Source organism: Polaromonas sp. P4_H1 (assembly GCF_056400945.1).
Genome location: NZ_JBFUKG010000010.1, coordinates 108,744 through 165,493, shown reverse-complemented (window position 1 = coordinate 165,493; position 56,750 = coordinate 108,744). Strand labels below are relative to the sequence as shown.

General features: G+C 65.3%; 51 protein-coding genes (1 of these 51 only partly in view). 28 read left to right on the top strand and 23 right to left on the bottom strand.

Annotated features, from left to right (window positions below; genetic code table 11):
- Positions 1 to 73: 73 nt before the first annotated feature.
- Genes AC1DS5_RS14700 through AC1DS5_RS14670 form a run of 7 tightly spaced genes read left to right on the top strand, consistent with a single transcriptional unit; the run spans position 74 to position 7,538 of the window.
- Positions 74 to 2,407: a bifunctional salicylyl-CoA 5-hydroxylase/oxidoreductase gene (locus AC1DS5_RS14700; RefSeq protein WP_477718987.1), complete on the top strand. Its 2,334-nt coding sequence runs from the start codon at positions 74 to 76 to the stop codon at positions 2,405 to 2,407.
- A 50-nt stretch (positions 2,408 to 2,457) separates the two neighbouring features.
- Positions 2,458 to 2,943 (top strand): MarR family winged helix-turn-helix transcriptional regulator, encoded by a 486-nt coding sequence (locus tag AC1DS5_RS14695; RefSeq protein WP_477718986.1) that lies wholly within the window; start codon positions 2,458 to 2,460, stop codon positions 2,941 to 2,943.
- Positions 2,940 to 3,794, top strand: coding sequence for an enoyl-CoA hydratase family protein (locus tag AC1DS5_RS14690; RefSeq protein ID WP_477718985.1), 855 nt, complete (start codon positions 2,940 to 2,942; stop codon positions 3,792 to 3,794). The genes AC1DS5_RS14695 and AC1DS5_RS14690 overlap by 4 nt, the downstream gene beginning before the upstream one ends.
- Before the next feature lie 39 nt (positions 3,795 to 3,833).
- Positions 3,834 to 5,069 carry an acyl-CoA dehydrogenase family protein gene (locus AC1DS5_RS14685; RefSeq protein ID WP_477718984.1) on the top strand — a complete coding sequence of 412 codons (1,236 nt, stop codon included), beginning with the start codon at positions 3,834 to 3,836 and terminating at the stop codon, positions 5,067 to 5,069.
- Positions 5,066 to 6,712: an AMP-binding protein gene (locus AC1DS5_RS14680; protein ID WP_477718983.1), complete on the top strand. Its 1,647-nt coding sequence runs from the start codon at positions 5,066 to 5,068 to the stop codon at positions 6,710 to 6,712. Before AC1DS5_RS14685 ends, AC1DS5_RS14680 begins: the two co-directional genes overlap by 4 nt.
- Positions 6,709 to 7,146 (top strand): acyl-CoA thioesterase, encoded by a 438-nt coding sequence (locus AC1DS5_RS14675; RefSeq protein WP_477718982.1) that lies wholly within the window; start codon positions 6,709 to 6,711, stop codon positions 7,144 to 7,146. Before AC1DS5_RS14680 ends, AC1DS5_RS14675 begins: the two co-directional genes overlap by 4 nt.
- On the top strand, positions 7,143 to 7,538 hold the full coding sequence (locus AC1DS5_RS14670; RefSeq protein ID WP_477718981.1) for a RidA family protein: 396 nt from the start codon (positions 7,143 to 7,145) through the stop codon (positions 7,536 to 7,538). The genes AC1DS5_RS14675 and AC1DS5_RS14670 overlap by 4 nt, the downstream gene beginning before the upstream one ends.
- A gap of 16 nt (positions 7,539 to 7,554) precedes the next feature.
- Here the strand turns inward: AC1DS5_RS14670 and AC1DS5_RS14665 are convergent, their stop codons facing one another.
- Entirely contained in the window at positions 7,555 to 8,448 is an 894-nt protein-coding gene (locus AC1DS5_RS14665; protein ID WP_477718980.1) for a LysR substrate-binding domain-containing protein, read from the bottom strand.
- Positions 8,449 to 8,571: 123 nt separating this feature from the next.
- Here AC1DS5_RS14665 and AC1DS5_RS14660 point away from each other — a divergent pair, with 123 nt between their 5' ends.
- The 15 genes from AC1DS5_RS14660 to AC1DS5_RS14590 all read left to right on the top strand — a co-directional run bounded on the left by AC1DS5_RS14660 (position 8,572) and on the right by AC1DS5_RS14590 (position 27,273).
- Positions 8,572 to 9,582 carry a Bug family tripartite tricarboxylate transporter substrate binding protein gene (locus tag AC1DS5_RS14660; protein WP_477718979.1) on the top strand — a complete coding sequence of 337 codons (1,011 nt, stop codon included), beginning with the start codon at positions 8,572 to 8,574 and terminating at the stop codon, positions 9,580 to 9,582.
- Positions 9,583 to 9,772: 190 nt separating this feature from the next.
- Positions 9,773 to 10,657, top strand: a complete 885-nt coding sequence (locus tag AC1DS5_RS14655; RefSeq protein WP_477718978.1) for an HTD2 family dehydratase — start codon at positions 9,773 to 9,775, stop codon at positions 10,655 to 10,657.
- 32 nt (positions 10,658 to 10,689) lie between these two features.
- Positions 10,690 to 11,853, top strand: a complete 1,164-nt coding sequence (locus AC1DS5_RS14650; RefSeq protein WP_477718977.1) for an acyl-CoA dehydrogenase family protein — start codon at positions 10,690 to 10,692, stop codon at positions 11,851 to 11,853.
- Between the two features lie 27 nt (positions 11,854 to 11,880).
- Entirely contained in the window at positions 11,881 to 13,071 is a 1,191-nt protein-coding gene (locus AC1DS5_RS14645) for a CaiB/BaiF CoA transferase family protein (protein ID WP_477718976.1), read from the top strand.
- Positions 13,072 to 13,121: 50 nt separating this feature from the next.
- Complete coding sequence (locus AC1DS5_RS14640; protein ID WP_477718975.1) at positions 13,122 to 14,510, top strand: MmgE/PrpD family protein; 1,389 nt, start codon at positions 13,122 to 13,124, stop codon at positions 14,508 to 14,510.
- Entirely contained in the window at positions 14,507 to 15,400 is an 894-nt protein-coding gene (locus tag AC1DS5_RS14635) for an HpcH/HpaI aldolase/citrate lyase family protein (RefSeq protein WP_477718974.1), read from the top strand. Before AC1DS5_RS14640 ends, AC1DS5_RS14635 begins: the two co-directional genes overlap by 4 nt.
- A gap of 178 nt (positions 15,401 to 15,578) precedes the next feature.
- The gene (locus AC1DS5_RS14630) at positions 15,579 to 16,571 is read left to right on the top strand and encodes a tripartite tricarboxylate transporter substrate binding protein BugD (protein WP_477718973.1); all 993 of its coding nucleotides are present in this window, start codon (positions 15,579 to 15,581) and stop codon (positions 16,569 to 16,571) included.
- Positions 16,572 to 16,959: 388 nt separating this feature from the next.
- On the top strand, positions 16,960 to 17,427 hold the full coding sequence (locus AC1DS5_RS14625) for a (2Fe-2S)-binding protein (protein WP_477718972.1): 468 nt from the start codon (positions 16,960 to 16,962) through the stop codon (positions 17,425 to 17,427).
- A 119-nt stretch (positions 17,428 to 17,546) separates the two neighbouring features.
- On the top strand, positions 17,547 to 19,922 hold the full coding sequence (locus AC1DS5_RS14620; protein ID WP_477718971.1) for a xanthine dehydrogenase family protein molybdopterin-binding subunit: 2,376 nt from the start codon (positions 17,547 to 17,549) through the stop codon (positions 19,920 to 19,922).
- A gap of 22 nt (positions 19,923 to 19,944) precedes the next feature.
- Positions 19,945 to 20,736, top strand: coding sequence for an FAD binding domain-containing protein (locus AC1DS5_RS14615; RefSeq protein WP_477718970.1), 792 nt, complete (start codon positions 19,945 to 19,947; stop codon positions 20,734 to 20,736).
- Between the two features lie 186 nt (positions 20,737 to 20,922).
- Entirely contained in the window at positions 20,923 to 21,825 is a 903-nt protein-coding gene (locus AC1DS5_RS14610; RefSeq protein ID WP_477718969.1) for an AAA family ATPase, read from the top strand.
- 212 nt (positions 21,826 to 22,037) lie between these two features.
- Entirely contained in the window at positions 22,038 to 23,222 is a 1,185-nt protein-coding gene (locus tag AC1DS5_RS14605) for a vWA domain-containing protein (RefSeq protein WP_477718968.1), read from the top strand.
- Positions 23,223 to 23,252: 30 nt separating this feature from the next.
- The gene (locus tag AC1DS5_RS14600) at positions 23,253 to 23,840 is read left to right on the top strand and encodes an SRPBCC family protein (RefSeq protein WP_477718967.1); all 588 of its coding nucleotides are present in this window, start codon (positions 23,253 to 23,255) and stop codon (positions 23,838 to 23,840) included.
- Positions 23,841 to 24,007: 167 nt separating this feature from the next.
- Entirely contained in the window at positions 24,008 to 26,113 is a 2,106-nt protein-coding gene (locus AC1DS5_RS14595) for a TonB-dependent receptor family protein (protein WP_477719052.1), read from the top strand.
- Between the two features lie 59 nt (positions 26,114 to 26,172).
- On the top strand, positions 26,173 to 27,273 hold the full coding sequence (locus tag AC1DS5_RS14590) for an XdhC family protein (protein WP_477718966.1): 1,101 nt from the start codon (positions 26,173 to 26,175) through the stop codon (positions 27,271 to 27,273).
- 61 nt (positions 27,274 to 27,334) lie between these two features.
- Here AC1DS5_RS14590 and AC1DS5_RS14585 read toward each other — a convergent pair whose 3' ends face one another.
- The 9 genes from AC1DS5_RS14585 to AC1DS5_RS14545 form a co-directional block, all read right to left on the bottom strand.
- The gene (locus AC1DS5_RS14585) at positions 27,335 to 28,354 is read right to left on the bottom strand and encodes a Bug family tripartite tricarboxylate transporter substrate binding protein (RefSeq protein ID WP_477718965.1); all 1,020 of its coding nucleotides are present in this window, start codon (positions 28,352 to 28,354) and stop codon (positions 27,335 to 27,337) included.
- Positions 28,355 to 28,427: 73 nt separating this feature from the next.
- Complete coding sequence (locus AC1DS5_RS14580; protein WP_477718964.1) at positions 28,428 to 29,630, bottom strand: amidohydrolase family protein; 1,203 nt, start codon at positions 29,628 to 29,630, stop codon at positions 28,428 to 28,430.
- Between the two features lie 68 nt (positions 29,631 to 29,698).
- A complete protein-coding gene (locus AC1DS5_RS14575) occupies positions 29,699 to 31,171 on the bottom strand; it encodes an amidohydrolase family protein (RefSeq protein WP_477718963.1) in 1,473 nt (490 codons plus the stop codon).
- A 7-nt stretch (positions 31,172 to 31,178) separates the two neighbouring features.
- Positions 31,179 to 32,180 carry an ABC transporter ATP-binding protein gene (locus AC1DS5_RS14570; protein ID WP_477718962.1) on the bottom strand — a complete coding sequence of 334 codons (1,002 nt, stop codon included), beginning with the start codon at positions 32,178 to 32,180 and terminating at the stop codon, positions 31,179 to 31,181.
- The gene (locus AC1DS5_RS14565; protein ID WP_477718961.1) at positions 32,177 to 33,202 is read right to left on the bottom strand and encodes an ABC transporter ATP-binding protein; all 1,026 of its coding nucleotides are present in this window, start codon (positions 33,200 to 33,202) and stop codon (positions 32,177 to 32,179) included. The genes AC1DS5_RS14570 and AC1DS5_RS14565 overlap by 4 nt, the downstream gene beginning before the upstream one ends.
- A gap of 5 nt (positions 33,203 to 33,207) precedes the next feature.
- The gene (locus tag AC1DS5_RS14560) at positions 33,208 to 34,122 is read right to left on the bottom strand and encodes an ABC transporter permease (protein WP_477719051.1); all 915 of its coding nucleotides are present in this window, start codon (positions 34,120 to 34,122) and stop codon (positions 33,208 to 33,210) included.
- A gap of 19 nt (positions 34,123 to 34,141) precedes the next feature.
- Positions 34,142 to 35,110, bottom strand: a complete 969-nt coding sequence (locus AC1DS5_RS14555; RefSeq protein ID WP_477718960.1) for an ABC transporter permease — start codon at positions 35,108 to 35,110, stop codon at positions 34,142 to 34,144.
- A 73-nt stretch (positions 35,111 to 35,183) separates the two neighbouring features.
- Positions 35,184 to 36,773, bottom strand: coding sequence for an ABC transporter substrate-binding protein (locus AC1DS5_RS14550; protein ID WP_477718959.1), 1,590 nt, complete (start codon positions 36,771 to 36,773; stop codon positions 35,184 to 35,186).
- Between the two features lie 93 nt (positions 36,774 to 36,866).
- Positions 36,867 to 37,607: an aspartate/glutamate racemase family protein gene (locus tag AC1DS5_RS14545; protein WP_477718958.1), complete on the bottom strand. Its 741-nt coding sequence runs from the start codon at positions 37,605 to 37,607 to the stop codon at positions 36,867 to 36,869.
- A gap of 188 nt (positions 37,608 to 37,795) precedes the next feature.
- On the opposite strand from AC1DS5_RS14545, the gene AC1DS5_RS14540 reads away from it, so the two are divergent.
- Together AC1DS5_RS14540 and AC1DS5_RS14535 are read left to right on the top strand one after the other, a co-directional pair.
- Entirely contained in the window at positions 37,796 to 38,536 is a 741-nt protein-coding gene (locus AC1DS5_RS14540; RefSeq protein ID WP_477718957.1) for a GntR family transcriptional regulator, read from the top strand.
- 271 nt (positions 38,537 to 38,807) lie between these two features.
- The gene (locus AC1DS5_RS14535) at positions 38,808 to 39,578 is read left to right on the top strand and encodes a fumarylacetoacetate hydrolase family protein (RefSeq protein ID WP_477718956.1); all 771 of its coding nucleotides are present in this window, start codon (positions 38,808 to 38,810) and stop codon (positions 39,576 to 39,578) included.
- A 140-nt stretch (positions 39,579 to 39,718) separates the two neighbouring features.
- Here AC1DS5_RS14535 and AC1DS5_RS14530 read toward each other — a convergent pair whose 3' ends face one another.
- The 10 genes from AC1DS5_RS14530 to hydA form a co-directional block, all read right to left on the bottom strand.
- Positions 39,719 to 40,696, bottom strand: a complete 978-nt coding sequence (locus tag AC1DS5_RS14530; protein ID WP_477718955.1) for a Bug family tripartite tricarboxylate transporter substrate binding protein — start codon at positions 40,694 to 40,696, stop codon at positions 39,719 to 39,721.
- 53 nt (positions 40,697 to 40,749) lie between these two features.
- On the bottom strand, positions 40,750 to 42,156 hold the full coding sequence (locus tag AC1DS5_RS14525) for an amidase (protein WP_477718954.1): 1,407 nt from the start codon (positions 42,154 to 42,156) through the stop codon (positions 40,750 to 40,752).
- A gap of 13 nt (positions 42,157 to 42,169) precedes the next feature.
- Complete coding sequence (locus tag AC1DS5_RS14520) at positions 42,170 to 43,462, bottom strand: TRAP transporter large permease (protein ID WP_477718953.1); 1,293 nt, start codon at positions 43,460 to 43,462, stop codon at positions 42,170 to 42,172.
- The gene (locus AC1DS5_RS14515; RefSeq protein WP_477718952.1) at positions 43,459 to 44,043 is read right to left on the bottom strand and encodes a TRAP transporter small permease subunit; all 585 of its coding nucleotides are present in this window, start codon (positions 44,041 to 44,043) and stop codon (positions 43,459 to 43,461) included. The genes AC1DS5_RS14520 and AC1DS5_RS14515 overlap by 4 nt, the downstream gene beginning before the upstream one ends.
- A 62-nt stretch (positions 44,044 to 44,105) precedes the next feature.
- Positions 44,106 to 45,161: a TRAP transporter substrate-binding protein gene (locus AC1DS5_RS14510; protein WP_477718951.1), complete on the bottom strand. Its 1,056-nt coding sequence runs from the start codon at positions 45,159 to 45,161 to the stop codon at positions 44,106 to 44,108.
- Between the two features lie 56 nt (positions 45,162 to 45,217).
- Entirely contained in the window at positions 45,218 to 46,498 is a 1,281-nt protein-coding gene (locus tag AC1DS5_RS14505; RefSeq protein WP_477718950.1) for a TRAP transporter large permease, read from the bottom strand.
- Positions 46,495 to 47,025, bottom strand: coding sequence for a TRAP transporter small permease (locus AC1DS5_RS14500; protein ID WP_477718949.1), 531 nt, complete (start codon positions 47,023 to 47,025; stop codon positions 46,495 to 46,497). Before AC1DS5_RS14500 ends, AC1DS5_RS14505 begins: the two co-directional genes overlap by 4 nt.
- Before the next feature lie 26 nt (positions 47,026 to 47,051).
- Positions 47,052 to 48,062 (bottom strand): TRAP transporter substrate-binding protein, encoded by a 1,011-nt coding sequence (locus AC1DS5_RS14495; protein ID WP_477718948.1) that lies wholly within the window; start codon positions 48,060 to 48,062, stop codon positions 47,052 to 47,054.
- A 45-nt stretch (positions 48,063 to 48,107) separates the two neighbouring features.
- The gene (locus AC1DS5_RS14490) at positions 48,108 to 48,854 is read right to left on the bottom strand and encodes an aspartate/glutamate racemase family protein (protein WP_477718947.1); all 747 of its coding nucleotides are present in this window, start codon (positions 48,852 to 48,854) and stop codon (positions 48,108 to 48,110) included.
- Positions 48,851 to 50,287, bottom strand: a complete 1,437-nt coding sequence (gene hydA, locus AC1DS5_RS14485) for a dihydropyrimidinase (RefSeq protein ID WP_477718946.1) — start codon at positions 50,285 to 50,287, stop codon at positions 48,851 to 48,853. Before hydA ends, AC1DS5_RS14490 begins: the two co-directional genes overlap by 4 nt.
- Before the next feature lie 308 nt (positions 50,288 to 50,595).
- Between hydA and AC1DS5_RS14480 the strand changes: the two genes are divergently transcribed.
- The 4 genes from AC1DS5_RS14480 to AC1DS5_RS14465 all read left to right on the top strand — a co-directional run bounded on the left by AC1DS5_RS14480 (position 50,596) and on the right by AC1DS5_RS14465 (position 54,142).
- Positions 50,596 to 51,321, top strand: a complete 726-nt coding sequence (locus AC1DS5_RS14480; protein ID WP_477718945.1) for a maleate cis-trans isomerase family protein — start codon at positions 50,596 to 50,598, stop codon at positions 51,319 to 51,321.
- A gap of 68 nt (positions 51,322 to 51,389) precedes the next feature.
- The gene (locus AC1DS5_RS14475; protein WP_477719050.1) at positions 51,390 to 52,091 is read left to right on the top strand and encodes a GntR family transcriptional regulator; all 702 of its coding nucleotides are present in this window, start codon (positions 51,390 to 51,392) and stop codon (positions 52,089 to 52,091) included.
- Positions 52,092 to 52,360: 269 nt separating this feature from the next.
- A complete protein-coding gene (locus AC1DS5_RS14470) occupies positions 52,361 to 53,572 on the top strand; it encodes a pyridoxal-phosphate-dependent aminotransferase family protein (RefSeq protein ID WP_477718944.1) in 1,212 nt (403 codons plus the stop codon).
- Between the two features lie 363 nt (positions 53,573 to 53,935).
- The gene (locus AC1DS5_RS14465; RefSeq protein WP_011481474.1) at positions 53,936 to 54,142 is read left to right on the top strand and encodes a dodecin; all 207 of its coding nucleotides are present in this window, start codon (positions 53,936 to 53,938) and stop codon (positions 54,140 to 54,142) included.
- Positions 54,143 to 54,461: 319 nt separating this feature from the next.
- On the opposite strand, the gene AC1DS5_RS14460 is transcribed toward AC1DS5_RS14465, so the two are convergent.
- The 3 genes in view from AC1DS5_RS14460 to AC1DS5_RS14450 are tightly spaced (each overlapping or abutting the next) and all read right to left on the bottom strand, a layout consistent with a single transcriptional unit that may run on beyond the window.
- Positions 54,462 to 55,229 carry a DUF2894 domain-containing protein gene (locus tag AC1DS5_RS14460; RefSeq protein WP_477718943.1) on the bottom strand — a complete coding sequence of 256 codons (768 nt, stop codon included), beginning with the start codon at positions 55,227 to 55,229 and terminating at the stop codon, positions 54,462 to 54,464.
- Positions 55,222 to 55,875 (bottom strand): OmpA family protein, encoded by a 654-nt coding sequence (locus AC1DS5_RS14455; RefSeq protein WP_477718942.1) that lies wholly within the window; start codon positions 55,873 to 55,875, stop codon positions 55,222 to 55,224. Before AC1DS5_RS14455 ends, AC1DS5_RS14460 begins: the two co-directional genes overlap by 8 nt.
- Positions 55,872 to 56,750, bottom strand: the final stretch of a protein-coding gene (locus tag AC1DS5_RS14450; RefSeq protein WP_477718941.1) for a DUF802 domain-containing protein. 1,293 nt of this gene lie beyond the right edge of the window; the window shows 879 of its 2,172 coding nt (coding positions 1,294-2,172); its start codon lies beyond the right edge, outside the window; it ends in the stop codon at positions 55,872 to 55,874. Before AC1DS5_RS14450 ends, AC1DS5_RS14455 begins: the two co-directional genes overlap by 4 nt.

Below are 56,750 nucleotides of genomic sequence, written 5' to 3'. Positions count from 1 at the left end.
GTGAAAAACCGCTTGACGAATTTACTTTAAACCTAAACAATTAAGGTCAGATTAATCGAGCGAGCACACATTCATGCACATCCTTTGTCTTGGCGGCGGCCCCGCAGGTCTGTATTTCGCCTTGTTGATGAAGCTGCAAAACCCGGCACACCAGGTGACCGTGGTCGAGCGCAACCGCCCGTTTGACACCTTCGGCTGGGGCGTGGTGCTGTCAGACCAGACGCTGGGCAATCTGCGGGTGGCCGACCCGGTCAGCGCGCAGCTGATTGGCGACGCCTTCAACCACTGGGACGATGTCGAGGTGTTCTTCAAGGGCCGCAGCGTGCGCTCGGGCGGCCATGGTTTTTGCGGCATCGGCCGCAAGCGCCTGCTCAATATCCTGCAAGAGCGCTGCCTGGCGCTGGGTGTTGAGCTGGTGTTTGAAACCGATGTGCAGGACGACCAGGCGATTGCCGCGCAGTACCAGGCCGACCTGGTGGTGGCCAGCGACGGGCTGAACAGCCGCATCCGCAACCGCTACGCGGAAACCTTCCAGCCCGATGTCGAGTTGCGCGCCTGCCGCTTCGTCTGGCTGGGTACGCGCAAGACCTTCGACGCCTTCACCTTCGCCTTCGAGAAAACCGAGCACGGCTGGTTTGCCGCGCATGCCTACAAGTTTGACGAGAACACCTCGACCTTCATCGTCGAAACCCCGGAAGCCGTCTGGAAGGCCCATGGCCTGGACCAGATGAGCCAGGAAGACGGCATCGCCTTTTGCGAGCGCCTGTTTGCCAAATACCTGGACGGCAATGCCCTGATGAACAATGCCACGCATGTGCGCGGCTCGGCCATCTGGATCCGGTTTCCGCGCGTGGTGTGCGAACGCTGGGTGCACCATGAAACCGTGGAAGGAAAGCGCGTGCCCATTGTGCTCATGGGCGACGCCGCGCATACCGCGCATTTCTCGATTGGCAGCGGCACCAAACTGGCGCTCGAGGACGCGATCGATCTGGCGAATGAATTCAGCGCGAGCGCTGAGGAATTCAACACCGGCCACGGCATGGACGAGGTACTGCAGGCTTATGAGGCACGGCGCAGCGTCGAGGTGCTGAAAATCCAGAACGCGGCGCGCAACTCCACCGAGTGGTTCGAGAACGTCAACCGCTACAGCAGCATGGAGATCGAGCAGTTCGCCTATTCGCTGCTGACCCGCTCGCAGCGCATCAGCCACGAGAACCTGCGGCTGCGCGATGCAAAATGGATCGAAAGCTATGAATCCTGGCTGTCGGGCGGCCCGGTGATTCCGCCCATGCTGACGCCGTTCAAGGTGCGCGGCACCGAGCTCAAGAACCGCATTGTGTGCTCGCCGATGGCAACCTACAGCGCCATTGACGGTGTGCCGCAAGACTTCCACCTGGTGCACCTGGGCGCGCGCGCGCTCGGCGGTGCCGCCATGGTGATGGTGGAGATGACCAGCCCGAATCCCGAGGGCCGCATCACTCCGGCCTGCACCGGTCTGTGGAACGACGAGCAAACGGCCGCCTTCAAGCGGATTGTGGATTTCGTGCACGGCCAGAGCACGGCCAAAATCGGCATGCAGCTCGGCCACAGCGGCCCCAAGGGCTCGACCCAGGTGGGCTGGGAAGAGATGGATGAACCGCTGCCCGCAGGGGGGCCGCATGCCAACTGGCCGGTGGTGTCGGCCAGCGCCGTGCCCTATGGCGAGCGCAACCAGACGCCGCAGGCCATGACGCACACGCACATGGAAGCGCTCAAGCAGCAATTTGTGGACGCCACCCGGCGCGCCGCCGCCGCCGGCTTCGACTGGCTGGAACTGCACTGCGCGCACGGCTACCTGTTGTCGGCCTTCATCACGCCGCTGACCAATCTGCGCAGCGACGAGTACGGCGGCAACATCGAAAACCGCTGCCGCTACCCACTGGAGGTGTTTCGCGCCATGCGCGCGGTCTGGCCCGCACACCTGCCCATGAGCGTGCGCATTTCCGCGCACGACTGGGCGCCTGGCGGCAACACGCCCGACGACGCGATCGTGGTGGCCCGGTTGTTCAAGGACGCGGGCTGCGATGTGATCGACGTGTCCTCGGGCCAAACCACGCGCCAGGCCAAACCGGTGTATGGCCGCATGTACCAGACGCCGTTTGCCGACCGCATCCGCAACGAGGTCGGCATACAGACCATTGCGGTGGGTGCGATTTCCGAAGTCGACCATGTCAACAGCATCATTGCCGCCGGCCGGGCCGACCTGTGCGCGCTGGCCCGACCGCACCTGGCCGATCCGGCCTGGACACTGCACGAAGCCGCCAAGCTGCAAAGCCAGGCCGTGGACTGGCCCAAACAGTACCTCAGCGGCCGGGATCAGCTTTACCGTGAAATCTCAAAGCAGCAAGCGCTTGCGGCCCAGTCATGACCAAGGCAGGCGGCTCTCAGGAAAACAGCAAAACAAAAAGGAATGGCTCTATGGACATGGAAGCACGAGGCCACAGCGAACACCCCGAAGCCCTGCGGCTCTGGCTGCGCCTGCTGACCTGCACCCAGCTGGTGGAAAAACAGGTGCGTACCCAGTTGCGGGAGCAATTCGACACCACGCTCCCGAGGTTTGACCTGATGGCCCAGCTCGAGCGCAGCCCCGAGGGCCTGAAGATGAACGAGCTATCGCGCCGCATGATGGTGACCGGCGGCAACGTCACCGGCATCACCGACCAGTTGGTGCAGGAGGGGCTGGTGGAACGTGTGGACGTTGAAGGCGACCGCCGTGCCTACCGCGTGCGCCTGACGCCGCGCGGGCGCAAGCTGTTTGACGAGATGGCGCGCCAGCACGAGGCCTGGATTGTGGCGGCCTTTGAAACCCTGTCGCCGCGTGAAGTCGAATCGCTCCACAAGCTGCTGGGCAAGGTCAAGCACCACCATATGCAGCAAAACGAAAACAAACTGGAAACCGCATGAAACACTACATAGTCCCCGCCAACCCCATGCACGCGCAGTTCGATGCGCTGGCCACTTACCAGGCCCGGCACTTTGCCTACGCCTTCGACGCCGGCGTGGCGACGCTGACGCTGAACCGCCCTGAGCGCAAAAACCCGCTGACGTTTGACTCCTACGCCGAACTGCGCGATTTGTTCCATGCACTGAACCGCGCCACTGATGTGAAAGCCGTGGTGCTCACCGGCGCAGGGGGCAATTTCTGCTCGGGCGGCGATGTGCACGAGATCATTGGCCCGCTGACCAAAATGACCATGCCCGAACTGCTGGAGTTCACGCGCATGACCGGCGACCTGATCAAGGCGATGCGGCTGTGCCCGCAGCCCGTCATCGCGGCGATTGACGGTATCTGCGCCGGGGCCGGCGCCATGATGGCGCTGGCGGCCGACCTGCGGCTGGGCACCGCGCAGGCGAAGACCGCCTTCCTGTTCACCCGTGTCGGCCTGGCGGGCGCAGACATGGGCGCGTGCGCCCTGCTGCCGCGCCTGATCGGCCAGGGCCGCGCCTCCGAGCTGCTGTTCACCGGCCGCGCCATGAACGCCCAGGAAGGCCTGCAGTGGGGCTTTTTCAATGCCCTGCATGAGCCCGGCGAGGTCCTGGCCCAGGCCCACAAGCTGGCGCACGAACTGGCCAGCGGCCCGACCTTTGCGCACGGCATGACCAAAACCATGCTGCACCAGGAATGGGCCATGACGCTGGACCAGGCGATAGAAGCCGAAGCCCAGGCACAGGCCATCTGCATGCAGACCGGCGACTTCACGCGCGCCTACGAAGCCTTTGCGGCCAAACAAAAACCGGTGTTCCAGGGCGATTGAACGCCGGGCACAGTCCACAGTCACAAGGATGTTTTCAGCATGAACCCGACGACAGCACATCTGGCACTGCCGTTTTTTGACGGCGCGCACCGCGACCTCGGCCGGCGGCTGGCCGACTGGATCCCCCACCAGCACATCGACGAGCGTGATGACCGCCAGGCCTGCCGGGAGTGGGTCCGGCTGCTGGGCGAGCACCAGTGGCTGCGCTACTGCGTGCCCGCGGGCAAAGACGGCGTGCTGGGCGGCGCACTCGACCAGCTCGACTCCCGGGCCCTGGTCATCTTGCGCGAGATGCTGGCCTTCCACTCGCCGCTGGCCGACTTCGCGTTTGCCATGCAGGGGCTGGGCAGCGGCGCCATCACGCTGGCCGGCTCACCCGAGCAACAAGCCGCCTACCTGCCGCAGGTAGCCCGCGGCGAAAAAATCGCCGCCTTTGCGCTGAGCGAAGCCGAGGCCGGCTCCGACGTGGGCGCCATGCAAACGAGCGCCACCCACACGGATGACGGATGGGCCCTCAACGGCAGCAAGACCTGGATCAGCAACGGCGGCATCGCTGATTTTTATGTCACCTTTGCCAAGACCGACCCCGGCGCAGGCACGCGCGGCATCACGGCCTTCATCGTCGATGCCCCGACGCAGGGCCTGGACAGCAGCGAGGCGATCGCGGTGATCTCGCCCCACCCGCTGGCCACACTGAATTTCACCCATTGCAGGCTGGCCGACAGCGCGCAGCTGGGCACGCTGCACGGCGGCTTCAAGCTAGCCATGCAGACGCTGGACATCTTTCGGGCGTCGGTGGCCGGCGCCGCGCTGGGCATGGCGCGCCGCGCCCTCGCGGAGGCGGTGCAGTTTGCCCGGGCGCGCAAGATGTTCGGGCAGACGCTGGCGGATTTTCAGTTGACCCAGGCCAAACTCGGCGAGATGGCGGCCCTGGTGGACGCAGCGGCGCTGCTGACCTACCGCGCCGCCTGGATGCGCGACCATCACAACGATCCGGGCGCGCGTCCGGACAACGCCACCACCACTGCCATCACCGCCACCACGGAGGCCGAAGGCCGCCGGGACCGCACCGTGGCTGCCGCGATGGCCAAAATGACGGCCACCGAAAACGCGCAGCGGGTGATCGACATGGCACTGCAGATGCACGGCGGCCAGGGCGTGAAGGTGGGCAGCAAGGTGGAAAGCCTGTACCGCGACATCCGCTCTCTACGCATTTACGAAGGCGCCACCGAGGTCCAGCAACTCATCATCGGCAAGGCGGTGTTGCAATCATGAATACGCCCACACACGCACCGGATTCGAAGGCGTCCTCTGCGCAGACCGACTGCTTCGTGCGCGACCGCCTGCCACCGCCCGACCAGTGGCCAAAACTGCTCTACCCCTTGCCCGAACTGCGTATTCCCGACCAGGCCAATCTGGTGGACGTGCTGTTCTCCCGGGCCAGGGCGCAAGGACATGCCGACAAGCCCTTCCTGCGCTCGGACCGGATCACCCTGAGCTATGCCGACGCACTGGAGCGCGTCAACCGGATCGCCCAGGTGCTGACGGAAGACTTTCACCTCGTGCCGGGCAACCGCGTGCTGCTGCGCGGCGGCAACTCCATCGGCATGGCCCTGGCGTGGCTGGGTGTCGTGCAGGCCGGGCTGGTGGCGGTGGCGACCATGCCGCTGCTGCGCGCCAAGGAGCTCGGCGAGATCATCGACAAGGCCCGGCCATCGCTGGCACTGTGCGATGCCAGCCTGCTGCAGGAATTGCAGGCCGCCAGGGATCAGGGCGGCCTGCTCGGCACCATCGTGCCGTTCAACCTCATGAACGAGCCCGGTTCGCTAGCGGTCCTTTCCGCACAGAAAGACGGCCAATTCACGCCCTGCCCGACGGCGGCCGACGACATTGCGATGATGGCCTTCACGTCCGGCACCACCGGCAAGCCCAAGGCCGCCGTGCACACGCACCGCGATGTGCTCGCCGCCTGCGAAGCCTGGCCGCGCCATGTGCTCAAGGCCAGGCCTGACGACATCGTGATGGGATCGCCCCCGCTGGCCTTCACCTTCGGGCTGGGCGGCATGCTGATCTTCCCGATGTGGGCTGGCGCCTCGGTGTACTACCCCAGCGTGGCCTACACACCCGAGGTCATGGTCAGGCTGATGAACCAGATCGGTGCCACCCTGTGCTACACCGCGCCCACCTTTTACCGCCAGATGGCGCCGTTTGCCAAGCAGCTCGGCGTGCCCAGCCTGCGCATCTGCGTGAGTGCGGGCGAGGGCCTGCCGGACGCCACACGCCAGCTCTGGAAGGACGCCACCGGCATTGAAATGGTCGACGGGATAGGCGCGACCGAGATGTTCCACATTTTCATTTCGTCCGCAGGCGACGAGGTGCGGCGCGGCGCCATCGGCAAGGTGGTGCCGGGCTACACCGCCAAGGTGGTCGACGACCAGGGTGCGGAAGTGCCGCATGGCACCGTCGGCAAGCTGGCGGTCATGGGGCCGACCGGCTGCAAATACCTGGACGATGCGCGCCAGGCGAAGTATGTCAAGGACGGCTGGAACTACCCCGGCGATGCCTTTGTGCAGGACGATGACGGCTACTTCTTCTACCAGGCCCGCGCCGACGACATGATCATCACGTCGGGCTACAACGTGGGCGGCCCCGAGGTGGAAGACGCGCTGCTCAAGCACCCGGCCGTGGCCGAGTGCGGCGTGATCGGCCTGCCCGACGAGGAGCGCGGCATGATCGTCAAGGCCTTTGTGGTGCTAAGGCCCGGCCACGAGGCTGGCGAGACCCTGGTCAAGAGCCTGCAGGACCACGTCAAGGCCACGCTGGCGCCCTTCAAGTACCCGCGCCAGATCGAATTCGTGGGCAGCCTGCCGCGGACCGAAACCGGCAAACTGCAACGTTTCAAACTACGTCAACCATGAAATTCACGACGCAAAAGCAGGTCCGGTTTCACCACTGCGACCCGGCGGGAATTGTTTTTTACCCGCAGTTTTTCTACCTGCTGCATGAGGTGCAGGAGGATTTTCTGAACCACATCGGCTTTCCCGAACACGTCCTGATCGCCGGCGGCGCGGGCGTGCCCATCGTGGACCTGAAAACCGAATTCCTGGGCATGTGCCGCCACGGCGACCAGCTCACAATGACGCTGGAGCTGACCAAAGTCGGCAACGCCAGCGTGGGCATGCACTATGAAATTCACGGCGAGCCGTCCGCCCCCGGGGGCAGCAGCCTTCGGGTCAGGGCCCATGGCGTCGTGGTGTATTCGGAAGTCCCGCACGGCAAGCCGGTGCCCATTCCCGACGCCCTGCGCAACGCCCTGCTGCCCTACCTGAAAACATCCCCGGAGACCACATGATCACCAAAATCCAACCGCCCGACTGGGCCGAGCCCAAGGGCTACGCCAACGGCATTCTCGCGCGCGGCGCGCTGCTGTTCGTCGGCGGCCAGATCGGCTGGAATGCCCAACAGGAGTTTGAAAGCGATGATTTTGTCGCGCAGACGCGCCAGACGCTGCAAAACATTGCAGACGTTCTGAAGGCCGGCGGCGCCGGGCCCGAGCACATGGTCCGCATGACCTGGTACGTGGTGGACCGCGACGAGTATGTGGCCAGCCTCAGGGCGCTCGGCGGTGTCTACCGCGAAATCATGGGCAAAAACTTTCCGGCCATGACCTGCGTGCAGGTGGCCGGGCTGGTGGAGGCGCGTGCGCGGGTCGAGATTGAAGTGACGGCCGTGCTGCCCGACTGAGGCCGCGTCAGCCGCGTCAGCCGCGGTAATGCGCGCACAGGGTGTCGATCAAGGCCTGGGCGTAGGCCGGCAAGGCGGCCTGGTCGCGCACGAGGATGTAGCGCTCGCGCACGCTCCACTCGTCGGTGAGCTCGATCAGCGCCAGGTTCATCGTGTCCCGGTTGCGCCGGGCCGCCGACTCCGGCACGATGCCGATGCCCACACCGCTGCCTATCATGCGGCACATCGCATCGAAGCTGGTCAGCTGGATGCGCAGCTTGAGCGGCTTGCCCAGCGACTCCGTCACCGTGGCCAAAAAAGTCTGCAGCGTGCTGCCGTGGTGCATGCCCACCGCGTCTTCGTCCAGTGTCTCGGCAAAGGCAATGGTCTTGCGCCCGGCAAAGCGGTGCTGGCGCGACGTGACCAGCACCAGGCGGTCGGTGCTGAAGTGGATGGCCTGCAGCCCCAGCGTATCGACCCTGCCGGCCACAATGCCGATGTCGGCACGGCCGTCCAGCACGCCCTTGGCGATCTCAGCGTTCGGTTTTTCCTGAAGGTCCACATTCACGCGGGGGTTGTCCGCGAGGAAGCCGGGCAGGATTTCCGGCAGGAAATCCGTCACCGCGGTGGTGTTGGCGAAAACCCGCACATGGCCGCGCAGGCCGCCCCCGTACTCCTGCAGGTCGACACGCAACTGGTCCACCTGGCGCAGCACCCCCCGGGCGTGGTGCAAGAACGCTTCGCCGGGCGGCGTCAGGCGCACGCCACGGGCTTCGCGGTACAGCAGGGGCTGGCCCGCCTGGGTTTCCAGCGACTTGATGCGGCTGCTGGCCGCCGCCAGTGACAGATGCTGGCGCTGGGCCGCCCGCGTCAGGCTGCCCTCGTCCGCCACCATCACAAACAGCCGCAGATCCGTGAGGTCGAATTTCATCGCACCATGCTAGCGCAAACGCTGCAAGCCTTCAATAAATCCGAAGCCTTGGTTTGAAAATCAGTGATTGCATTGAGGCACGGCTACAGCGACCATCAGTGACCCCACAATGGAGTTCAAAGCATGCATCGTCTTCTGCTGAGCAAGAAATTGAGTCGTCGGGTTTTCGCCGCCAGCCTGTGCGCGGTGCTGATCCCCGGTACCGCGGTGCTTGCCCAGTCGCCCTACCCGAACCGCCCCATCGTCATGATCGTGCCCCAGGCCGCCGGCGGCACCAACGACATCGTGGGCCGGCTGGTGAGCCAAAAGCTCGGCGAGGTGCTGAACAGCCCGGCCGTCGTGGAGAATCGCCCCGGCGCCGGCGGGAACATCGGCACCCAGGCGGCGGCCAAGGCGCCGAAAGACGGCTACACCCTGCTCATGACCATCAGCAGCAGCCAGGCCATCAACCCGGCGCTCTACAAGAATGCCGGTTTCGATCCGGTCCGCGATTTCAAACCCGTCAGCCTGATTGGCGCCGTGCCCAATGTGCTGCTGGTGCACCCTTCGTTTCCGGCGAAGTCGGTCGCCGAACTGGCCGCGCTGGCCAAGGGCAAGCCGGGCCAGTACCAGTACGCCTCGGCCGGCAACGGCACGCTGAACCACCTGCTCGGCGAAATGCTGGGCAGCATGGCCGGCATCAACCTGCAGCATGTGCCCTACAAGGGCGTGGCCCCGGCGCTGAACGACGTGCTGGGCGGGCAACTGCCCATGCTGTTTGCCAGCCTGCCATCGGCGCTGTCGCACATCAAGGCAGGCAAGCTGCGTGCGCTGGCCGTCAGCGGCGCCAACCGCTCGCCGGTGCTGCCCGATGTGCCGACCATTGCCGAAACCGTGCCCGGCTACAACGGCACGCTGTGGATCGGCCTGTTCGCCCCCGCCGGCGTGCCGCCGGACGTGCTGGCCCGGCTGCAGGACGGCATGGCCAAAGCGCTGGCCGCCAAAGACCTGCGCGACAAGCTGGAGCAGCAGGGCGTGGAACTGGCGGGCCCGTCCGAGCGGCCGGTGACGCCGGAGCAGTTCGCCGCGCTGCTCAACGACGACATCGCCAAATGGGCGCGCATCGTCAAGTCCTCCGGCGCCTCGGTCGATTGACCCGCCTGCCGAACGGGCGATGAACACTAAGAGCCGCTAACAAAACCCAGCGCAGCGGTCCTGGCTAGGCGTGCCGCCGCAGACAGTGCTGTAGCACGGCAAGGCGGCACAACGACGCCAGGAGGGTTTTGTTCGCGGCTCTAAACGATGAACTCCAAACCCTGAACTCCAATCTCACCCTGAAGCGATCATGAGCACTGACATCCGCACCCTCGACGCCGCCACCCTGGCCCATCTGCAAGGCTGGGTCGGCAAGACCGAAACCCTGGCCGACGACATCACCGCCGCGCCGGTCCGCGCGCTCTCGGCCACGCTGGACCGCGACGATGCACCGCCCGTACCCGGCACGGCGCTGCCCCCGCTGTGGCACTGGCTGTATTTTTTGCCGCAGCATCGCCAGAGCGAGATCGGCCCGGACGGCCATGCGAAGCGCGGCGGCTTCCTGCCGCCGGTGCCGCTGCCGCGCCGCATGTGGGCCGGCGGCCGCCTCAACTGGCAGCCGGGCAACCCGCTGGTGGTGGGCGAGGCGGCCCGGCGCGTCTCGCGCATCGAGTCCGTGACGCACAAGGCCGGCCGCACCGGCGACCTGCTGTTCGTGCTGGTCAGGCATGAGCTGCACAACGCCCGAGGCCTGGCACTGACCGAGGAACACGACATCGTCTACCGCGCCAACCCGCAGCCCGGTGACCCGGTGCCGCCCCCGGTGGCGGCGGAGCAGGGCGCGGACTGGCAGCGCGAGATCGTGCCCGACGACGTGCTGCTGTTTCGCTATTCGGCGCTGACCTTCAACGGCCACCGCATCCACTACGACCGCAAGTATGTGACCGAAGTCGAGGGCTACCCCGGCCTGATCGTGCACGGCCCGCTGATTGCGACGCTGCTGGTGGACCTGGTGCGCCGCCATGTGCCGGATGCCTTTGTCAAAAGCTTTTCCTTCAAGGCGGTGCGGCCCACCTTTGACCTGCATCCGTTCCGCCTGCATGGCCAGCCCTCGGCCGATGGCAAGACCGTGAAGCTCTGGGCCGCCGACCACGACGGCTGGCTCACCATGCAGGGCACCGCCGAACTCGCCTGAACAGCCCTCCAACCAAACACCCTACGACCGCCATGATCAAGACCGCCACCGACCAATACCAGGACATCCGCGATGCCGTGCGCGCACTGTGCGCCGAGTTCCCGGACGAATACCACCGCAAGATCGACGAGCAGCGCGCCTACCCCGAGGCCTTTGTCGATGCGCTGACCAAGGCCGGCTGGCTGGCCGCGCTGATCCCCGGCGAATATGGCGGCTCCGGCCTGGGCCTGGCCGAGGCCTCGGTGATCATGGAAGAGATCAACCGCTCCGGCGGCAACTCCGGCGCCTGCCACGGCCAGATGTACAACATGGGCACGCTGCTGCGCCACGGCTCCACGGCGCAAAAGGAGCTGTACCTGCCCAAGATCGCCAGCGGCGAATGGCGGTTGCAGTCGATGGGCGTGACCGAGCCCAGCACCGGCACCGACACCACCAAGATCAAGACCACGGCCATCAAGAAGGGCGACCGCTACGTGATCAACGGCCAGAAGGTCTGGATCTCGCGCGTGCAGCACTCCGACTGGATGATCCTGCTGGCGCGCACCACAGCGCTGGCCGAGGTCAAGAAAAAATCCGAGGGCATGTCGATCTTCATGGTCGACCTGCGCCAGGCCGAGAAATCCGGCATGACGGTGCGGCCTATTCCCAACATGGTGAACCACGAGACCAACGAACTTTTTTTCGAGAACCTGGAAATCCCCGAAGAGAACCTGATCGGCCAGGAAGGGCTGGGCTTCAAGTACATCCTGGACGGACTGAATGCCGAGCGCACGCTGATCGCCGCCGAGTGCATCGGCGACGGCTACTGGTTTCTCGACCGGGTCACCAAATATGTGGGCGAGCGCGTGGTGTTCGGCCGCCCGATCGGCCAGAACCAGGGCGTGCAGTTCCCGATTGCCGAGGCCTACATCGAGGTCGAGGCCGCCAACCTGATGCGCTACAGGGCCTGTGCGCTGTTCGATGCCGGCCAGCCCTGCGGCGCAGAGGCGAACATGGCCAAGTACCTGGCGGCCAAGGCGAGCTGGGAGGCGGCCAATGCCTGCATCCAGTTCCACGGCGGTTTCGGTTTTGCCAACGAATACGACGTGGAGCGCAAGTTCCGCGAGACGCGCCTGTACCAGGTGGCGCCGATCTCGACCAACCTGATCCTGAGCTACGTGGCCGAGCACCTGCTGGGCCTGCCCCGCTCCTTCTGAAGCTCTTTCTGATTTCCGGAGACATCCATGCCCCGACCGCTTGACGGCATCACTGTCGTTTCCCTCGAACACGCGATCGCCGCGCCGTTCTGCACCCGCCAGCTGGCCGACCTCGGCGCCCGCGTGATCAAGATCGAACGCCCCGGCGTGGGCGACTTTGCGCGCGCCTATGACCAGCGTGTGCGTGGCCAGGCCTCGCACTTTGTCTGGACCAACCGCTCCAAGGAAAGCCTCACGCTGGACCTCAAGCAGCCCGCGGCGCTGGCCGTGCTGAAGGCATTGCTGGCCAAGGCCGACGTGCTGGTGCAAAACCTCGCGCCCGGCGCCACCGCGCGCATGGGGCTGGGCTATGAAGCGCTCAGCCAGGACCATCCCGGCCTGATCGTCTGCGACATCTCGGGCTACGGCGAAGACGGCCCCTACCGGGACAAGAAAGCCTACGACCTGTTGATCCAGAGCGAGGCCGGCCTACTGTCGATCACCGGCACGGCCGAGGAGCCGTCCAAGGCCGGCAACTCGATGGCCGACATCGCCGCCGGCATGTACGCCTACACCAGCGTGCTGGCGGCGCTGCTGCTGCGCGATAAACGGGGTGGGACCGGCAAGGGCTCGCACATCGACGTGTCCATGCTCGAATCACTGGCCGAATGGATGGGCTACCCGCTGTATTACGCCTTTGAAGGCGCCCCGCCGCCGCCGCGCACCGCCGCCTCGCATGCCAGCATCTACCCCTACGGCCCGTTCCAGGCCGGTGACGGCGGCACGGTGATGCTGGGCCTGCAGAACGAGCGCGAATGGAAAGTGTTTTGCGAGGTCGTGCTGCAGAACGCCGCGCTGGCCACCGACCCGCGCTTTGACAGCAACGCCCGTCGCAACGAAAACCGCGATGCGCTCAAGGCCATCATCCTGGCCGCCTTTGCCGAGCTCGGCACCGCCCAGGTCGTGGCACGGCTGGACGAAGCGCAGATTGCCAATGCCCGCATGAACAGCATGGCCGAGGTCTGGGCGCACCCGCAGCTCAAGGCGCGCGAGCGCTGGCAAAACGTGGGTTCACCGGCGGGTGACATTCCTGCGCTGCTGCCGCCGGGCCGCAACAGCAGCTTTGACTACCGGATGGACGCCATCCCGGCCGTCGGCCAGCACACCGACACCATCCTGCGCGAGCTGGGCCGCGACGAGGCCGCCATTGCCGGACTGCACGCGGCCCAGGCTGTTTAACCCTTTAACCCTATTGGCCTTGTGCCGATTGCACTCACAAGGATGACCCGATGAGTTCTCCCACCGCCCAGCTGGCCGCTTTTGCCGCCGGTCTGACTTTCGAGGCCATTCCCGCGCCGGTGGTGCGCAAGGCCGAAGACCTGCTGGTCGACTGGTTCGGCTCGGCGCTTGCCGGAAAGGGCGCGCGCCCGGTGGAGACCATCGCGCGCTTTGCTGCGCAGATGGGGCCGCAGCCAACGCGCAGCGGCAGCGCGCTGCCTGCCGGCACCTCCGAAGTGCTGATCAACCGCGGCTGCACCAGCCCCTACCTGGCGGCCATGGTCAACGCGGCCGCCTCGCACGTGGCCGAGCAGGACGACGTCCACAATGGCTCGGTGTTTCACCCCGCCACGGTGGTGTTCCCGGCGGCGCTGGCAGTGGCCCAGGCGCGGCGCGCCAGCGGCCGGCAGCTGCTGACGGCATCGGTGGCAGGCTACGAGGTCGGGATTCGGGTGGGCGAGTTCCTGGGCCGCTCGCATTACAAGGTGTTCCACACGACCGGCACCGCCGGCACCCTGGCGGCGGCCGCCGCGGCGGGCCATCTGCTCGGGCTCACGGCGCAGCAGATGCAGCACGCCTTCGGTTCGGCCGGCACGCAGTCGGCCGGGTTGTGGGAGTTCCTGCGCACCGCGGCCGACTCCAAGCAGCTGCACACCGCGCACGCTGCCGCGGCGGGGCTGATGTCGGCCTACCTTGCGCAGGGCGGATTCACCGGCGCGGCGCAGATCTTCGAAGGCCCGCAGGGCATGGCGGCCGGCATGTCGAGCGATGCCGATCCTGCCCGGCTCACCGCGGGTCTCGGCACCCGCTGGGCCACGGCCGAAACCTCGTTCAAGTACCACGCATCCTGCCGCCACACACACCCGGCCGCCGACGCGCTGCTGCAGGTGATGCAAACCCACCACCTCCAGCCCGACGACCTGGCCAGCGTGGTCACCCACGTGCACCAGGGCGCGCTGGACGTGCTGGGGCCGGTGACGCATCCCGCCACCGTGCACCAGAGCAAATTCTCCATGGGCACGGTGCTGGCGCTGGTGGCGCGCTTCAGCCACGCCGGCCTGGCCGAATTCGACCGGCACTTCCACGATGCCGCCACGCAAAGCCTGCGCGACCGCGTGACCATGGTGCTGGACGCCGAAGTGGACAGCGCCTACCCGCAGCGCTGGATTGGCAAGGTCACGGTGACCACGACCGATGGCCGGGTACTGCAAGGCCGCGTCGATGACCCCAAGGGCGACCCCGGCAATACCCTCAGCCGCGAGGAGATCACCGCCAAGGCCTTGCGGCTGGCGGCTTACAGCGGTGCCGCCGCGCCTGCCGAAATGCAAGCCGCCATCGATGGCCTGTGGGCCATGGCGCGGAGCCCGCGACTGGGGCCGCTGCTCGGGGGTGTGGCATGACAACCGGCCCGGCCCCCGCGCCCGCTATTGCACCCGCTATCGCACCCGCAGTCGCGCGCGCCCACGCCCTGCTTTTTGTGCCCGCCAACCGGCCGGAGCGCATTGCCAAGGCGCTGGCCAGCGGCGCCGGCGCGGTGATTGTGGACCTGGAAGACGCCGTGCCGCCGGATGCCAAGGCAGCCGCCCGCGATCAGCTGGCGCAGGTGTTCGCGGGCCTGGGCGCGGCGGAACGCGCGCGCCTGCTGGTGCGCATCAACGCCGGCAGCACGCCCTGGCATGCCGGCGACCTTGCACTGGTGGGCCGGCTGGCCGCGCAGGGCTTGGCCGCCGTGATGGTGCCCAAGGCCGAATCTGCAGCAGACCTGGCACAAGTGGCCGCTGCGGTCGGCCCGGCATGCGGCCTGCTGCCGATAGTGGAGTCGGCTGCCGGGCTGGCGGCCGCGGATGCGCTGGCGCACAGCCCGCAGGTCGTCCGGCTGGCGTTTGGCAACCTCGACTTTCAGGCCGACCTGGGGCTGGCCTGCGAACCGGACGAGGCCGAGCTGGTGTCGGTACGCCTGGCCCTGGTGCTGGCGTCGCGCCGCGCCGGGCTGCCGGCGCCGGTCGATGGCGTCACCCCCGACATCGGCGACCTCGCGGCGCTGCAGGCCACCGCAGCCCGCAGCCGGCGCGGCGGCTTTGGCGCCAAGCTGTGCATTCATCCTGCCCAGGTGGCCCCGGTCAATGCGGCGCTGGCGCCCAGCGCGGCCGAACTGGACTGGGCGCGCCGCGTCATTGAAGGCAACGACAGCGAGCGCGGCGGGGTGTTCGTGCTGGATGGCCGGATGGTCGACGCCCCGGTAGTGCGGCGGGCCCGGCAGCTGCTGGCGCAGGCACCCGGGAATCCATGAGCCGCATGAACCGGTGAACCGGCGGGCCGTCTCAAGCAAAGGATCAGGCAAGGGGTTTCTCCGATTGCGCTGCCTGACCTCAGCGCCCAAGATGAGATCACAGGGTGGCAGCGCCCCCGCTCCCGCCAGCCGGCCCGGCAGCAACCATTTACAGCATTTACAGCAAGGAAGACACACCATGATCAAACTCAACACCGTCAAAACCGTGCTGGCGGCTTGTACGGCAGCGCTGGCGCTGTCCGTCCACGCGCTGGCCTTCAGCCAGGCCTTCCCCGACAAACCCGTCACCCTGGTGGTGCCGTTCGCGGCCGGTGGCCCGACCGACGTGCTGGCCCGCATGATCGCCATTCCCATGGGCAAGTCCCTGGGCCAGACGGTGATCGTTGAAAACACGGTCGGCGCCGGCGGCACGATTGCGGCCACCAGGGTGGCGCGCGCCACCCCCAATGGCTACACCCTCTTTATCCACCACATGGGCATGGCCACCGCGCCGGCGCTGTACAAAAAGCTCAGCTTCGATCCGCTGAAAGACTTCGAGTACATCGGCCAGGTGGCGGATGTGCCGATGACGCTGCTGGCGCGCAAGGACTTTCCCGCCAACAACCTCAATGAGCTGCTGGCCTACGTGAAGACCAACAAGGAAAAGGTCTCGCTGGCCAATGCCGGCCTGGGCGCCGTGTCGCACCTGTGCGGCCTGTTGTTCATGAGCCAGATCGGCGTGGACCTCAACACCATTCCCTACAAGGGCACCGGCCCTGCCATCAACGACCTGCTGGGCGGCCAGGTGGACCTGCTGTGCGACCAGACGACGCAAACCGTGCCGATGATCAAGGACGGCCGCGTCAAGGTCTTCGGCGTGACCTCGCTCAAGCGCCTGTCGGCGCTGCCGAATGTGCCCACGCTGGACGAGCAGGGCCTCAAGGGCTTTGAGGTCAAGGTGTGGCATGGCATGTATGCACCCAAGGGCACGCCGGCACCGGTGCTCGACAAGATCAACGCCGCACTGCGCGCCGCCATGCGGGACCCCGCGGTCAAGCAGCGCCTGGCCGACCTGAGCTCGGACATCGTGCCCGAGGACAAGATGACCCCGGCCGCCCTGAAGAGCCACCTGGAAGCCGAGATCAACAAATGGAGCCCGGTGATCAAGAAGGCGGGCGTGTACGCTGACTGAACCGGATTTGAACCGGATTTGAACCTGTTTTGAACCCGCTCGCATTTCACTTCGCCACCACGGCTGAATGATGAAATTGGGGTGATAAAACCGGCTGCGGCCCCTCACGGATGGCCGCAGCCGGCGATTGATTTCAGGCCGCTTCCAGGCCATCGCCCGCTGCCACTCCACGGCAGGTCCAGCGGCATTGGCCTGCGGCTCGGACGGGGGTTCCGTTCTGCCCCCGGAAATCCCGAAAACATGGCCTCGCCTTGCAGCCTGACACGTATTGTTCCAATTTGAGAATTTCACCAGGACCTGGCACGCATGCTAGGGTTTAACCTAGGGATGTCCGTCGTCAGTGATCCAACAATGAGCCCTCAGCCCCAAGCCAACAGGAGACTCGCCCATGCAAGTTCAACTCACAGTCAACGGGAAATCGTCCAGCATTGAGGCCCCGCCCAACACCCTGTTGGTGCAGGTGTTGCGGGAACATCTCAAGCTCACCGGAACCCATGTGGGCTGCGACACCGCCCAATGCGGCGCCTGCACCGTCATCATGAACGGGCGGGCCGTCAAGTCCTGCAACATCCTGGCGGCCCAGGCGGCTGGCGCCGAGATCACCACCATCGAAGGCCTGGCCAAGGCAGATGGCACGATGCATCCGATGCAGGCCGCCTTCAAGGAGTGCCACGGCCTGCAATGCGGTTTTTGCACCACCGGCATGGTGATGAACGCCGTGGACCTGTGCACGCACCACCCCCAGGCCACGGAAGCCGAAATCCGCGAGCTGCTGGAAGGCAATATCTGCCGCTGCACCGGCTACCAGAACATCGTCAAGGCCGTGCAGCAAGGCGCGGTGGCGATGACGGCCTGAAGACCTGACGCGGCGAGGTGTCCCGTTCACGCCGCCGGAATTTTTGACACGTTGAAACGCCCCACCTGCGCGGGCCAGCGCCACACCAAGTTAGCCATCTTTCCCAGGGAGTACACAACATGGGTGCATCCGACTTCATCAACCTGCCGACGATTGGCACGTCCGTTCGCCGCAAGGAAGACTACCGCTTTCTCACGGGTGGCGGCCAGTACACCGATGACATCACGCTGGCCAACCAGAGCTATGCAGTGTTTGTGCGCTCCCCGCATGCGCATGCCCGGATCAGGAGCATCAGTACGGCGCAGGCCAAGGCCGCGCCGGGCGTGCTGGGCGTGTTTGTCGGCGAGGACGTCGCGGCCGACAAGATCAACGGCCTGCCCTGCGGCTGGCTGATTACCAGCATCGACGGCACCCCGATGAAGGAGCCGCCGCACCCCATCCTGGCGCAGGGCAAGGTGCGTTATGTCGGCGACCATGTCGCCATGGTGGTGGCCGAAACGCTGGAGCAGGCCAAAAATGCCGCCGAGCTGGTCGAGGTGGACTACGACGTGCTGAGCGCCGTGGTCAAGGTCACGGATGCCGCGAAAGCCACGGCGCTGCACGAGGCCGCACCCGACAACCACTGCTACAAATGGGCGATAGGCGACAAGGCGCAGGTTGACGCGGCTTTTGCCGGGGCGGCGCATGTGACCAGACTCGACCTGATCAACAACCGCCTGGTGCCCAACGCGATGGAGCCGCGCGCCGTGATTGGCTCCTACAGCCGGGCGACCGATGAATACACGCTGTACGTGGCCAACCAGAACCCGCACGTGGAGCGCCTGCTGCTCACCGCGTTTGTGATGGGCCTGCCGGAGCACAAGGTGCGCGTCATTGCACCCGATGTCGGCGGCGGCTTCGGCTCCAAGATTTACCTCTACGCCGAAGATGTGTGCCTGACCTGGGCCTCGAAAAAGCTCAACCGCAACATCAAGTGGACGGCCGACCGCAGCGAAGCCTTTGTCAGCGACGCCCATGGCCGGGACCATTCCAGCCATGCCGAAATGGCGCTCGACAAGGACGGCAAATTCCTCGCGCTGCGCGTGCACACCGACGCCAACATGGGCGCCTACCTGTCGACCTTTGCGCCGGCCATCCCGACCATTTTGTATGCCACGCTGCTGGCCGGCCAGTACACCACGCCGCAGATTTATGTCGAGGTCGATGCCTGGTTCACCAACACGACACCGGTGGACGCCTACCGCGGCGCCGGCCGGCCCGAAGCGACCTATCTGCTGGAGCGGCTGGTCACGCGCGCCGGCTGGGAACTGGGCCTGGCGCAGGATGAAATTCGCCGGCGCAACATGGTGACGCAGTTCCCCTACCAGACGCCGGTGGCGCTGCAATACGACGTGGGCGACTTCCGCGCCTTGCTGGAACGCGCCAACGAGCTGGCCGACGTGGCCGGTTTTGCCCAGCGCAGAACCGCAACCGAAGCGAAGGGCAAACTACGCGGCATGGGCTACTCGAGCTACATCGAAGCTTGCGGCCTGGCGCCCAGCAACATCGCCGGCGCCCTCGGTGCCCGCGCCGGCCTGTTCGAGTGCGGCGAGGTGCGGGTTCACCCCACCGGCAGCGTGACCGTGTTCACCGGCTCGCACAGCCACGGCCAAGGCCATGAAACCACGTTCTCCCAGGTGGTGGCCGCCCGTCTGGGCATTTCGGTCGAACAGGTGGACGTGGTGCATGGCGACACCGGGCGTGTGCCTTTCGGCATGGGCACCTACGGCTCGCGCTCGCTGGCGGTTGGCGGCACGGCCATCATGAAGGCGCTGGACAAGATCGAGGCCAAGGCCAAGAAAATCGCCGCCCACCTGATGGAAGCCAGCGACGCCGATGTGGAGTTCGCCAACGGGGAGTTCACCATCAAGGGCACCGACAAGAAGGTGACCTTCGGCCAGGTGGCGCTGACGGCCTATGTGCCGCACAACTACCCGCTCGACAAGCTGGAGCCCGGCCTCAACGAGACGGCGTTCTACGACCCGACCAACTTCACCTTCCCGGCCGGCACCTACATCTGCGAGGTCGAGGTCGACCCCGCCACCGGCGAAGTGCGGGTGGACCGTTTCACCGCGGTGGACGACTTCGGCAACATCATCAACCCGATGATTGTCGAAGGCCAGGTGCAAGGGGGGCTGGTGCAGGGCATTGGCCAGGCGCTGATGGAAAACTGCGTGTACGACCAGGAATCCGGCCAGCTGCTGACCGGCTCCCTGATGGACTACGCGATGCCGCGTGCCGACGACATGCCCAACTTCACCCTGGCCACGCTGTGCACGCCGTGCAGCCACAACCCGCTCGGCGCCAAGGGCTGTGGCGAGGCGGGCGCCATCGGGTCACCGCCGGCGGTGATCAACGCCGTGCTCGATGCGCTCAAGCCGCTGGGCGTGACCGACTTCGACATGCCCGCATCGCCCGGCCGTGTCTGGGAAGCTATCCAGGCCGCCAAACACTGACCCCTTCCAAGGAGCAACCACCATGTATGCATTCACCCTGGAGCGCCCCGCCACCCTGGCTGACGCCGCGAAGCTCGCCGCTGCCGGCGCCAAGCCGCTGGCCGGTGGCCAGACCCTGCTCGCGTCGATGAAGATGCGCCTGTCCAGCCCGGAGCAACTGGCCGACCTGAGCGGCATCAAGGAACTTGCCGGCATCAAGCGCGACGGCAATGCTTTTGTGATCGGTGCGATGACGCGCCACGCCGATGTCGCCGACAACGCCGAGCTGAAAGCGGCCTTGCCCGCGCTGGCGGACATGGCAGCCCACATCGGTGACCGCCAGGTGCGTGCGATGGGCACGCTCGGCGGCTCGGTGGCCAACAACGATCCGGCCGCCTGCTACCCCAGCGCGGTGCTGGCGCTGGGCGCAACCATTCACACGACGGCGCGCAAGATTGCCGCCGACGATTTCTTCCTCGGCATGTTCGCGACCGCGCTCAACGAGGGCGAGCTGATCACGGCGATCAGTTTTCCCATCCCCAAACGTGCGGCCTACATGAAGTTCAAGCAGCCGGCCTCGCGCTTTGCGCTGGTCGGCGTGTTCATTGCGCAGTTTGATGCCGGTGTGCGCGTGGCCATCACCGGGGCAGCCAACGGCGTGTTCCGCCATGCCGGCCTGGAAGATGCCTTGAGCAAAAGCTTTACGCCCGAAGCGGCCGCGGCCGTCAAGATTGACGCGACAGACCTCAACAGCGACATCCACGCCACAGCGGCGTACCGCGCCAACCTGATCAGCGTGCAGGCGCAGCGTGGTGTGGCGAAGGCGCTGGGCTAACCAAAAAACCAAGCAAGCAAGGCGGGGAATTTCTGCACAATCCGTTTAAATCCGTTCGGGCTGAGCTTGGCTTGTACTGAGCTTGTCGAAGTGCGAAGCCTTTCCCCAGATGCTGATTGGTATAGAGAATAGAGAGCGTTTCGACAAGCTCAACGCGAACGGAAGAAAACCGGCAGGCCGATTTCGATGACACCATTCCCAAGCATTGATGCGCTGATGCAGGCGCTGCAGGGCGCCGGCTACTTTGCCGACCGCCGGCTGGCGACAGCGGTCTTTCTGGCCCTCAGGCTGCAGCGTCCGCTGCTGCTGGAAGGCGAGCCCGGCGTCGGCAAGACCGAGCTGGCCAAGGCGCTGGCCGTGGCGCTGCAGCGGCAACTGATACGCCTGCAGTGCTACGACGGGCTGGAGCAGCGCGAAGCCCTGTACGAATGGAACTATGCGGCCCAGTTGCTGCACATGCGGGCCGTGGAAGGCCACGGCAACGCCGCCGATGTGGAGCGCGAGGTCTACCAGGACCGCTACCTGATCCGGCGCCCGCTGCTGCAGGCGCTGCAAACGCCCCCGCCGGGCGCGGTGCTGCTGATCGACGAAGTGGACCGGGCCGATGAACCCTTCGAAGCCTTTTTGCTGGAATACCTGGGCGAGTACCAGGTCAGCATTCCGGAGATCGGCACGGTGCGCGCCGAGGTGACGCCCGTCACCATCCTCACCAGCAACCGCACGCGCGAACTCCACGACGCCGTCAAGCGGCGCTGCCTGTACCACTGGCTCGACTACCCGGACCGCGAACGCGAACTCGCGATTGTGCGGGCCCAGGTACCCGAGGCCAGTGAGCAGCTGTCGGCGCAGGTCGCCGGCTTTGTCGACCGGCTGCGCCGCTCGCCGTTTGGCAATGCCTTCCAGCGTGCGCCGGGCATTGCCGAGAGCGTGGAGTGGGCCAGGGCGCTGGTCGCGCTCGACACACTGGTGGTTGACCCCGAAGTGGTGGCCGATACGGCAGGCATCCTGTTCAAGCAGCGTGAAGACGTGGCGGCGCTGACGCATGGGATGGCAGTTGAGTTGCTCAAGCCGGAGGAGGTGGCGGGATGATGCGCACTCGCCGTCCTTCGACAACTCAGGACAGATCAGGTATTCGGGGGCGAGCCCTCACCCCAGCCCTCTCCCAGAGGGAGAGGGAGCAAGTCAGTTCTTCATTCCCTCTTCCGCTGGTTCACCCCACGACCTTCCGCACGCTGGCAAGGGAGCCGGCCAGTTCTTCATTCCCTCTCCCTCTGGGAGAGGGTTAGGGTGAGGGCTCCCCCGTGCTGCTAGGCGACGCCAGGGCCGGCAAGCTGGCCGACAACATCGCCGGCTTTGGCCGGGCGTTGCGCCGGGCCGGCGTGAAAATTGACAGCCAGCGCATTGCACTGGCCAAGGAGGCCGCGCTGGCGGTCGGTGTTGCCGACAGGGAAGACCTCAGTGCCGCCTTTGAAGCGGTCATGGTCAGCCGCGAGCAGGACCGTCTGGTGTTTCGCGAGCTGTTCGATGTGTACTTCCAGGATCCGAAAGTCGCCAACAAGCTGCTGGCGCAATTGCTTCCCAGTGCCGAAGGCAAGGCCGAAGCGAGCAAGCGCCGGCCCCGCGTGCGCGAGGCGCTGTCGCCGCAAAGGACCTTTGGCCAGCAGGCCCAGCCCCGCGCCGAAGACCAGAAGGTGGAGTTCGATGCGGCCATGACCGCCAGCGACATTGAGCGCCTGCAGCATGCCGACTTCAACGCCCTGTCCGCCACCGAGTACCGCCTGGTCGAGCGGCTGGCGCGCGACATCAAATTGCCCTTGCCCATGTTTGCCTCGCGCCGCAGCCGCCCCGCCGCATCGGGCGCACGCATTCACTGGCCGGGCGTGATGCACCAGGCCGCGCGCACGGGCGGCGAACTCATGCACCTGCCGCGGCTGCAGCGGCGCGAGCAGGCCCTACCCTTGCTGGTGCTGGTCGATGTGTCGGGCTCGATGGAGCGTTATGCGCGTTTGCTGCTGGCCTTTTTGCACGCGGCCACGCGCCGCCATCCGCACCGCGACGTATTTGCCTTCGGCATGCACCTGACCGATTTGACCCCGGCGTTTCGCCAGGCCGATACCGACGAGATGCTGGCGCATGCCAGTCTGGCGATCGAAGACTTTGCCGGCGGCACGCAACTGGGCGCGTCGCTGGCCAGCCTGCGCGAACGGCATGCGCGCCGACTGGTGGGCCGGCGCACCATGGTGCTGGTCATCACCGACGGGCTGGACACCGGCGAGCCGGCCGATCTGGCGAAAGAGCTCGCCTGGCTGCGCCGGCGCAGCCGCCGCCTGCTCTGGCTCAACCCCTTGCTGCGCTTTGAAGGCTACGCGCCGCTGGCCCGCGGCGCGGCCGTGCTGCATGCCCATGCGCATGGCATGCTGGCAGTACACAATCTGAGCAAGCTCGAAGAATTGGCGACCAGCCTGGCCGCCCTGATGAAAACCTGAAAAACCAAAAAAACCTGAAAGAATCTCCCCATGGACATGCAAGGAAGCCGTCAACTGGCCGTGACCCAGCAACAAGCGTGGGATGCGCTGAACGACCCGGCCGTGCTCAAAACCTGCATACCGGGTTGCGACAAGGTGGAAGCCTCCGGCGAGAACCAGTACGCCATCGGCATGGCGCTGAAGATCGGCCCGGTATCGGCCAAATTCTCCGGCAAGATCACGCTGAGCGACATCACCCCGCCGGCCAGCTACCGGCTGTCGTTTGAAGGACAAGGCGGCCCGGCCGGTTTTGGCAAGGGGAGCGCTGCGGTCGCGCTGACGCCGGACGCCGATGGTTGCGAGCTGTCGTACACGGTCAACGCCACCGTAGGCGGCAAGATTGCGCAGCTCGGACAGCGGCTCATCGACGGCGCGGCCAAATCAATGGCGGAAGACTTCTTCAAGCGTTTTGACGAAGAAATGCAACGCCAGCACCCTGAAAGTTATGCGGCCAAGATGGTGATGGGCGATGTGGATGCCGAGCCGGTGAGTCGGGCGCACCCTGCGGGCGTGCCGGTGTGGCTCTGGGTCGGCGGTGCCGTGGTGGGGGCCCTGGTCGTGTTCTTGTTGATGTATTAGGGGCGCAGGCGCAGTGTGAAACTCCTCCTGAAAACCCGATGTGATGGACGCGGCTGTTGGCACAAGCGCTGCTGAAAGACGATGTGAAGAGCCCATCCATCGTGAGCGGCCAGCCGTTCGGGCGGCACCGGCTTCAGGCCAACAGCCAGGCATTGGCCTGGCTGGCTATGCTGGGGCTGCCCGCGCAAGCGTGGAGCCAGGCCGCCGCTCCGGAACCGGCCGTGCGCACCCTGCGTCCGGTGGTGGTGACCGTGACGCGCGGCGTCGAGCAGTCGGCGTTCGATAGCCCCGCCTCGGTCGACGTCATCGACGCCACCACGATTCAGAACGGGCAGTTGCAGGTCAACCTGTCCGAAACGATGGTGCGCGTTCCCGGCCTGGTGGCGCAGAACCGCCAGAACTATGCGCAAGACATCCAGATCTCTTCGCGGGGGTTTGGCGCGCGCTCGACTTTTGGCGTGCGCGGCCTGCGGCTCTACGCCGACGGCATCCCGGCCAGCGGCCCAGACGGGCAGGGTCAGGTGTCGCACTTCGACCTGGCTTCCGCATCGCGCATCGAGGTTTTACGCGGTCCGTACTCGGCGCTTTACGGTAACTCCTCCGGCGGTGTCATCAGCATTTTTACCGCCGACGGCGGGCCGCAAACGGTGGCCGACATCTCCAGCGCCTGGGGCAGTGATGGCGAGCAGCGCACCGGCGCCAAATTGAGCGGCAGCCAGGGCGCGGTGCAATACAACCTGAGTGCCGCGCGCTTCAGCACCGACGGCTACCGCGACCACAGTGCGGCAAGTCGCACGGGTTTTAACGGTAAGGTGAAGGCCACCGTCCACGACGATACCCGCCTGACCTTCGTTTTGAACAGCATGAAAATGCCCGATGTCCAGGACCCGCTCGGGCTGACGCGCGAAGAAATGCAGGCCAACCCGCGCCAGGCCACGCCCAATGCCTACACCTTCAACACCCGCAAGTCGGTCGATCAACTGCAGGGCGGTGCCGTGCTGGAGCATCGCCTGAGCGCGGGCCAGTCGCTGCAGCTCACTGCCTACACCGGCGAGCGCGAGACGCAGCAGTTTCAGGCGATTCCCGTGGGCACCCAGGCACCGGCAACGCATCCAGGAGGGGTGATCGACTTGCGCCGCCGCTACCACGGCCTGGATGCCCGCTGGATCAACAAGACCCGCCTGCTGGGCAAGCCCCTGACGCTGACGGCGGGCCTGTCCACCGACCAGGCCAGGGAGGCGCGGCGTGGCTTTCAGAACTTTGTGGGGAGCACGCTCGGCGTGCTGGGCGCGCTGCGGCGCGACGAGGCCAACACCGTGCGCAGCTTTGACCAATATGTGCAGGCCCAGTGGGTGGCTGCTGAACGCTGGAGCGTCTCAGCGGGCTTGCGCCACTCACGGGTGTCGTTTGACTTTCGGGACAAATACATCGTGCCCGGCAATGGCGACGACAGCGGCTCGGTCAGCTACCAGGCCAGCACACCCGTGCTGGGCGTCGTGTACCACGTGACCGATGCCACCAACCTGTATGCCACAGCGGGGCGGGGCTTTGAAACGCCGACGCTCAACGAGCTGGCCTACCGTGCCAGTGGCGGAACAGGCCCGAATTTGGCCTTGCAGAGCGCGACCAGCCGGCAATGGGAAATCGGCGCCAAAACCGAATTCATGCCGCAGTGGCGCCTGAACGCCGCCTATTTCCGGGCCCGCACGGCCAACGAGATCGTGGTGTTGAGTAACGCCGGTGGCCGCAGCACATTCCAGAACGCGGGAACCACACAGCGCGACGGCATTGAGGCCGCGCTGTCCGGGCGCTGGGGCAAGGGCTGGTCCACCTACCTGGCCGCCACTTACCTGGATGCCCGGTACGGCAACGGCTTTTTGACTTGTGTCGCCGCGCCCTGCACCACGCCCAACACCCTGGTGGCCAGTGGCAACCGCATTCCCGGTATTCCGCACGCCAGCCTTTTCGCTGAGCTGGCCTGGCAGCACAGCCCCTGGGGCCTGGAAACCGCACTGGAATGGCGCCATGTCGGCAAGATCTATGTGGATGACAGGAACACCGACACGGCGCCCCGCGCCAGCACGGTGAACCTGCGGGTGTCGCTGACGCAGAAATTGGACCGCTGGTCAGTCAGGGAATTCATCCGGGTTGACAATCTGACTGACCGCCAATACGCCGGCTCGGTGATCGTCAATGAGGGCAACGGGCGCTTCTTCGAGCCGGCGCCGGGTCGCAACTGGCTGGTCGGCGTGAACGCCGTCTATGCGTTCTGACGGAGTAGTACGGGCTCGCCGCGCCGGTGACCCGAAGCAGGCTGAAAAAAGGGTGAAGTATGGAAAACCTCGATGTCATGGTGTTGCGCACGCTGCGCGACTGGCGAACGGCGGGCAAACGCGCCTTGCTGGCCACGGTGGTGCGCACCTGGGGCTCGTCGCCGCGGCCGGTGGGCTCCATCATGGCGCTGTGTGAAGACGGCTCGGTGGTCGGCTCGGTCTCCGGCGGCTGCATTGAAGACGACCTGATTTACCAGTACACACGCGCCTATGCGTCGGCGGCCGCTCAGCCCGACGGCGCTGGTGCTGGTGCTGGCAGCCAGCAGATCCCGTCGGGTCCGCCCGCTTTTGTCAAATACGGCATCACCGCCGACGAGGCCCACCGTTTTGGCCTGCCCTGCGGCGGCACGCTGGAGCTGGTGCTGGAGTACGACCCCGACGCCAGCCAGCTGGCCCAGCTGGTCGAAGGGCTGGAAACCGGGCAGCTGATGCAGCGCAGCGTGCGCCTGAGCAATGGCGCGGTGACGCTGGCGCAGGCCACAGCACCTGCAGCGCTCAGCGTCTCGGCCACGGAACTCGTCAACACCTTCGGCCCCGAATACCGCATGCTGCTGATTGGCGCCGGCCAGCTGACCGAATACCTCGCCACCATGGCCCTGTTCAGCGGCTTTGCCGTCACCGTCTGCGATCCGCGCGAAGAATACCGCAGCGCGTGGTCGGTAGCGGGCGCCAAGGTGCTCAGCGACATGCCGGACGATGTGGTCCTCGCCTTCAAGCCGGACCGGCGCAGCTGCGTGATCGCGCTCACGCACGACCCCAAGCTTGATGACCTGGCGTTGCTCGAGGCTTTGGGCACCGATGCGTTTTATGTTGGCGCCATCGGTTCACGGCGCAACAACGAAGCACGGCACCAGCGCATGATCGAGCACTTCGGCCAGACCGAAGCCACGCTGGCCCGGCTGCGCGGCCCCATCGGCATTTACATCGGCAGCAAAACCCCGCCGGAAATTGCCGTCAGTGTGATGGCTGAAGTGCTGGCCGTGAAAAACGGCGTGGTGCTGCCGCGCGACATGGAAGTGGCGCAGGCAAAAAACGAGCGGGCCATCGCGGGTAACGCGGAAGACGCCCTGGTGTGCGGCACCAGGAGCGTGACCGCCTGATCAGTCAAGCGGCCGGCGCCCCCACTTTCCACTTTCCACTTCCCACTCCCCGGCTTCACCCTTAACCGCCGGTCTTCATCGCGGCAGGCGCAATGCTCTGGACTCGCTTGACCTCGTCGCGGATACGCTGCGTCAACGCCTGGGGCGTGCCGCCCTGGGTTTCGACGCCGGCCTTCTGCAGTTTTTGCCAGACCGCCGGCTCGCGCAAGACCTCGTTCAGCTCGCGGTTCAGGCGGGCGGTGATGGCCGGCGGCATTTTGGCCGGACCGAACAGGCCGTTCCACAGGCTGATGTCAAAGCCCTTGAGCGCCGGGGTTTCCGACAGCGACGGGATTTGCGGCGCAGCCCGGGAGCGGCCCGGGGTCGTGACGCCCAGCGCCACCATCTTGCCGGCCTCGATGTGGGGCAAGGCCGTGGGTGTCATGAAAAAAGCCAGTTCGATGTTGCCGCCCGCCACGTCGACGGCCATTTGCGCCGCGCCGCGGTAAGGCACATGGGTAATTTTGGTTCCCGCCTTCTGGTTCAGCAGCTCGCCGGCCACATGCAGCACGGTACCCACGCCGGAGGAGGCATAGCTCAGCGCACCCGGCTCCCGCTGGGCCTTGAGCAGCGCTTCCGGCGCGCTCCTGAGCCCGGATTTGGGGCTGGCCACCAGCACCAGGGGCACATCGCCAATCAGCCCGATATGGGTGAAGTCGGTTTCCCCGTTGTATTTGACCGCCGGATTGAACAGCCGGGCAATCGACACTTCGCTGCCCGAGGCCATGAACAGGGTGTAGCCGTCGGGTGCGGCATTCACCACCTTCTGGCCGGCGATGGTGCCGCCCGCACCGCTGACGTTCTCAATCACGACCGGTGTGCCCAGGCGCTTGCCCAGCGGCTCGGCGATGGTGCGCGCAATCATGTCGGCGCTGCCCCCAGCGGGGAACCCCACCACCAGGGTGATGGGCCGCTTGCCGGGCCATTCCTGCGCGTGGGACAGGCCGCTCAGGGCCGGAATGACGGCCAGGATTGCCAGCGCGCTGGCGCGGGTCAGGACGTGGCACAGGGCACGGCGTCTGGAAGTAAAAAGATCGGACACGGAAAACCTTTCAGGAAATTTCAGGGCATATGGGTGGAACGCAGGTTGTCGCCTCATGCAGGTTCATGCAAGTTCACGCAACTTCAGGCAGCAGGGACCGCCCATCACGGGCGACCACGCGGCCGCGCTTGAGCACCAGCCGGCGCGCCGGATGAAAGGCGACGGCCTCGGCGGCGGTTTCGGCTTCGACCAGCACCAGGTCGGCAGCCGAGCCCACCGCCAGGCCATAGTGTTCGACGCCCATCACCTGTGCGCCGCCGTAAGTCGCCATGCGCAGGGCGATTTCAATACCGGCATCGTCACGGAAGCCGCTGCGGTAGGCCAGCAGGTAGGCGCGCTCCAGCATGTCGCCGTTGTTCAGTGGACTCCAGGTATCGCGAATGCCATCCGACCCGGTGAACAGCCGCACCCCGCGCTCGTGCAGCAGGCGTATCGGCGGGAAGGGTGTCGGGCCCGACGGTGCGTGGGTCATGATCGCGATGTCGTTGTCCAGCAGCAGCGCGATGAGGGACTCCAGGCGCGCAGGCTCGACCCCGCCCAGGCAGAACGCGTGGCTGATCGCCACCTTGCCGGCCAGGCCCAGGCTGCGGGTGCGCTCGGCAATCATTTCGATGGTCACCGCGCCCAGGTCGCCGCGGTCATGCAGGTGAATGTCGACCCCACAACCGTGCCGGCCGGCAATGGCGAAGATCCCGTCCAGCTGGCCCTTGGGGTCGCGGTCGACACCCACGGGATCGAGTCCGCCGATCACCTCCGCGCCATCACGCACGGCCTGCTCCAGCAGCTCGAGCGTGCCCGGCCGGATCATCACGCCCGTCTGCGGGAACGCCACAAAGTCAATATCGATCCAGTCGCGATGCCTGTCGCGCATCGCCTGCACGCCATGCAGGTGCGCCAGCCCGACGTCGGGGCCCACATCGACGTGGGTGCGCACATGGGTGGTCCCGCAAGCGATCAGGCGCCTGAGCAGCCGGGCGCTCTGGACTTCGGGCGCCAGGCCCAGCGAGTCCAGCACCTGCCGCTCGTTCTGGATCTTGTCCATCAGGGTGGGACCCGCCTGGTGCGGATGCCAGGGCGTACCCCAGAGGGTCTTGTCGATATGGGCATGCGCGTCCACCAGGCCCGGTATGACCAGGCAGCCGCGGGCGTCCACAATTTCGTCCCCCGGCGCGGCGGGAAGATCGGCGCCGATGGCGGCAATGCGGCCATCCCGTACGGCGATGTCCGCGGTCTGGGAACCCCAGGGCCGGCCGCCCCGTATCATCAGATTTTGCATGGATAGTCCTTCACAGGTCATGGCTGGCAACGCTGGCGGTAGCAGCCCCCGCTGCGCTGCTGCTGCGTTCAATAATGGCTGACACCCCACAGCCGCGCCGGGGCCTGCGTCAGGTGCCGCAGGCCGCTGCGGTCGAGCATGCGCTCGGCGGCTTCATTCACCTCTTCCAGTATCTCGCTTTCGTTGACGGTCTGCACCTGGCGGTCTTCCATCAGGAGGCGGCCGTTGACGATGGTGGTGCTCACATCGGCGGCGTTGGCAAAGCAGGTGACGCGGTAGACCGGCATGTTCAGCGGCAGCATGTGGGGCTTGAACAGGTCCACCAGGATGATGTCGGCTTTCTTGCCGGCCTCCAGCGACCCAATCTCATGCTCCATGCCCAGTGCCCGGGCCGCGTCAATCGTCACCATTTCCAGCACCTTGCCATGGGGCAGCACGCCCGCGTCGCGGAAATGCCGGCGGTGGTAGTGCATGCACTGGGACATGTGGCGGAACATGTCGTAGCCGCGGTCCGGCGCGGCACCGTCCGAACCGATCGCCACCGTGACGCCGGCATCGATCAGCTCGGGCACCGGGCAGCGGCCGCGAATCGACATGATGGCGCTCGGGTTGTGCACGATGCGGGTGTCCGTCTCGCGGGTCACGGCGATGTCCTCCTCGTTCAGGTCAATGCTGTGCGACATGAAGGAAGTCGGGCCCAGCAGGCCCAGCTCGCGGTGCGCCAGGGCCAGCGTGCCGGTGCGGTGGCCATCCTGCGTGAAGGTCAGGCCGCGCGCCTTCGCGAGGCCGAAGTAATCCCTCGCCTGGCGGTGGAACTCATCGCGCAGCAGCACGTGGTCCGGCTCATGCATGGGCGCAAACACCGCCAGCGTTATGGCGATGCTCAGGCGGCCGTCGGCCCGGCCGTGGTTCTCGTCAATGATCTGGTTGCAGACCTCCAGCACCGTCGCGGCATCGACATCGCGCGAGGTCGGTGGCTCGGTCGCCCAGTCCACATAGCGCGTGGGCCCTGCAGGACGCGAAGGGCCCACCGCCACCACCGAGCGGGTGCCGGCGCGCGCCACCGCATCGCAATGCACCCTCGCGTACTTGGGGTCGTCCACCCGCATGATGGAGTCGCCGCCGCCAAACAGCGACACCCCCGTCGTCACGCCAGCCTTCAGGCGCTCCAGCGAGGTCATGGCCGACTCGGCGCGCCAGAACTGCTCATCCGATGCCGTGGTGTAGATCACGGCGCAGGCGTCCATCCAGGCGCCGGGGTCCCCCGCCCCCATGGTCCGCAGCATGCCGTGGCCGGCATGGGCATGGCTGTCGATCAGGCCGGGCAACACCGCCTTGCGGTAGGCGTTGATGGTTTTGGTGGCCGTGAAGCGGGCGCGCAGTTCCGCGGACGTGCCGACGGCCACAATGCGGTCGGCCCTGACCGCCACGGCGCCGTCCTCGATGACGCGGCGTTGCGCGTCCATGCTGATGACTGTGCCGTGCTCTATCAGAAGATCTACGTGGTCTATGCGGTCTACGTGGTCTGTGTTTTCAGTCATGGGCAACTCAGGCGAGTGAAAAGGATGAAGCGGCAGAATCAGGAGCAGTGGGATGCGCCGCGCCCGGCATGAAGCGCACGGGCTGGCCACCGCTGCCGACGGCATGGCAGGCGACCGAGACACCGTTGTCCAGCGTGCGCAGCGCCGGCGCTTCGCGGCGGCAGATGTCCATGGCCGCCGGGCAACGCGGATGAAAGGTGCAGCCTGGCGGCGGCGCCAGCGGGCTGGGCAGCTCGCCGGCCGGAAGACTCACCGGACGGCGACCCTGGCCGATGCGCGGAATGGCGGCCAGCAAGAGCTGCGTGTACGGATGGCGGGGCGCCGAGAACAGCTCGGCCGTCGGCGCCACCTCGACCAGGCGGCCCAGGTACATGACGCCGATCATGGACGAGACAAAACGCACCACGGCCAGGTTGTGGCTGATGAACAGGCTGGTCAGGCCCTCCTCTTTTTCCAGGCGCTTGAGCAGGTTCAGGATTTGCGCCTGCACCGACACATCCAGCGCGGAGGTGGGCTCGTCGCACACCAGGAAGCTGGGCTCGCCAGCCAGCGCGCGGGCGATCGACACACGCTGGCGCTGGCCGCCTGAAAATTCGTGCGGGAACTTGGCGGTATCGGCCGCCGACAGGCCCACGCGGGCCAGCAGGTCTTCCACACGCTGCTTCACATCCGCGCGCAGGCGCAGATTCTGGAAGGTGATGGGCTCGGCGATCGCATCCCCGATACGCCAGCGCGGGTTCAGCGAGGCATAGGGGTCCTGGAAAATCATCTGGGTGCGGTGCACGCGGCCGTCCACCGGCGCGCTGAACTGCATGGAGCCCGCACTGGGTTTGTCCAGCCCGGCAATCACACGGGCCAGCGTGGTCTTGCCGCAGCCCGACTCCCCCACCAGGCTGAAGGTGGAGCCCACGGGAATCTCAAAGCTCACGTTGTCCACGGCGCGCACCGTACGGCCCTGCGCCTTGAATTCGCGCGACAGGTTTTTGACACTCAAGTAAGGCATGTTCATGCTGCCACTCCTGCGACGCCTGCGGCGGCCATGCCTAGCTGCGGATGCCAGCAGGCCACCAGCGCCACGCCTTCCGGGTGCGGCATGGGCCGCGTAGTGACGCACTGCTCGGTCGCATGTTTGCAGCGCGGGTGAAAGGGGCAGCCGGTGGGCCGGGCGGACAGCCGGGGCATCGCGCCGTCGATCTGCTGCAGCCAAAGGGTGTCATGGTCGACCGGCGGGATCGAGCCCATCAGCCCGCGCGTGTAGGGGTGGCGCGGCTGGTTGACGATCTGGTCCACCGGGCCGGTCTCGGCAATGTGGCCGGCGTACATGACGGCCACGCGATCGGCGTTTTCGGAAATCACGCCCATGTCGTGCGTCACCAGCAGCACGGCGGTGCCGCGCTCACGGCACTGCGTGCGCAGCAGTTCCAGCACCTGCGCCTGCACCGAGACATCGAGCGCCGTCGTCGGTTCGTCGGCAATCACCAGATCGGGTTCGGCACACAGGGCCAGCGCGATCACGATGCGCTGGCGCATGCCGCCCGAGAACTGGTGCGGGTAGGCGTCCACGCGTTCGGCCGGCGAGGGAATGCCGACCTGGCGCAGCCACTCGATGGCCCGCTCGCGGGCTTCATCGCGGCTCATGGGCAGGTGGGTCCGCATGGTTTCCGTGAGCTGGTCGCCCACCGTCAGCAAGGGGTTGAGGCTGAGCAGCGGGTCCTGGAAGATCGCGCCGATGCGGCGGCCGCGCAGCCTGCGCATCTGGGCGGCGGGCAAGCCGTGAATGGGCTGGCCGTCAAAGATGATCTCGCCGGCGGTGACATGGGCGGGCGGATCGAGCAGGCCCAGCACGGCCATGCCGGTGATGGATTTGCCGGCGCCGGATTCACCGACAAAGCCGAGGATCTCGCCGCGCGCAATGTCGAAACTCACGTCGTCGAGCGCCGTCAGGGGGCCGTGGCGGGTAGGAATCTGCACGCGCAGGTGGCGCACCGACAGCAGGGGCGCAGCGGGTGACGCAATGTTGGAAGTGGTCATGATGATTATTTCAACCGTGGATTGAGCGCGTCGCGCAACCAGTCGCCAAACAGGTTGACACTGAGCACCAGGCCAATGAGCAGCAGCCCCGGCAACACCGTGATCCACCACTCCCCGGAAAACAGCACCTCATTGCCCAGCCGGATCAGGGTGCCCAGCGACGGCGACGTGGCCGGCACACCCAGCCCCAGAAAGCTCAGGGTGGCCTCGGTCAGCACCGCCAGTCCGATGGACAGCGTGGCGATGACCAGCACCGGGCTCAAGATGTTGGGCAGCACGTGGCGAAACAGAATGCGCGCCCGGCCCATGCCGATCAGCCGCACCGCGTTGACGTAGTCCTTGTCTTTTTCGATCATGGTGACGCTGCGCACCGTCCGGGCGTACTGCACCCAGTTGGCCAGCGCAATCGCCACCACCACAATCAGCAGCGACAGCTGCTCGTGCACGGCGCGCGGCAGCACGGTGCGCGACAGGCCGTCAATCAGCAGCGCCACCAGGATGGCCGGAAAGCTCAGCTGGACGTCGGCCGCACGCATGATGACGTTGTCCAGCCGGCCGCCGGCATAGCCGGCGATCAGCCCCAGCGTCACGCCGACCACCAGCGAGAGCAGCGTGGACGCAATACCGACCAGCAGCGACATGCGCAGGCCATACAGCATCACCGACACCATGTCGCGTCCCTGGCCGTCGGTACCCAGCAGGTATCTCAGCTGGCCACCTTCGCTCCAGGCCGGCGGCAGGCGCGCGTCCATCAGGTCCAGCGTCGTCAGGTCAAAGGGGTTTTGCGGCGCCAGCAAAGGCGCCAGCAGCGCCATGCCGATGTAGGCCAGCAGCACCAGGGCGGACAGCCAGGCTTCGGGCGAACGGCCCAGGCTCCAGGCGAGATCGGATTGGCGCCAGCGGCGCAGGGTCAGCATCATGGAATTCATGTCGTGCTCCTCAGCGCTGTGCGCGCAGGCGCGGGTCCACCGCGAAATACAGAAGGTCCACCACCATGTTGATCAGCACGAACAGCAGCGCGATCAGCAGCAGGTAGGCGGCAATCACCGGTACATCGCCAAAATTGATGGCCTGGATGATCAGCAGCCCGAGGCCCGGCCACTGGAAGACCGTTTCGGTGATGATGGAAAAGGCAATCATCGAGCCCAGCTGCAGGCCGGCCACCGTGATGATGGGAATCAGGGTGTTGCGCAGCGCGTGGCGGTAATTGATGGAGCGCTCCCGCAAGCCCCGCGCCCGTGCGAACTTGATGTACTCGCTGCGCAGCACCTCCATCATTTGCGTGCGGGTCAGGCGCATGAAGAGCGTCAGCTGGAACAGCGCCAGTGTCACGGCGGGCATAAGCAGGGACTTCCAGCCCGTCACCGTCAGAAAGCCGGTGCTCCAGACGCCCAGCATCACCGTCTCGCCACGGCCAAAGGACGGCAGCCAGTTCAGGGAGATGGAGAACAGCAGGATCAGCATGATGCCGGTCACAAATGACGGCACCGAAATGCCGACCAGTGAAATGACCTGCAGGCTGCGGGTCAGCAGCGAGCGCGGATGCAGACCCGCATACACGCCCATGGGAATGCCGACGCCCAGCGCCAGGATGGCGGCTATCAGGCTGAGCTCCAGTGTGGCGGGCAGCCGGCTGGCAATCACCCGCGATACCGGCTCGATATTGCGGTAGGACACGCCGAACTCGCCCTGCACGGCGCGCCCGACAAACTTCAGGTACTGCAGCGGCAGCGGTTGGTCGAGCCCCAGCGATTGGCGCATGGCCTCACGCTCGTTGACCGTGGCATTTTCACCGACCAGATTGCTGACCGGATCGCCAATGAAGTTAAACAGTGCAAACGACAGCATGGACACCAGCACCATCACGATGGCACCGTTGGCCAGCCGGCCCAGAAGAAAGCGCAACATCAGTTTGTCTCCCAAATAGGTGCCGATGGCTTGTCAGTCATCCACCGTGCACCCGGTTGCATGTCCGCTCGCCTTATCTCGGGGCGACGTTGACCAGCCACAGGCGAAGCTGGTTGTCGGGCGCCTGCGCCATAGCGATGCCCTTGCGCGACGCCCAAGTCACCGGCTGCTGGTGCAGCGGAATGTGGGAGACATCGGCACGCTCGATGGTCACCGCTTCCTCGATCAGCCGCGCCCGCTTGGCAGGATCGATTTCGCTGGCGATCTGCGGCATGTAGGCGTCGAACTTCGGATTGGAGTATTTACCGGCATTGAGCGAGCCTTCCTTGCCGGTGCGGGTGGCGACCACGTCCTTCAGCAAGCCGTACACATCGGCCATGGGCAGGCCGGCGTGCCCCACCATGTAGAACGACACATCATTGGAGTTCAGGCGCACGCTCCATTTGGCGGTGGGCTCGATCATCAGGTTGGTCTTGATGCCCACCTTGGCCAGCATCGAGGACATCGCCAGGCAAAGCGCTTCGTCGTACACATAGCGGTCGTTGGGGCACTGCATGCCCACGGTGAAGCCGCTGGGGTAGCCGGCCTCGGCCAGCAGGGCCTTGGCGGCCTCCGGGTTGTACGGCAGGAGGCGCTTGTTCAGTGCCACCGGCGAGCCATTGAGGGAAGGCGACAGCAGATTCCCCGCGGGCCAGGAAGCACCCCGCATGACCGAGCGCTTGAGCGCGTCCACATCGATGGCCTGGTAAACCGCCTTGCGCACGCGCACGTCCTTGAACGGATTTTTGCCTTTCACGTCGCTGTACAGCAGCTCGTCGCGGCTCTGGTCCATGCCCATGAAGATGGTGCGCAGCTCGGGGCCCTGCACGACCTCCAGCGTCGGCACCGACCTCAGGCGCTGCACATCCTGCAGCGGCACATTGATGGCCGCGTCGATGCCGCCGCTGATCAGCGACGAGGTGCGGGTGGCATCCGACTTGATGGGCGTGAACATGACCTGGGTCAGGTTGTGCTTGGGCTTGTCCCACCAGCCGGGATTGACCGCCAGCACCGTGCGCGTGTCGACCTCGCGCGAAATCAGCTTGAAGGGGCCGGTGCCGTTGGCATTGCGGTTGGCGAAGTTTTCCTTCTGCCGCCCCAGGTCGCTGGCTTCGGTGGCGCGGTTTTGCTCGGACCAGCCTTTGTCCATGACCAGCAGCTGGACCAGCTCGTTGGTGAGGGTCGGCAGTGGGCTGTTGGTCTCCACGTCAACGGTGAAGGCATCCACCTTGCGCACCTCTTTCAGGTCGCTGAGGTTGCCCTTGACCAGCGAGCCCGGCGTGTTGACGCGCTGCCATGAAAACACCACATCGTCGGCGTCGAAGCTTTCACCGTTGTGAAACTTCACCCCCTGGCGCAGGGTGAAACGCCAGACCGTGGGACTGACGACCTTCCAGGAGGTGGCGAGCGCCGGCTCGATCTGCAGCTTGTCGTTGAAGCGGACCAGCGACTCGTAGATGTTGCTGACGAATGCGTTGGTGACGCTGTTATTGGTGGAGTGGGGATCCATGGACAGGGCGTCCAGATTGGAAGACCAGGTGAAGGTGTTGGCGCCTGCTGCCGTCATCGCAAGACCGAGCGCCAGGCCAATCGCACCGCGTTTGAATGATGTCGAGATCTTCATGGAGATATCCTTTAAGGATGGGGGTTGAGGTTTGGGGATTGCCCGGGGAACGGAAATGAAAAATGGAAATGAAAATGGGAACGCAAAAATGAATCAGGCGGCCGGCGCAAACTGCGCCATGGGACCGGTGTACGACTTGACCTGCGGCGGCGCGTAGTCACCCTGCTTGCTGGTGCGCATGCCCAGGCCCACCAGCGCTTCGGCCAGCTTCACGGCCGAGGTGACGCCATCAATGACGGGAACGCCCAGCTGGCCCGTCAGTTCGGCACACAGGTCGGCCATGCCGGCGCAGCCCAGCACAATCGCACCGACACCATCCTCGGCCAGGGCACGCTCGCATTCGGCCCTGATTTTTTGTTTCAGCGCCTGGCTGGTCTGCGCCTCCAGCTCCAGCACCGCAATGCCGGTGGCCCGCACCCGCCGGCAACGGCTGACCATGCCGTAGTCCAGCAACAGGCGCTCCGCCGTTGGCACGGTGCGCGCCAGCGTGGTGACGATGCTGAACGACGCCGACACGAGACAGGCCACCTGCATGGCCGCTTCCGCAATGCCGATCACCGGCGCCCTGGCCATTTCACGCGCGGCGCGCAGGCCGGGGTCGCCGAAACAGGCAATCACGTGGGCATCCACGCCCATGGCCTCGCCGGCCTGGATCTGGGCCAGCAGCCCCGGCAGCGCCAGCGCTTCATCACTGGCGCTTTCAATCGAGGCAGGCCCGGTGAGCGACTGCACCGCCAGGATGTGCGTGCCGGCAGAAGCGACCTGACGGGCCGCCACCGCCATCTTGGCCGTCATGTCATCCGTCGTGTTCGGGTTGATGAGCTGAATCCGCATATTTTTCAAGATTGTCACAATAACTTTTGGTCAGTTTGCTAATGAAATTTCAGTAAAACCCGTTGGAATTTTAATTTTCATGAATTTATTGTGACATTAAATTCTTTGATTGTCACAATCTTTTTTTAAACGGTGACAATAAAATAAAAAATGTGGCACCATTCAGCCCTGAACTACCTAGAAGAACCATGTCCCGCCCCCCTAAAAACAAGCCCTCACTGGCCCGGCCGGAAACCGCCAGCGATGCGTCCCAAACCGAGCTGGCCGAGGAAAACCGGGTCCGCCACGCCATCGTCGAGGCCGTGCTGGCCCATCGCCTGCCCCCTGGCACCCGGCTGGTCGAAACCCGGCTGTGCGAGGCTTTTGGCGTCAACCGCTCCCTGCTGCGCCGGGTATTTGTGCGGCTGGCCGGTGAAAAAGTCATCGAGTTGCAGCACAACCGGGGCGCCACCATTGCCCAGCCGGGGCCGCAGGAAATGCACCAGGTCTTTGAGGCCCGGCAACTGATAGAGAGCGGCATCATTCGCTCGCTGAGCCAGAAAGCGACGCCGAAAACACTGGCGGCCATACGCAGCCTGGTGGCGGAGGAGCGCGCCGCCTACCTGGCCGGCGAATGGTCCAATTGGGTTCGCCTGTCCGGCGAATACCACCTGCAGGTCGCCCGCCTGCTGGGCAACACCGAGCTTGAAGATATTTTGCGCAGCCTGATTGCGCGCACCACGCTGATGATTGCGCTGTACGACTCGCCGGGCAGCAATGTCTGCTCCTTCGACGAGCACCTCGAAATCCTCGACGCCCTGGAAGGCGGCGACAGCGAGCATGCCTGCCGCCTGATGAGCCATCACCTGCACGGCGCTGAAGTCAAGCTGCGGCGTGACACCACGACACCCGAGGTGGACCTGGTCGCCCTGTTCAGCAACCCGGCCTGAACGTCGCCGCACTCGAACGTCCTTGCGTGCGCATGCGTACGCGTGAGCGGGCCTGCCTGCTCACGCACTACGAGCGCCGCGCCGGCGTTTCGCGTTTCGCGTTTCGCGTTTCGCGTTTCGCGTTTCGCGTTTCGCATCATCCATGTCAAAACTGTTATAGCTTTCCATGCGCTTGCCGCAGGCGCCGGCAAGACGACAATATCCAGGCCCATCCCGACCCATCCAGGCTTGTTCAAGCTTATTCAAGCCAACGACTCAACAGGAAAATCCCATGACAACACCCAACCAGGCCGCAGTGGCCGAAGCCATCCTGCAGGCACGCCGCAACCACCAACCCGCTGACGCGCAAGCGCTCGCCGATCACCTGACCACTGCCGACGATGCCTATGCAGTACAAGCCCTGGTGGCCCAGGCCATGCAGGGGCCGGCTGCGCCCTTCCCCCGTTGCTGGAAATCAGGCGGCCCGTCCCGCGACGCAATACTCACGCACGCGCCGCTGCCGCCTGAAGGCGTGTGGCCCAGCCCTGCGCAGGCGGGCGCATGGCCCTTCAACATCTGCCTGGTCGAGGTTGAAATTGCGCTGCGCATCGGCCGTGACGTGACCCCGGCCGATGCCGCCGGCCTGACCCATCCGCAAGCGGTCACGCTAGTGGATGCGATGGCCGTGTCGATTGAGCTGGTCGATTCGCGCTGGCGCCAGGCCCTGGACGCACCGGCCCTGCTAAAACTGGCGGACCTGCAGTCGCACAGCGCCCTGGTGCTGGGCCAATGGGTGCCTTTTGCGCCGCGTGACTGGGACGCGCAGTCCTGCACCATCCGGATTGGCGCACGGCCGGTGGTCGAGCGACGCGGCACGCACTCCATGCAGGACCCGGCCTGGGTCTTGCCGGCATGGCTGCGGCATGCGAGCCGTGATGGGCAGACGGTGCCGGCCGGCACGGTGGTGACCACCGGAACGTGGTGCGGCATATTGCCCGCCGCGCCCGGTGAACTGGTACACGCGCGCTTCGACGGCGTGGGTGAGGCGTCGGTGCAGCTCTAGACCTCTCCCTGTTACCGCAAGCCGGGGACAGGGATTCGCGCCCGGCGTGAGACGCGAATCGCCGCGAAGGCAGGACGCCTTCGCAAGGGTTTCAACGCCGCCGCCCCGCCCTGCGGCAGAGCGGCACAGCGGCGGACGGGTCAGCCGTCGACCCGGACATTGGCCTCCTGGGCCACTTTGGCCCATTTAACGATTTCACTGCGCACCAGTTCGGCAAACTTCTCGGGTGAACCGCCTCCGTCCTCGACGCCAAAGGCATCGAACTTCTCCTGCACGTCGGCCATCGCCAGCACGGTGTTGATGTCCTTGTTCATGCGCGCCGCGATGGGTGCCGGCAGCTTGCCCGGGCCCGAAAGGCCATACCAGTTGAAGGTTTCGAAGCCGGCAAAACCCTGCTCCTGCATCGTGGGCACATCGGGATAGGCTTTCACGCGCTTGCTGCGGGTTTGCGCCACCGCAATGGCGCGCCCGCTCTTGACGTGGGGCGTTGCCGCCGTCATCGTTTCAAAGCTGTACTGGATCTGCCCACCGACCAGGTCGGTCAGCAGCGGGCCGCTACCTTTGTAGGGCACATGGAGCGCGTCGACCTTGGCGCGCAGCTTGAACAGCTCCAGCGCGAAGTGCTGGGCGGTGCCGGGCCCGGCCGAGCCGAAAGTGACCACGCCCGGTTTGGCTTTGCACAAGGCCACCAGGTCCTTCACGTTTTTTGCAGGCTGGTTGGCCCCGGCAATCAGCAGGTTGGGCGTCAGGCCCAGCAACGCCACCGGCACGAAGTCACGCTCCGGGTGGTAACGCATCTTTGGCAGCACGGCGGGTGCCAGGGCATGGCTGTTGATGGTGGTCAGCAGCAAGGTGGTGCCGTCGCTCGCCTGCTGGGCCACGTATTCGGCGGCCAGGGTGCCGGACGCGCCGGCCTTGTTTTCGATGACGACGGGCTGGTTCCACAGGGCGCCCAGCTTCAGCCCCACCACGCGGGCCAGCGCATCGGCCCCGCCGCCGGGCGGAAAGCCGACGACGATGCGGATGGGCCCCGTGGGCCAGCTTTGCGCCCGCAGCGCGGGCAGGGCCAGCGCAGCGGCACCTGCGCCGGTGGCCTGGATGAAATGACGTCTTTGCATTTTTTGTCTCCTTGGATGTATCGAAAAAGTTAAGCAGTAATTAAGTAGTTGTTTTACAGGGCAGGCCAGCGCCCGCTCCACGGATGCGCCGCCTCGTAGCTGGCGCCGAGATCGAGCAGTTGATCGTCGGCGCCAAAGGCACCGATCATTTGCATGCCGATGGGCAGGCCCTCGCGTGAGGGCTCGCAGGGCACGGCCAGGCCCGGCAGGCCCGCGGCATTGACCCAACCGGTGTAGGCTGCATGGCCGCGCGGGCCGACAGGCTGGCCGTCAATGACGGACGGATAGGCCTCGTGAGCCGGCCAGGGCAGCGCGGCGGCAGCGGGCATGACCACCACGTCGATGCGCTCGAACAGCGCGGCGCTTTCGCGGCGCAAGCGCCGCACCGCTTCCATGATCTGCCAGACCCGCGCGCCCGAGACGCGTCGGCCAGCCTCGGCCGCCTCGCGGTATTTGGGACTGGCCTGGGCTTCCCAGTCGGGATGCTGATCGAACATCGCGGCCAGGCCCACCTGGCCGATTTGCGGCCAGGCCTCGGTCATGAACCTCACGTCCAGCGGCAATTCGCCAGTCTCGACGCGGTGGCCCAGCGCGGCGAGCTGCTGCATGGCCTGAAGGCAACTGGCGGCGATCTGCGGGTCCAGCGGGTTCGCGTTCAACCGCTCGACGTAGAGCACGCGCAGCGGGCCCGCAGGCCGCGGCTGCGCCGCTGCCCAGGCCGCCGCCATCGAGGATCGGTCCACCGGCGAGGGGCCGCGCAGGGCCTCGAACAGCAAGCGCGCGTCGGCCACTGTGCGCGCCACCGGGCCGATGCAGTCAAAGTCCAGCAGCAGGCCGGGCAGCGCGTGCTCGCGCGGCCAGGCACTGAGCGAAGGCTTGAGGCCGACCAGCCCGGTGTGCGAGGCCGGGCGGCGGATCGAGCCGCCGCCGTCCTGCGCGATCGCCAGCGGCGCGATGCCGGCGGCCACGGCGGCCACCGCACCGCCGCTGGAGCCGCCGGGCGAGAGCTCCGGAGCCCAGGGGTTGCCGGTGACGCCGAACAGCGGGTTGGCCGTGTAGCCGTCGTTGGCGAACTCGGGCACATTGGTCTTGCCGATGATCAGGGCGCCACCGGCGCGGGCCCGCGCGGCGGCCAGCTCGTCGTGGCCGGGCCGGTGCTCGCGCAGCGCCGCCGTGCCGCAGGTGGTCGGCAGGTCGGCCAGGTAGAGGCTGTCCTTCACGGTGAGCGGAATGCCGTCAAGCACCGACAGCGGCTGTCCGCGTGCATGGCGCTCCGTGGAGGCCTTGGCCTCCTCCAGGAGGAGGGCGTCACGCCGTGCGATGACCGCGTTCAGTCGCGGGTTCACCGCTTCCAGTCGCGCCAGGCAGGCCTGGGCCACCGCCAGTGGCGTGAGGGAGCGCTCGCGAAAGCGCTGACCCAGCTCTACGGCGCCCAGGCGCCACAAGTCGTTGTCGATCATTCGCGTTCAGTCCTCACATGTGGGCGGGCAGCCAGGTGACGATCTGCGGCACCAACATGATCAGCAAGGTGAACAGGATCATGATGGCCGCGTAAGGCAGCGCCCCCCAGATCGCGTCCTCTATGCCGCCCTTGTCGGGCCGTATGCCATGCACCACGAACAGGTTCATGCCCACCGGTGGCGTGATCAGGCCCAGCTCGCACATCAGCACGATGAAGATGCCGAACCAGATCGGATCCACGCCCAGCGCCGTGGCGATCGGGTAGGTGATCGGGATGGTCGCCACCTGCATCGACAGCACATCCATGAACATGCCGAGAATCAGGTAGAACACGATCAGCGCCAGGATCAGACCGGTTGCCGACAGGCCCAGGCCCGCCACCCACTTGGTCATCGTCTCGGCCACGCCGGTCAGGCTGATGGTCAGGTTGAGGATGAAGGCTGCCGTCATGATCAGCAGGATCATGCCGCTGACGCGCGCCGTGGAGATGAAGCAGGTGCGCAGCAGTTCGCGGCTCATCTTCCCTGAGTGCACGACAAAGCCCAGCGCCGCGATCACGCCCAGTGCCGCGCTTTCCGTGGTGGTGGCGATGCCGAAGTACAGGCTGCCCATCACGATACCGAACACGACCATGGGCGGCACCAGATGCACCAGCGAGCGCAGCTTGTCGGCCATCGGCACCTTGGCCTCGCGCATGGCGTTGCCACTCATCAGCGACGACACGGCGATGTACAGCATGAAGCAGCCCGTCAGCAACAGGCCAGGGATGATGCCGGCAATGAAGAGCTTGCCGATCGAGTTGTTGGTCAGCGAGCCGTAGACGATCATGTTGACGCTGGGCGGGATCAGGATGCCCAGCGTGCCGCCGGCCGCCAGCGAGCCGAGCGAAGCGCGCATGGGGTAGCCACGTTTTTGCAGGGATGGCAGTGCGACGGTACCCACAGTGGCCGCTGTAGCCACCGACGAACCGGAGGTCGCAGCAAACAACGCGCAACTGCCGATGTTGGTGTGCAGCAAGCCACCAGGCAGCCGTCCGAGCCAGGCCGACAGGGCGATGTACATGCGGTCAGCAATGCCCGAGCGCAGCAGCAACTCCCCCAGCAGGATGAACAGCGGAATCGAGGTCAACAGGCTCTCGTTGTGCACGCCCCAGACCACGGGCGCTATCGAGTCCATAAAAGGCGCGCCATAAGCGGCGATACCGCCGATGATGCCCACAGCTGCCATGGACACGGCGATCGGTATGCCGACCAGCATCATGCCAAGCATCGCCACGAAGGCGAGTCCAAATAATCCTATGCTCATGCTTGAGCTCCTTGTTCTGCGGACTGGCGCTGGGCGAGGTCATCGAGCTCTTCCTTCAGCTCCTCCTTGGCGCTCTTGGGATGGAAGTCATGGTTCAGCGTTTCGACTTGCCGGTTCAGCAGCAGCCAGCTGGCACGCAGCGAATAACCGATGGCCACCAGAGCGAAGATCACCAGCCCGGCATACCAGACGGCCTGCGGCCAGATCAGCGGCGTGGCCCAAGGCGTCTGCGCGGTGCTGCCGTACTGCAGGGTATCGGTGATGACCTTGGTTGCAACCCAAGCCACGAAGACCCCGAAGGAAGCCAACGTCACGATGGAAAACCAGTTCAGGAAAGCCTGCATGGCGCGCGGAAACCGCTCATGAAATACATCCACCCGGATGTGATTGCGCCCCATCAGTGCCAGACTGAACGCGATGGTGGAGCCCACGGCCAGCGCATAACCACCCAGCTCGTCGGCGCCTTGCAACGACACGTTGAACACCTTGCGCGAGACGGTTTCGACCGCCACCACGCACGCCAGCAGCAGGAAGATGCCGCCGAACACCGTGGCCAGCACGTTCTCAATATGGTCCTTCATGTCGAGTCTCTTTTGGATGGGGGCCGCCGTTGGCCGGCCCCGGTTGATGGTAGTGGCATTGCTCATTTCAGCCCCAGCACCGGTGCGACCTGGGCACGCCACTGTTGCGAGCAGCCCGGGTTGGATTTGTCACAGACTTCGGCCCAGACCGGCAGGCTAACCTTGCTGACGGCACCGCGTACCAGTTCGCCGTCGGCCGGCGTCACAGCCACATTGACGAGCTTGAACTTCTTGCCGTTGGTGCAAGGGTCCTTACCGGCGTTGCAGTTCAAAGCGTCCAGGAACAACTCTTCCGAATATTTCCAGATGTCATCGGTCAGGCCGTCGAAGGCCGCCTTGAGCTTGACCTGCTGGTCGGGCTTGAGCTGGTTCCAGGCTTTCATTGAAATGGCATACCCATTGAGGGCCATCTGGAAGCCCAGCGGCAACTGGTGTGTGGTCACCTCGGGCCAGCCTGCCGAGTTGGCCGAGCTCGGGCCAGTGATCGCGCAATCCACGACGCCCAGCGACAGCGACTGGTGCGTGTCGGCGAACGACACCGGCACCGGCGTGCCACCCACCATCTCGATGAACTTGGCCAGATTCTGGTCGTAGACGCGGACCTTCAGTCCCTTCACATCGGACAGCTTGGCGATCGGTTTGGCGCAGAACAGGATTTGCGGGCCGAACGGCCAGACGCCGAGCAGCTTGACGTTGAACTGCTTTTGCAGGCGCTGATCGGCGGTGTCGAAGTACGCCTTGGCCACCTTGCGGCCGGTGGCGTAGTCAGGACTGGCGCCGACCAGGTCCAGGCCGAGAATGGTGGGCTCGTCACGCGAGTTCTGCGACACCCGCAGCGACACGATGTCGAACAGGCCGGCCTTCATCACGCGCAGTTGCTCGGTGTCCTTGATGCCTAGCGTGTCCATGGGCTTGTAGTCGGCATCAATGGGCAGGCCGGTTTTGGCTGCGAAGTTTTCGAAGAACGGTTGCTCCTTGTTTTTCTGGATCAGGCCGGTCGCCAACGGTTGGCCGATGACCTTGAACTTGAGCTTTTCCTGGGCATGACCCGGCAGGCAAAGTGTTGTGGCAAGTGCGGCCACGGCGGCAAGAATCGTGAAACGGGAACGGTATGACATGGTGAGCTCCAGTGGTTGAAAGTTGATGAAATTGCGACAGGTCGCGGGGAATGAATTCAGTAGCCGAGCGCGTGCGGCAGCGCAGTGACAAAGGAAGGCACGAGCATGCACAGCACGAGCACGGCATACATCAGCACGATGAAGGGCCAGAGGTTGCTGACCAGCTCGCGCATGCGCACGCCGGTGATGCCGCAAACGACAAACAGCACCACTCCGACCGGGGGCGTGAGCATGCCGATCACAAGGTTGAGGACGAACAGGAAGCCAAAGTGCAGCGGGTCGATGCCGTACTGCAGCGCGATCGGATGCAGCAGCGGCACCAGCATGATGTAGGCCGCGTTCGACTCCAGGAACATGCCGACAACAAACAGCAGTACCGCGACCAGGACCAGGAATGCCAGCGGGCTGGTAGTGAAGCCGCGGAGCAGCTCCGAGAGCTGCTGCGGCAACAGATCCACCGTCATCAGGTAGGTGATGATGGACGCAAAGGCGATCAGCGCGCCGACCATGGCCGAGGTGATGGCCGCACGCACCACGATGCCGGGCAGGTCGGCCAGCTTGAGCGTGCGGGTGACAAAGAAACCCAGCGCCATGGAGTAAACCACCGCGATGGCCGAGCCCTCGGTGGCCGTGAAGGCGCCGCCGACGATGCCACCGATCACCAGCACCGGCATGGCCAGCACAATCAGCGAGCGGCGCAACTCGGCCAGCACGGTGGCCAGCCGGAACGGCTCACCGGTGGCGGCCCAGCCGCGACGCGTGGCGATCCACGAGCACAGCGCGATGAAACCGAAGGTGATCAGCAGGCCCGGCACCACGCCGGCCATGAACATGCCGCCGACCGACACAGACGAGCCGGCCATGAAGGCGTAGACGATCATCGCACCGGAAGGCGGGATGATGGGCCCGAGATTGGCTGCCGCGGCGACGATGGCGGTGGCGAATCCCTTGTCGTAAATCTTCGTCAGCGATGGCACCAGCATGGACGACAGCGCGCTCGCATCCGACACGGCAGCACCGGACACGGTGGCCAGGCCCGCGCCCGACAGCATGGTGACATGCGCCATGCCGCCGCGCACCCGGCCGACCATGGTGTTGGCCAGCGCGATCAGGCGCTCGACGATGCCGGCCTTGATCATCAGCTCACCGGCCAGCATGAAGAAGGGGATGGACATCAGCGGAAAGGAATTGACGGCGTGCATCATGCGCTGCGGCACCATCGAAAAATCCACCCCGCTGTACCAGAGGGCGCCGAGCGCGGCCACGCCCATGGCAAAGGCGATCGGCAGCCCGAGCAGGGCCAGCAGCATGAAGGCAATGACGACGGCGAGGCTCATTCGGCACTCCCCAGCGCCTGCACTGGCGCGCCCACGATGACGATGCGCATCAGGTGCAACCCGCTCAGCAGCGCGCCCAGGCCGACCGGCACAATGAACCAGCCGACGCTCCAGTCGACCGTGGCCATCAGTTCATCCCATTGCTCGCGCGCAACACGGAAGGCCGCCCAGGCAATTGCAAACATCATGGCGGCGCACAGCGCTGCGCCGGCCCGCTTGAGCACGCTGCGCCAGCTGGCCGGCAGCTTGTCGACCATGATGTCTATGCCAATATGCGCGCCCTGGCGCACGCCCAGCGGGATGGCAAGAAAGATGGACCAGACAAAAGCCAGGCGTCCGATCTCGTCGGCCCAGTCAATCGAGCGGTTGAAGCCGTAGCGCAGCGCGACCTGTGCGGATACGACCCCCACCATCACCGCTACCGTGGCGAGCAGCACGCCCGTGATGAACCGGTTCATCCCGTCAAGTGCGCGCCCGGTCCAGCCCGCAGGCACGGCCGGTTCCAGCGCGATTGTTTCCGTTGTCATGGCGGTCTCCCTGCGTGCCGTTCGGGTCAGCGCCGGGCGGCTTCAGCCAGCACCTGGTTCACCAGGTCAGCGCCGGCACGCTTCTTCACGTCCTCGATGACCGGGGCCGTCGCGCGGCGCATTTCCTCCAGCGCGGCGGGCGTGATTTCGGTGTAGGTCATCTTGCCCTTCAGTTCGGCCAGCCGCTTTGCCTCTTCCTCGGCGGCCAGCTTGCGCTGAAAGGCAATCGTGGCGGTCATGCCCTCGCGTATGGCCTTCTGGTACTCGGGCTTGAGCTGCTCGAAGGCTTTCTTGCTCGCAACCACGGCAATGAGGTCGAAGAAATGCCCGCTGTTGGACAGCTGCTTTTGCACCTCGCTGTAGCGCGCAGCCGAGATCACCGTGTATGGGTTCTCCTGCGCGTCGACGACGCGCTGCTCCAGTGCGGAGTACAGCTCCTTGACGTCCATGGCCACCGGGTTGGCGCCGAGCGCCCTGAAGGTCGCCAGGTGGGTCTCGTTGGGCTGCAGGCGGATCTTCAGGCCCTTCAGGTCGGCCATGCTTTTGATCGGCCCCCGGCTGTTCGTGACGTTGCGCATGCCCAGCTCCATCCAGCCCAGCGAGACAAAGCCCTTGTCGCCCAGCTTCTTGTCGATGGCATCGCCGACCGGACCGTCAATCACCCTGAAGGCGCTCTGCCGGTTGGGGAACACGAAGGGCAGGCTGACCGCTTCGAGTTCGGGTGCGATGCGCGACAGGAAGGCCGCGCCGACCCAGGTCAGCGCCAGCGTGCCAGAGCGCACGGCGTCCACATTCTCCTTGGCGCCACCCAGCTGCATGGCGGGAAACACATCGACCTGCAGCTGGTTGTGGGTCAGGCGGGCAACCTCCTTTTTGAACACCTGCTCGACCGCCACGCTGCTCGGGTGCTCCGACGCAAAGTTGCCGGCAATCTGCAGCTTCTGCTGTGCCGCGACGGGCAGCATGGCAGTGGCCAGCGTCAGCGCCGCAGCGGCGGCCAAGCGGGTGATCAGGGGCAGGCGGGAGGGCTGTTTCATGATGATCTTTTGGGAGTGGAGGAATGACGGAAAGGGTGGAAAGAATCAGCTGGTCCGGTCGAGCAGCTTGGCGATGGCGGGAGGCAAGCCGCGATTCGGCTTGACGGGCGGCGGGGAGAAACTGCCGCGCTGCGCGGTGCCGGGCTGCAGGGCGGCCAGGGTTTCGGCGTGGCGTACCGCGCTGGAGACGCCATCGACCACGGGCACCGGCAGCTGGCCCTTGAGCGCGCGTGCCAGCCCCGCCAGGGGAGCGCCGGCCAGCACAATGACATCGGCCCCATCCTCATCGACCGCGCGTTCGGCCAGCGCTTTCAGCGCCTGGGCGTGCTCGTCCTGCACCTGGCCGATGCTGGCCAGCGGCCGGTCCAGCGCCCGGATGCTGGCCAGCCGGGAGCCCAGGCCATAGGACTGCACCACCTCGCGGTACCACGCCTGGATGCGCTGAGAGATGGCAATGATGGAGATGCGGTTGCCGAGCAGGCAGGCACTGGCCAGCGCGGCTTCGGTGAGCCCGGTCACCGGCACCGGCAGGGCTTCGCGCAGGCCGGTGAGCCCCGGGTCGCCGAAGGCTGCGACCACCACCGCGTCGAAACGCGCATGGTGCTCGGCGGCGAGCTGGGCCGCCGCGTAGGCGCCGATCAGCGCTTCGAAGCGCGTTTCGATATAGGCCACACCGAAGGGCGCGGTCAGCACCTCGATCTCGGTGCCTGCCGAAGCGCTGCGTTGCGCTTCGCTGCGGATCAGCTCCGACACGCTCTCCGAGATATTGGGGTTGATCAGCAGCAGCTTCATGCCGGCCTCCCGAGGTGGCGCGACGGCATCAGCGAGGGTGCGCCACAGGCCAGGAACTGGCCGCGACCGGCCCGGCCATGGAAGTCTTTTCCGTCCCACACCACCTCGCCGCGCGACAGCGTGAGCCCGGGCCAGGCTTTCAGGGTCCTGCCTTCGTAGGGTGTGTGATCCACCGCGTGGTGCAGCTGCGTGTTGCGCAGCACGAACTCGCGTTCGTCCCAGATCACCAGGTCGGCATCGGCGCCGATGGCGATCGTGCCTTTGCGGGGGTGCAGGCCATAGGCCTTGGCCGGGTTGGTAGCGGTCAGCTCAACGAATTTTTCGAGTGTGATGCGCCCGCCGAGCACGCCTTCGGAGTAGAGCAGCGCCATGCGCGTCTCTATACCGGCCAGGCCGTTCGGGATGTGGCGGAAGCTGACTTCCTCGCCGCCGGGCTTGCGGCCCTCGGTGCCCTCGTAGTTGAACGGCGCATGGTCGGACGAGAACAGGGTGAACAGGCCGTCATTGAGGCCATTCCAGATCACCTCCTGGTTGGCCTTGTCGCGCGGCGGCGGGCTGCAGACACAGCGCGCGCCACGGTAGCTGTCGTCAATCCCCAGGTCCTCGGCGGTCAGGAACAGGTACTGCGGGCAGGTTTCGGCAAACACCTTGAGGCCCTGGGCACGCGCCCAGCGGATCTGCTCAACCGCTTCACGGCCCGACACATGCACGATCAAAATCGGCACGTCCACCAGCTCCGACAGCGCGATCGCCCGGTGCGTCGCTTCCCGCTCGACGAGCATGGGCCGCGCATGGGCATGAAAGCGCGGCGCGGTACGCCCGGCGGCCTCGAGCCGCTTCGTCAGCCATTCGATGCAGTCGGCATTTTCGGCATGCACCATGGCCATGGCGCCATGCTGGCGCGCCACGTCCAGCACGTCGAGAATCTGGCCATCGTCAAGCTTCAGGTCGTCGTAGGTCATGTAGATCTTGAACGAGGTGTAGCCTTCGGCGATCAGCGCCGGCAGTTCCACGTTCAGGACTTCCGGTGTCGGGTCGCTGACGATCAGATGGAAGGCGTAATCGACATGCGCGCGTCCGTCGGCGCGCTGGTGGTAGTCATCCACCGCGGCACGCAGCGATTGGCCTTTTTCCTGCGCCGCGAACGGAATCACGGTGGTGGTCCCGCCGCAGGCCGCAGCACGCGTGCCAGTGTCAAAGTTGTCGGCCATGCGTAGGGGCGGCGCCATCGGCTGGTCGAGGTGGCAATGCGCGTCCACGCCTCCGGGGGTGACTACGCGGCCAGCCGCATCGATCTCCTTCTCGCCGCGGCCCAGGCCGGTTCCCAATTGGGCTATCCGCCCGCCAAGCACCCCGATGTCGGCATGGAAGGTGTCGCTGGCCGTCGCAACACGCGCGTTTCGAATCACCAGGTCAAACGGTGCGCTGCTCATACACCCGCCCCATACGCACCAAGCCGGTGAATAAGTGTCGTCTTTAGTGCAAACATGATTGTTGACATGTTTTGCATTAATTTGTTTTGGTGCATTGTCATTTTCAGATCAAGAATAGTGTCGTCATCGCAAATTCCGGGCCCAGCCCATTCGGAGCTTTTCGGCACATGTGCGTAATATCGACGATAATTAAATTGCAGACAGTAGTGTTAACACTAATGTCAACAGTTTTGCGATAAAGTTCACAATCACCAGCAAGGAGGCTTCCATGCCCTATCCTTGCCACAACCTCTTTCAGGAGCCAGCCCATGACCCAGCCCGTTCGCCTCGGCGTATTGACCCCCTCGTCCAATACCGCCCTGGAGCCTCTGACCAGTGCCATAGCGGTAGAAATTCCAGGTGTTAGCGCACACTTCTCACGCTTCAGGGTGACCGAAATCTCGCTGGACGCGCAGGCGCTGGGGCAGTTTGACGACAGCAAAATCCTGGCGGCGGCCGAGCTGCTGGCCGACGCGAAGGTCGATGTGATTGGCTGGAGCGGCACGTCTTCGGGCTGGCTGGGCTTCGAGGCCGACCACCGCCTGTGTGAGCGCATCCGCGAGCGCACCGGCATTCCGGCCACCACGGCCGTATTGGCGCTCAATGAATTGTTGGCGCTGCAGGGTGTGCGCAAGCTGGCGCTGGTGACGCCCTACACCGCGGATGTGCAGCAGCGCATCATGGCCAATTACCGCGCGCTCGGCATCGAGGTGGTGGCGGAACGCCACTTGGGGATCCGCGTCAACCATGACTTCGCCGGTGTCGAGCCGTCGACGCTGCTGGCGTTGATGCGCGAGGTGGCGGCCGATGGCCCGCAGGCCATCACCACCTTCTGCACCAACCTGCGCGCCGCGCCGATGGCGCAGCAGGTAGAAGAAGAGCTGGGCATCCCGCTGCTGGACACCGTGAGCACCACCGTGTGGGGCATGCTGCGCGCTGCCGGCATGCCATCAGCCAACATCACCGGCTGGGGGAGGCTTTTCCAATGCTCGTGAGACCCTCGAGTGAGGATGAGGATGCACTCGATAGAATGCAGTCACCCTCCTCCACCAATCAGACCGACATGACCAGCACGCGCCAGTCCACGAGCCGCCTCGACCGGGAAAACACGATCGATGCGATCTATGAAAGGATCTATGTCGCCATTCTGGAACACCGCCTGCACCCCGGCACCAAGCTGGGCGAGGAGAGGTTGGCCGACATCTTCGGCACCAGCCGGGCGCGCATCCGCGAGGTGCTGGCCCGCCTGGCGCATGAGCAGATCGTGGAACTCTATCCCCAGCGCGGGGCCTACCTGGCCAAGCCCTCGATCGAGCAGGCGCGCGACGTGTTCGAAGCGCGCCGGCTGATCGAGCCGGCCGTGCTCAAGCGCCTGATCGACACCCTCACCCCCGAGAAAGTCGCCCGCCTGCGGCAACACCAGGAGCTGGAACTCGATGCCCGCCGGCGCGAAGACAAGCGCGCGGTGATCAGGTTGTCCGGCGAATTCCATACCCTGACGGCGGAGCTGGCAGGCAACTCGGCGCTGGCCCGCAGCATGCGCGAGCTATGCATGTTGACCTGCCTCATCATCTTCCTGTACGACGCACCCACGGCCAGCAGTTGCCGTGCCGACGAGCACACGGTGATCGTCGACGCGATCGCCAAGCGCGACCGGGTACGCGCCGAAAAACTCATGCTGGATCACCTTCACCACATCGAGCACAGCCTCAAGCTCGACAGCACCGCCGGGGAAGCGGATCTCGAGGCGATTTTCGGCAGCTGAACCAGCACTCTCCAACGCCCACGCCGCCCCGCGTGGCGCTCCATCCCAGCCGCCCGGCAAGGGTCGGCCCTGCTGCGACCTCTGCCTTCAAGCACATTCGCATTCTTTTGAGCGGCCGGGCGCAGCTTCATCAACAAGCTTTATTCTGCAATTTTTGTATTATGCATACAAAAGTTCAGACTACTTAAGCCAATAAGCCCATTCACATAGGGCACGAAGGGTCGTACATTCTCCATAAATTGTATGCAAATTTATTGAAGGAGAACCCGATGAACCTGAATTTCCATCCCGCCGGTCGCCATTTCCTGCAGATCCCAGGCCCCAGCCCCGTGCCGGATCGCCTGCTGCGCGCCATGAGCTACCCCACCATCGACCATCGCGGACCTGAATTCGGCGCCCTCGGGCGCAAGGTGCTATCCGGCATCAAGGACGTTTTCAAGACGCGTCATCCCGTGGTCATCTACCCGGCCTCCGGCACCGGCGCGTGGGAGGCCGCACTGGTCAACACGCTGAGCCCGGGGGACTCCGTGCTCATGTTCGAGACCGGCCACTTCGCCAGCCTCTGGAACAAGATGGCGCTGCGGCTGGGCCTGAAGCCAGAATTCATCGGCCTGCCGGGCACCGAGGGCTGGCGAAACGGCGTGCAGGCCGACATGATCGAGCAGCGGCTCCGCAACGACGCGCAGCATCAAATCAAGGCTGTGTGCGTGGTCCACAACGAGACCTCCACCGGCGTCACCTCCAACATCGCGGCCGTGCGCCGCGCCATTGATGCGGCCAAGCATCCCGCCCTGCTGCTGGTCGACACCATTTCAGGCCTGGCCTCAGCCGACTACCGACATGACGAATGGGGCGTCGACGTCACCATCAGCGGCTCGCAAAAAGGCCTGATGCTGCCGCCGGGCATCAGCTTTAACGCGCTGTCACCCAAGGCGCTGGCCGCCAGCCGCGACGCCAGGCTGCCCAAGGCATTCTGGGCCTGGGACGAGATTGTTGAAATGAATCAGACGGGCTACTGGCCCTACACACCGAATACCAACCTGCTGTATGCCCTGAGCGAGGCGCTGGACATGATCTCGGCCGAGGGACTGCCCCAGGTTTTTGCCCGCCACGAGCGCCTGGGCAAGGCCTGCCGCAATGCCGTAGAGGCCTGGGGGCTGGAAATCCAGTGCGCCGACCCGGCGGTCTACTCCCCGGTGCTGACCGGCGTGATGATGCCCGAGGGCGTGGATGCCGACCGGGTCCGGCAAATCGTTTACCAGCACTTCAACATGTCGCTGGGCGCTGGGCTCGGCAAGGTCAAGGGCCGGATGTTCCGCATCGGCCATCTCGGCGAATGCAATGACCTCACCCTGCTGGCCGCGCTCGCGGGTTGTGAGATGGGTCTGAAACTCGCAGGCGTACGCCTGCGCGAGAGCGGCACCTCGGCGGCCATGGAGTATCTGGCTGCCACGGCACAGCCTGCAGCGACACTGGGTTAGTGTGGTGTTGCATGCTTGACGGTACAAATAAAACCGATGGATTTTTGTTCAGGGCAAGGCGCAAACCACAGCAATAGTTCCACTATTGCGAGGATTTGCAACGCCGCCATGGGCAAAAAGACACGGTTTTATGTACCGGATAGCGTGCAACACCACACTCGGAAGCCGCGACCCGATCGGAAAGCCGCCTGATCGATGAAGGCTCACCCGGCATGCACGGGTAGCTTCTTCGCTTGCCTTCATCAATTGGGCTCGGTATTTTTTTGCGTCTGCAGGGCAGGCACTGACTCACGGCTTCATGCTTGTGGTTCCAATACAAAACCCTTAAGCTTTGACAGACCGATCAACTCCTGGGAGCGACACATGAGCAGCCATGTCTACAAGCAGCTTGAACTCACCGGTTCCTCCGCCACCAGCATCGAAGATGCCGTGAGCACCGCCATTGCCAAGGCACATGAGACGGTGCGAAACATCCAGTGGTTCACCGTCACCGAAACGCGTGGCCATGTGGTCGACGGCAAGGTGGCGCACTGGCAGGTTTCAATGAAGATCGGCTTCACGCTGGAATAGTCGCCAGGACAGAGACATTGCGGCGTGCCGGCAAGGGGCGCCATCGATGAAGGCTGTAGCGGCCTCGACTTGATCTCGCCAGTCTCGGCAGGCCCCTGCCGAAGCATCGTGCTGAAGACTGAACGCTGATGGAATTTGAGGCGTGCAGCCTGACAGACAGCCCAAAACAATCTTTACCCAAAGACAAAAACGCGCACATGTGACTAAGGGGGAGATGCTCGCCGCCAACGACAAGGCGCGTCCGCAACTCACCAGTTTTACGCGCTCACCTTCTGAGCGACGACCGGCCAGCAGGACCCAGAGCACATGCAACTCGCCTTCATTTTTTTTGCCGGCTTCGACGCGCCGGTTTCGCCTTCACCGGCGTGTATTTCTGGTTTGCCTGATCGAGCCACAGCAAGGTGTCCACATGCGACAGAAAGCGCCGCAGGTAGTCGGGTGACAGCTTGCGCATCAACGCAAGGGAACGAAGCACCAGCATGTGCGAATTCAGCGGGCCGGCGTTGACAGGCCCTCGCCCGACGGCCTGGTCCACCTGGTCTTCGGCAGCAATCCTGGACCACGCCTCCCTGAAGCGACGGACGCTCGCCATCTCAGAACTGACCCCCATGTCGCTGACCAGACTGCGCCCAAGACCGCTCCCCAGGCGGTGATCGATACCGTCCTGCTTCACGTTCTGGATGTACTGGTTCAGCTGGGCCAGCGGCGCGCCGGGCCTGTTGAACGCCGACTGCGCGCCCAGCCGGCGCATGCCGCCGTAATCACCAGCCGCGAACAGCCGCTGCAGTTCACGGGCCAGGTCCGGATGCCTGGCTGACAGGCACGCCAACTCGTCGCTGGCTGCCTTCTGCGCCTGCCTGAAGCGTTCGCCATAGTCCGCCAGTGCAACTTTGAGCTTGCCTTCCAGGATGCGTCGCACCTCGCCTGGCGCTGTGTCCATGCGCTGCGACAGCAGCTCCAGGTAATGAAAGCGCGCGGGGTCGAGGCGCTGGGCTCCCTCACTTCGCAAGGACGCATGCCACGACTGCAGCGACTTTTCTCCATCCTGCTGCGAATGCGGCATTTCGGCGCGGCCCGACTCACTCATGGGCGGAGGGTTTCACATTGGCGGACTTGGGCACCGGCGCCATTTCCACGCGCCGGTTCAGCGCGCGTCCCTTTTCATCCGTGTTGGAGGCGACCGGCTGCTCTGCGCCAAAGGCCGCGGCAAAGGCCAGTGACGACGGCATGCCTTCCTCGATCAGGGCACGGGTCACCGTCAGGGCGCGCTGGGCCGACAGCGCCAGGTTGTCCGCAAAGCGCTGGTTGCCTTCCTGGATGGGCTTGTCGTCGGTAAAACCGCTCACCATCAACAGTTCATCGCGCTCACCCAGGTAGACCTGCAACGGGGGCACGAGACTCTTCAGCAGTAGCCGGCCGTCGGGACGCAACTGGTCCGAGTTCAGGGGGAACAACACGCTGCCACTGATGCCAATGCGTCCGTTGTTCAGTGTGACCCGGCCCGTTGCCAGCGGAATGGCCAGGGCCTTTTCCAGGGCGATGCGGCGCTGCTCCTCCACCCGGCGCTTTTGCACCTCAGCCTCCAGGTTGGCCATCAGGTCCATCTGGACCACCAGCACCCCGACCAGGATCAGCACGAAAGCGCCCAGCAAGCCCGACATCAGGTCTCCGAAAACGGCCCAGACTGGCGCGGTCTGCTCCATGCCGTCGCCCCTTTCGTCAAGGTCGATCATCCAGCGACTCCCTCGGACAGCGAGGCTTGCTTGCTGTGGAGTTGGCGCAGGTCTTCGACGATGCCCTGCTGCGAGGTGATGCTGAGGTCGATTACCTCGCGCGCCTGCGCCACGTAGTAGGCGAGTTGTTCGTCACTTCGCGCCATGGACTGGCTCATGGTGCCTTCCATGCGCTGCAGGCTTTCAATCAGCTTCTCGTTGGTCGCGTTGAAAAGCTGGACGCCATGGTTGAAGGATTCGCCCAGGCTAGCCAGCTCGACCGCGCTGCCGGTGACGTGCGCCGCCATGTTCTCCGCCTTGCCGGCCTGCGCCCCCAGCGTTTCAGAAAACTGGCTGCCGGCCTTGTCCAGCACAGCCGCCGCCGAGCCCACCAGCGACTCGATCGCCGCGCGCTGTTCGCCCGCGGCCTGGTTGATGGTCTGGAGCAGCGCATTGATCTTGTCCATCACGGCGGTGCGCTCCTCTAGCGCAAGGTTGTCCTGCTCGGCGATCCGGCTTATTTCCTGACGCAATTGCGCAATCACGCCAGCCGCCGCCTGGGGTACCTCGGAGGCCGTTTGCATAAGGCGGGTCATGGGCGCTTCCAGCGCGGCGCCCAGCGTGGCCAGATGCGTGGCCAGCGCTGCCTGCAGTTCGCCCAACCGCTCGACGGCGGCGTTGCCGCGCGTTGCTTCTTCTTCCCTGAGCGCACCGAGTTCGGTGCGCCACACACTGGCCAGCTGGTCCATGCGGTCGCCGTGCTGCTTCATCCAGTCGGCCTCCGAATCCATGCGCGAACGAATGAGCGCTTCGGACTGGGCCAACAGCCGCGTCATGTCGGCAAGTGTCCGGCTGGCCTGATCGCTGCTGCGCTGGGTGATCTCGCCGGCGGTTTT

Bases quoted from the DNA above. Each gene is read 5' to 3' on its own strand.
- AC1DS5_RS14610 (WP_477718969.1), top strand. From the start codon at position 20,923: ATGACACCATTCCCAAGCATTGATGCGCTGATGCAGGCGCTGCAGGGC.
- AC1DS5_RS14465 (WP_011481474.1), top strand. From the start codon at position 53,936: ATGAGCAGCCATGTCTACAAGCAGCTTGAACTCACCGGTTCCTCCGCC.
- AC1DS5_RS14630 (WP_477718973.1), top strand. From the start codon at position 15,579: ATGATCAAACTCAACACCGTCAAAACCGTGCTGGCGGCTTGTACGGCA.
- AC1DS5_RS14510 (WP_477718951.1), bottom strand. From the start codon at position 45,161: ATGTCATACCGTTCCCGTTTCACGATTCTTGCCGCCGTGGCCGCACTT.
- AC1DS5_RS14700 (WP_477718987.1), top strand. From the start codon at position 74: ATGCACATCCTTTGTCTTGGCGGCGGCCCCGCAGGTCTGTATTTCGCC.
- AC1DS5_RS14695 (WP_477718986.1), top strand. From the start codon at position 2,458: ATGGACATGGAAGCACGAGGCCACAGCGAACACCCCGAAGCCCTGCGG.
- AC1DS5_RS14680 (WP_477718983.1), top strand. From the start codon at position 5,066: ATGAATACGCCCACACACGCACCGGATTCGAAGGCGTCCTCTGCGCAG.
- AC1DS5_RS14675 (WP_477718982.1), top strand. From the start codon at position 6,709: ATGAAATTCACGACGCAAAAGCAGGTCCGGTTTCACCACTGCGACCCG.
- AC1DS5_RS14635 (WP_477718974.1), top strand. From the start codon at position 14,507: ATGACAACCGGCCCGGCCCCCGCGCCCGCTATTGCACCCGCTATCGCA.
- AC1DS5_RS14690 (WP_477718985.1), top strand. From the start codon at position 2,940: ATGAAACACTACATAGTCCCCGCCAACCCCATGCACGCGCAGTTCGAT.
- AC1DS5_RS14565 (WP_477718961.1), bottom strand. From the start codon at position 33,202: ATGACCACTTCCAACATTGCGTCACCCGCTGCGCCCCTGCTGTCGGTG.
- AC1DS5_RS14525 (WP_477718954.1), bottom strand. From the start codon at position 42,156: ATGATCGACAACGACTTGTGGCGCCTGGGCGCCGTAGAGCTGGGTCAG.
- AC1DS5_RS14460 (WP_477718943.1), bottom strand. From the start codon at position 55,229: ATGAGTGAGTCGGGCCGCGCCGAAATGCCGCATTCGCAGCAGGATGGA.
- AC1DS5_RS14545 (WP_477718958.1), bottom strand. From the start codon at position 37,607: ATGCGGATTCAGCTCATCAACCCGAACACGACGGATGACATGACGGCC.
- AC1DS5_RS14640 (WP_477718975.1), top strand. From the start codon at position 13,122: ATGAGTTCTCCCACCGCCCAGCTGGCCGCTTTTGCCGCCGGTCTGACT.
- AC1DS5_RS14590 (WP_477718966.1), top strand. From the start codon at position 26,173: ATGGAAAACCTCGATGTCATGGTGTTGCGCACGCTGCGCGACTGGCGA.
- AC1DS5_RS14620 (WP_477718971.1), top strand. From the start codon at position 17,547: ATGGGTGCATCCGACTTCATCAACCTGCCGACGATTGGCACGTCCGTT.
- AC1DS5_RS14480 (WP_477718945.1), top strand. From the start codon at position 50,596: ATGACCCAGCCCGTTCGCCTCGGCGTATTGACCCCCTCGTCCAATACC.
- AC1DS5_RS14495 (WP_477718948.1), bottom strand. From the start codon at position 48,062: ATGAAACAGCCCTCCCGCCTGCCCCTGATCACCCGCTTGGCCGCCGCT.
- AC1DS5_RS14555 (WP_477718960.1), bottom strand. From the start codon at position 35,110: ATGTTGCGCTTTCTTCTGGGCCGGCTGGCCAACGGTGCCATCGTGATG.
- AC1DS5_RS14650 (WP_477718977.1), top strand. From the start codon at position 10,690: ATGATCAAGACCGCCACCGACCAATACCAGGACATCCGCGATGCCGTG.
- AC1DS5_RS14625 (WP_477718972.1), top strand. From the start codon at position 16,960: ATGCAAGTTCAACTCACAGTCAACGGGAAATCGTCCAGCATTGAGGCC.
- AC1DS5_RS14645 (WP_477718976.1), top strand. From the start codon at position 11,881: ATGCCCCGACCGCTTGACGGCATCACTGTCGTTTCCCTCGAACACGCG.
- AC1DS5_RS14520 (WP_477718953.1), bottom strand. From the start codon at position 43,462: ATGAGCATAGGATTATTTGGACTCGCCTTCGTGGCGATGCTTGGCATG.
- AC1DS5_RS14500 (WP_477718949.1), bottom strand. From the start codon at position 47,025: ATGACAACGGAAACAATCGCGCTGGAACCGGCCGTGCCTGCGGGCTGG.
- AC1DS5_RS14685 (WP_477718984.1), top strand. From the start codon at position 3,834: ATGAACCCGACGACAGCACATCTGGCACTGCCGTTTTTTGACGGCGCG.
- AC1DS5_RS14575 (WP_477718963.1), bottom strand. From the start codon at position 31,171: ATGACTGAAAACACAGACCACGTAGACCGCATAGACCACGTAGATCTT.
- AC1DS5_RS14530 (WP_477718955.1), bottom strand. From the start codon at position 40,696: ATGCAAAGACGTCATTTCATCCAGGCCACCGGCGCAGGTGCCGCTGCG.
- AC1DS5_RS14560 (WP_477719051.1), bottom strand. From the start codon at position 34,122: ATGATGCTGACCCTGCGCCGCTGGCGCCAATCCGATCTCGCCTGGAGC.
- AC1DS5_RS14665 (WP_477718980.1), bottom strand. From the start codon at position 8,448: ATGAAATTCGACCTCACGGATCTGCGGCTGTTTGTGATGGTGGCGGAC.
- AC1DS5_RS14535 (WP_477718956.1), top strand. From the start codon at position 38,808: ATGACAACACCCAACCAGGCCGCAGTGGCCGAAGCCATCCTGCAGGCA.
- AC1DS5_RS14600 (WP_477718967.1), top strand. From the start codon at position 23,253: ATGGACATGCAAGGAAGCCGTCAACTGGCCGTGACCCAGCAACAAGCG.
- AC1DS5_RS14515 (WP_477718952.1), bottom strand. From the start codon at position 44,043: ATGAAGGACCATATTGAGAACGTGCTGGCCACGGTGTTCGGCGGCATC.
- AC1DS5_RS14540 (WP_477718957.1), top strand. From the start codon at position 37,796: ATGTCCCGCCCCCCTAAAAACAAGCCCTCACTGGCCCGGCCGGAAACC.
- AC1DS5_RS14595 (WP_477719052.1), top strand. From the start codon at position 24,008: ATGCTGGGGCTGCCCGCGCAAGCGTGGAGCCAGGCCGCCGCTCCGGAA.
- AC1DS5_RS14455 (WP_477718942.1), bottom strand. From the start codon at position 55,875: ATGATCGACCTTGACGAAAGGGGCGACGGCATGGAGCAGACCGCGCCA.
- AC1DS5_RS14470 (WP_477718944.1), top strand. From the start codon at position 52,361: ATGAACCTGAATTTCCATCCCGCCGGTCGCCATTTCCTGCAGATCCCA.
- AC1DS5_RS14490 (WP_477718947.1), bottom strand. From the start codon at position 48,854: ATGAAGCTGCTGCTGATCAACCCCAATATCTCGGAGAGCGTGTCGGAG.
- AC1DS5_RS14655 (WP_477718978.1), top strand. From the start codon at position 9,773: ATGAGCACTGACATCCGCACCCTCGACGCCGCCACCCTGGCCCATCTG.
- AC1DS5_RS14570 (WP_477718962.1), bottom strand. From the start codon at position 32,180: ATGAACATGCCTTACTTGAGTGTCAAAAACCTGTCGCGCGAATTCAAG.
- AC1DS5_RS14615 (WP_477718970.1), top strand. From the start codon at position 19,945: ATGTATGCATTCACCCTGGAGCGCCCCGCCACCCTGGCTGACGCCGCG.
- hydA (WP_477718946.1), bottom strand. From the start codon at position 50,287: ATGAGCAGCGCACCGTTTGACCTGGTGATTCGAAACGCGCGTGTTGCG.
- AC1DS5_RS14670 (WP_477718981.1), top strand. From the start codon at position 7,143: ATGATCACCAAAATCCAACCGCCCGACTGGGCCGAGCCCAAGGGCTAC.
- AC1DS5_RS14505 (WP_477718950.1), bottom strand. From the start codon at position 46,498: ATGAGCCTCGCCGTCGTCATTGCCTTCATGCTGCTGGCCCTGCTCGGG.
- AC1DS5_RS14550 (WP_477718959.1), bottom strand. From the start codon at position 36,773: ATGAAGATCTCGACATCATTCAAACGCGGTGCGATTGGCCTGGCGCTC.
- AC1DS5_RS14475 (WP_477719050.1), top strand. From the start codon at position 51,390: ATGACCAGCACGCGCCAGTCCACGAGCCGCCTCGACCGGGAAAACACG.
- AC1DS5_RS14660 (WP_477718979.1), top strand. From the start codon at position 8,572: ATGCATCGTCTTCTGCTGAGCAAGAAATTGAGTCGTCGGGTTTTCGCC.
- AC1DS5_RS14580 (WP_477718964.1), bottom strand. From the start codon at position 29,630: ATGCAAAATCTGATGATACGGGGCGGCCGGCCCTGGGGTTCCCAGACC.